Source organism: Xanthomonas sp. AM6, assembly GCF_025665335.1.
GTDB lineage: Bacteria > Pseudomonadota > Gammaproteobacteria > Xanthomonadales > Xanthomonadaceae > Xanthomonas_A.
On the sequence record NZ_CP106869.1, the window covers coordinates 1,492,518 to 1,549,811 of the forward strand.

The following is a 57,294-nucleotide window of genomic DNA, read 5'->3' on the forward strand; positions in this document are numbered from 1 at the left end:
TGGAAGACCAGCTTGTCGCCGCTCTGGTAGATCCTGGCGGCATCCCATTGCGCGATGCCGCTGCAGGACACCGACTGCGCCCGTGCCTGCGGCGCGAATCCGATGAGGGCGGAACAGCACAACAGCCACGGTAGAGCGTATTTCACGTTCATGGTGAAACCTCCTGTCCTGTGCGGTGTGGTTACTGCTTCTTCCGGAACAGCCGGACCTTCCCCTGTCGTTGCGTTCCCCTGGTACCTGCGCGTTGCGCTGCGTTGCGTGGCGCGGGTGCAGTGCCGGGAGGGGACGGTTGACCGCTGGTGATAACGTTGTCAATTCCCCGCGACGAGCAATCGGGGTTCCCATCCCATTTATCGGTGACAACGTTGGTTCCGCAGCCCGTGCAGTGCGGCTGCGGGGCGGCCGATGTTGCAGAGCGCAAGCATCACGCGCGCCGGCTCCGGACGCGCGTCGCGCCCGGCGCGCGAGGACTCAGCGCGAAAGCGCTTCCAGCAGCGCGGCGTTGAACCGCTGCGGGTCCTGTACCTGCGGCGAGTGGCCCAGGTCGGCGAATTCGATCAGCCGGGCGCCGGGGATCGCCGCGGCGGCGCGCTTGCCCAGGGCGGGGTAGTCGCCGAGCCGCGCCTTCACCGCGTCGGGCGCCAGCGCCTTGCCGATCGCGGTGGTGTCCTTCTGGCCGATGAACAGCGTGGTGGCGACCTTCAGCTGCGGCAGTTCGTGGACCACCGGCTGGTTGAACACCATGTCGTAGGTCAGCGCCTGGTTCCAGGCCACCGCCTGCTTGCCGGGGCCGGCGTACATGCCGGCCTGCATGCGCGCCCAGCGTTCGAACGCGGGCGTCCACTGGCCCGCGTAGTAGGTGCGCAGCTGATATTGCTTGATGCTGTCGAAGTCGGTCTTCATTTCGCTGCGGTACCACGCATCCACGCTCTGCCAGGGCACGCCGAGCGCCTTCCAGTCCTCCAGCCCGATCGGGTTGACCAGGGCCAGGTGTTCGGTGGCCTGCGGATACATCAGCGCGTAGCGGACCGCCAGCATGCCGCCCATCGAGTGGCCGACCACCACCGCGCGCGCGATGCCCAGGTGTTCCAGCAGCGCGTGGGTGTTGGCGGCCAACTGCGCGAACGAGAACTGGTAGGCGGCCGGCTTGCTCGACTTGCAGAAGCCGATCTGGTCCGGCGCGATCACGCGGAAGCCGCGTGCGCTCAGCGCGGCGATGGTGTCTTCCCAGGTCGCGGCGCAGAAGTTCTTGCCGTGCAGCAGGACCGCCGTGCGCCCGTTCGGCGCGCCGGTCGGCGCCACGTCCAGGTAGGCCATCTGCAGGGACTGGCGTTGCGAGTCCAAGGCGTAGTGCGCGACCGGGTACGGGTAGTCGAAGCCTTCCAGCTGCGGACCGTAGCGCGGTGCGGGCGTGGCGGCCTGGCATGGCGGCAGCAGCGAGGCGGCGGCGAGCGCGGCGAGGAGCACAATGGGTCGGCGCATGCGACGGGAAGACCTGCGGGGAGACGCCGCGACTCTAGCCCAGGCCCGGCACCTGCGGCGTCAACGCGCTCAGCAGGCGCAGTGCACCAGGCTCAGGCAGGCGTGGTGCTGCATGCGTTCGGCAGGCTCGTGCAACGCCGCCAGCACCTGCTCGGCCTGCGTGCCCAGCACCGGGCGGTACGCGGCCCAGCCGTTGCGGCCCTTGGCCTTGGCCTGGTACAGCGCGCGGTCGGCGAGGATCAGCAGCTGTTCCCAGCCCAGGCGGCCGTCGGGGTCGTGCACGAACGGGAATTCGGCCAGGCCGATCGAGCAGGTGACCTGGGCCTGGCGGCCCTGGTCGAGGGTGAAGCGGTGCGCGGCGATCGCCCGGCACAGGCGCTCGGCGGCCACGGTCAGGTTCTCGCGCGGCGCCGAGCGCAGCACCAGCAGGAATTCCTCGCCGCCCCAGCGCGCCACGTAGTCGCTTTCGCGGGTCAGCTTGACCAGCAGTTGCGCCATCTGCTGCAGCACCGCATCGCCGGTGTGGTGGCCGCCGCTGTCGTTGATCGCCTTGAAATGGTCGATGTCGATCAGCGCGAACAGCATGCCCGAGGACAGCATGTCCTGGTCGTTGGCGGCCATGCGCCGGTACAGCGCGATGTCGCTGGGAATGTGCAGCGACAGGTAGCGGCGGTTGCGCAACTGGGTCAGGTCGTCGGTGAAGCTGGCCTCCTGCAGGCGCTGGTTGGCGGCCTGCAGCGCCTCGGTGCGCTTGCGTACCTCGCGCTCCAGCCGCTGGCGCTGGCGCTGGTTGACCATGCGCGCCATGCGGACGCCGAGCAGCAGCAGCGCCAGCACGCCCAGCCCCAGCAGCAGCTTGTAGTACAGCGTCTCCTGGAAGCGCAGTCGGATCCGCAGCGGCAGCCGCGCCGGCGCCGGCGCCCAGACGCCGGCGTTGTTGCTGCCGGTGACCTCGAACACGTAGTCGCCGCCGGGCAGGTTGGTGTAGGTCGCCACGCGCTGGCGGATGTCGTCGAGGGTGCGCCACTGGGTGTCGTAGCCGAGCAGGCGGTAGCGCAGTTCCACGTTCTCCGGGGCCTGGAACGAGGCGGCGGTGAACTCGAAATCCAGGTCGCGCGCCTGTGCCGGCAGCGGCGCGTCGCGCAGCGCCTGCGGCGCCATCCAGCGGCCTTGCGCGCGGATCCGCTCCACCACCGGCAGCGGCGCCACCGGGTTCTTGACGATGCCGGCGGTGTCCATGCTCACCACGCCGTCGCGGCTGGGCAGCCACAGCGTGCCGTTGTCGATGAAGCCCTTGCCGTTGCCGGCGCCGTTGCAGCACAGGCCCTGCACGCCGCCATGGCGCTGGCCGCGCTCGTTGAGCAGCAGTTCGGCCTGCAGCGGCGTGGCCGGCACCTCGATGCGCTTGAGCAGGCTGGCCAGCGGCATCCGGTACACGCCGCGCAGGCCGGCCACCCACAGGCTGCCGTGGCCGTCGTCGGCGATGAAGAACGCGGCGTTGGCCGGCAGCCCGTCGTGTGCGCCGAACGCGGTCCAGCGCTTGCCGTCGAACACCCACAGCTGTTCGGACAGGGTGCCGACCACCCATTGCCCGCCGGGCAATTCGTGCACGGCGGTGACGTCGGCGTCGGCCAGCGCCGAGCCGGCGTCGGCGAGCGGCACCAGGCGCTCGTCGCGCAGTTCGTACAGGCCGGCCTGGGTGCCGACCAGCAGGCGGCCGTCGCCGGTCTCGTGGATCAGGCGGATGCGCGGATCGCGCAGGCCGTCGCTGGTGCCGTAGCGGTGCAGGCGGACGCCGTCGCTGCGGAACAGGCCGTCGCTGCTGGCGAACCACAGGCGCTGCGCGCGGTCGCGGACGATGCCGCTGACCTGCAACTCGCGCAGCGGCGCCAGCAGCGGCGGCGAGGTGGCGCGCCCGTCGCGGTACAGCGCCGCGCCGCGGCGGCTGCCGATCCACAGCTGGCCGGGCTCGGCCAGCAAGGTGTAGGGCGTGTCGGTGGGCAGCTGGTCGCGGCCCAGCACCTGCTGGTAGCGGCCATCGCGCAGCCGCGCCAGGCCGCTGTCGGTGCCGACCCACACCGATCCGTCGGGATCGCGCGCCAGCGTCCACACCAGCGCGTTGCCGAGGCCTTCGTCGCGGCTGTAGCGGCGGGTCCATCCGTTCCACAGCCGGGTCGCGCCCTTCCAGCGGCTGCCCAGCCACAGGTTGCGTTCGCGATCCTCGTAGATCGCGCTGGCGCCGGCGTCCTGGTCGCTTTCGGCGTACTGCTCGACGATGCCGCCGTCGCGCATGCGCAGCAGGTAGCCGGGCAGGCCCACCCACAGGTTGCCGTCGCTGTCCTGGTACAGCGCTTCCACCGAGCGCCGCGCCAGCGCCGGGTCGCCGGACAGGCGCTGCCAGCGGCCGTCGCGGCGGAACAGCAGGCCGTCGCGGCTGCCGGCCCACAGCCGCCCCTGCGCGTCCAGCAGTTGCCGTACCGGCGCCTCGCGCGCGTCGGCCGGCAGCGGCAGCGGCGCATCGTCGCCGTCGGCGGCGAAGCGCAGCACCGCGCCGCGCGTGCCGACCCACAGTTCGCGGCCGCGCGGCAGCAGGGCGTAGGCGCCGTCGGCGATGCGGTGGCGCAGGCGCAGGCTCTCGCCGACCACGGCGTAGACCCCGTCCTGCGCCGCGACCAGCACCGTGCCCTGCGCGTCGACCGCGATCGCCTCGATGTTCAGCAGCGGCGCCTGCGGATCCTGCGGCAGCAGATTGCTGAAGCGCCCGTCGCGGTAGCGCGCCAAGCCGCGGTAGGTGCCGATCCACAGGTCGCCGCCAGGATCGGCGTGCAGGGCCTTGATCATCGGCCCGGGCAGGTGCGCCGGGGCGCTCTCGCCGAAGGTGGTCATGCGCACGCCGTCGAAGCGCGCCAGCCCGCCCATCGTGCCGATCCACAGGTAGCCCTGCCGGTCCTGGGCGAAGGCCTGCACGCTCAGCTGCGGCAGCCCCTGTTCCAGGCCCCAGCGCTGGCGTTCGTAGTGGTTGAACTGCTTGTCCGGCTGCAGGGCGGCCGCCGTCGGCGCGAGCGGAAGCCATGCTCCAACGAGCATGGCCAGCTTTAGCGCATGGGTGCACCAGGAAGCGGGGTGGGACGGCAAGAGCATTCCAGTGCCGAATCGGCGAGTCGTCACAGTCGCTATCGGCGCTGGCGCACGGATCTTTATCCGCACTGCAGCAAAAGCCCACACCGTGGCGATCGCGACCGCCACGGCGGGGGATCAGCCGTGCAGGCCCGGCGCGCGGCGAGCCAGGGCGCGCGCCGGGGCGCCCTGGGCCGCCGAAAGCTGGCCGCCGCTGGCGCCTGGCCTGCCGCGGGCGCGGCGCGGCCCATCCGGGCCAGCAGGCCGCGGCGCGCGCCGGTTCAGCATTCGATCACGTTCACCGCGAGCCCGCCGCGGCTGGTTTCCTTGTACTTGTCCTGCATGTCGCGGCCGGTGTCGCGCATGGTCTTGATCACCTTGTCCAGCGACACCTTGTGCTTGCCGTCGCCGCGCATGGCCATGCGGCTGGCGTTGATCGCCTTCACCGCGCCCATCGCGTTGCGTTCGATGCATGGGATCTGCACCAGCCCGCCGATCGGGTCGCAGGTCAGGCCGAGGTTGTGTTCCATGCCGATCTCGGCGGCGTTCTCGATCTGCCCCGGCCTGCCGCCGAGCGCGGCGACCAGGCCGCCGGCGGCCATCGAGCAGGCCACCCCGACCTCGCCCTGGCAGCCGACCTCGGCGCCGGAGATGGAGGCGTTCTCCTTGTACAGGATGCCGATCGCCGCGGCGGTCAGCAGGAAGTCGAAGATGCGTTGCTCGTCGCTGCCCGGGCAGAAGCGGTCGAAGTAGTGCAGCACCGCCGGGATGATCCCGGCCGCGCCGTTGGTCGGCGCGGTGACCACGCGCCCGCCGGCGGCGTTCTCTTCGTTGACCGCCAGCGCGTACAGGTTGACCCAGTCCAGCGTGGTCAGCGGGTCGCGCATCGCCGCCTCCGGCTTGGACGACAGTTCGCGGTACAGCGCCGGCGCGCGGCGCGAGACGTGCAGGCCGCCGGGCAGGGTGCCTTCCTCGCGGATGCCGCGCGCCACGCAGGCCTGCATCGCGTCCCAGATCTCGCGCAGGCCGGCGCGGATCTCGTCCTCGCTGCGCCAGCACTTCTCGTTCTCGAACATCAGCGCGGCGATGCTCAGGCCGCTGCGCTGCGCCTGCGCCAGCAGTTCGTCGCCGCTCCTGAACGGGTAGGGCAGCGGGGTCTCGTCGGCGACGATGCGGTCGTCGGCGGCATCGTCCTGGTTGACCACGAAGCCGCCGCCGACCGAGTAATAGTCGCGCGTGGCGATCACCGCCTCGTCGGCGGCGTAGGCGGTGAAGCGCATGCCGTTGGTGTGGTACGGCAGTTTCTGCCGCTTGTTCATCGCCAGGTCGCGCTTCTCGTCGAAGGCGATGGCGTGCTGGCCCATCAGGTTGATGCGCTTGCTGCTGCGGATGCGCTCCAGCGTGCCGGGAATGATGTCCGGGTCGATCAGGTTCGGGCGCTGGCCCTCCAGGCCCAGCAGCACCGCCTTGTCGGTGCCGTGGCCGCGCCCGGTCAGCGCCAGCGAGCCGAACACCTCGGCGCGGATCCGCACCACGTCGCCGAGCCGGCCCGGATCCAGCAGCCAGCGGTGCACGAAGCGCTCGGCCGCACGCATCGGCCCCACGGTGTGCGAGGAACTCGGCCCGATGCCGATCTTGAACAGGTCGAACGTGCTGACAGCCATGCGTGCCGGAGAGGTGGAAGGCCAAAGACCGTCTATTCTATGCCCCTGGCCCCGCGTGGGCGCCCGCAGCGCAGCATCGGAGCCGCCGCGATGTCCCTGACCCTGTACCAGCGCGACGATTGCCACCTGTGCGACCAGGCGCTGGCGGTGCTGGCGCAGGCGCGCGTGGGCGAGCTCGACAGCGTGTTCATCGACGGCGCCGCGGACCTGGAAGCGCGCTACGGCGAGCGCGTGCCGGTGCTGCGCGATGCGGCCGGGCGCGAACTGCAGTGGCCGTTCGATCCGCCGCGGGTACGCGCCTGGCTGGCGGCCGGGCGGCAATAGCGGGCTGGCGCGGGCGCAGCGCAGGTCATCCCGATCATGGCGACAACCCCCGAGGTGGCGAGATGAGGCTTTCCTACCGTGCCGGTATGGCGGCGCTGGCGTTGCTGTGGGGCGTCGCCGCAGCGCGCGACCAGGCGCACGACCGCGCGCATGGCCGGTTCGATCTGCAGACTGCGGACATCGCCCAGATCAACCGCGCGATCGACAGCGGCGCCCTGAGTTCGGAGCGGCTGGTGGCCCTGTCGCTGGCGCGGATCGCCGCCTACGACCCGCAGCTGCACGCGATCATCAGCCTCAATCCGCACGCGCTGGAGCAGGCCCGCGCGCTGGACGCCGAGCGCCGCGCCAGCGGGCGCCGCTCGCCGCTGCACGGCATCCCGGTGCTGCTGAAGGACAACATCAACACCGGCGACCTTCCCACCACGCTCGGCTTCTACGGCCTGCGCGACGCGGTGCCGTACGCGGACGCGGCGGTGGTCGCGCGGCTGCGTGCGGCGGGCGCCATCATCCTGGCCAAGGTCAACCTGAGCGAGTTGGCGTCGGGGCCGCCGATGAGCTCGCTGGGCGGGCAGACGCGCAATCCGCACAATCTCGCCTACAGCCCGGCCGGCTCGTCCAGCGGCACCGCCGTCGGCGTCGCGGCCGGCTACGCGCCGGTGGGGATCGCGACCGACACCACCGGCTCGGCGCGCTGGCCTGCGGCGACCAACGGCGTGGTCGGCCTGCGCCCGACCACCGGCGCGATCAGTTATGCGGGCATCCAGCCGAATGCGCCCACGCTCGATGCGGTCGGTCCCATCGCGCGCTCCGTCGCCGATGCCGCGCTGGTCCTGAGCGTGCTGGAAGACGCGGAGCGGCGGCCGGCGGCGGCGCGCGACGCGGACGGCCGCTCCCCCGCCGATGCCAGGTTCGGCCTGCGCGCCGATGCGCTGCGCGGGGCGCGCATCGGCTTTGCGCGGCGCGACTTTTCCGGGGACGATCCGCAGGTGGACGCGGCGATGGAGGCCGCGCTCGACGCGCTGCGCGCGAGCGGCGCGTCGGTGGTGGAGATCGAACTGCCGCCGTGGTTGCTGCGCCTGAGCGGCGAGCTGCAGGCCATCATCGTGCGCACCGAATCGGCGCCCAGCCTCGATGCGTACCTGCCGGCGTCGTTCCCGCCGCGCTATCCCAGGCGCCATGCCGACATCCTGGCGCTGAGCGAGGCGCTCAACGCGTCGACGCCGGCCGGCGCCTTCGCCAATCCGGGGCGGCGCGACGGCTACCGCGAGGAAGCCGCGGCGTTGCCGCCGACCGATGCGACCTATCTCGCCGCGCGCGAGCAGGCTGCCAGTTCTTCAAGGCGTCGATGCAGGCGATCGTGGCCCGGTACCGCCTCGACGCGATCGTCTATCCGACCCAGACCATGCGCATCAACCGGATCGGAGAACCCGCGCAACGCAACGCGCGCGGCCTGTTCGGCAACTTCGGCCCAGGCCTGGCGAGCGTGGCCGGCTGGCCCGAGCTGACGGTGCCGGCGGGGGTCACCGCCGACGGCCTGCCGGTCGGGGTGTCGTTCATGGGCCCGGAATCCAGCGAGCAGCGGCTGCTGGGTTACGGCTTCGCCTTCGAGCAGCGCACGCACGCGTTGCGCCAGCCGGCGGCGACGCCGCCGCTGGCGGGCGAGCGCTTCGCCTACTGAGCGCCGCGCGGCAAGCGGCGATCGCGCCGGTCCGGCGGGGCCGGCTGCTGTCGCCGCAGCAAGCGCCGCGCGTCTATTCCGCTGCCGGGTCGGCCGGGAACGTGGCGCCGTGCGATTCCCCGCTTGCCGGCGGCGCGGCCGCATGCCAGACGAAACAGCAGATGCGCGTGCCGTCCGCGTCCGTGCGGGTCGGCGCCGGCTGCATGCCGGCCTTGCGCAGCACGCGCAGCGAGGCCAGGTTTTGCGGATACGCGGTCGCGATCGCCTGGCGCAGGCCCAGCCCCTCGCGCGCATAGGCCAGCATCGCCCGCGCCGCTTCGGTCGCCAGTCCGCGTCCCCAGTGGTCGCGCCTGAACGCGTACTTCAGTTCGGCCTCGGCCTGGCCGGCCGGATGCACCAGCCCGCAAAAGCCGACGGTCGCGCCGCTGGCGCGCTCCACCAGCGCAGACATGCCGTAGCCGCGCGTGCGGTAGTTGCGCTCGGACACGGCCACCCATTCTGCGCACTGCGCGCGGCTCAGCGGCTCGCCGTCGCCGACCCAGCGCATGGCCTCGGCATCGCCGTAGACCGCGACCAAGGCATCGACGTCGGACGGGCGCAGGTGGCGGCCGAGCAGGCGCGCGGTCTCGAAGAGGTGCTGTTGCATGCGGCAAGTGTGGCATGCGCGGCAGCGCGCGACGTCGGCCGGCCCCTGGCCTGCGAGCGGCACGCGCCGGCCTGCGATCGCGCTCCGCGCCGCCGGCACGATGGCCGGCCGCGGCGCGCCTGCCCGGGCACAAAAAAAGCGGCGGACCCGACGAGGGAATCCGCCGCCCAGTGGCCGCGCGTGCGCGACGGCCTGTGGCGAATCACTTCGCCTTGAACACGACCTTGGTGCTGATCGCGGTTTCGTTGGGGATGGTCTTGGTGTCGGCCCAGTCGCCGCCGCCGACGCCGAAATCCAGGCGCTTGACGGTGGCCTTGCCGGCCAGCACCGGCTGCGCGCCCGGGGTCCAGGTGAAGGTCAGGGTCACCGGCTTGGTCACGCCGCGCAGTTCCAGGGTGCCGTCGGCGGCGTACTGGTTGTTGCCCAGCGCGCGGAACTTGTCGGCGCGGTAGTGGGCGGTGGCGAACTTGGCGACGTTGAAGAAGTCGGCGCCCTGCAGGGTGGAGTCGCGGTCGGCGTTGCCGCTCTTGGCGCCGGCCAGCGGGATCGCCACCTCGAGCTTGCTGGCGGCCAGGTTGGCCGGGTCGAAGCTGAGCTTGGTGTCGAAGCCGGGGAACTGGCCGGTGAACACTTCGCCGTCGTACTTGCTGGCGAACACCAGGCTCGAGCCGGGCGCCTGCACGTAGTCGGCGGCGAACGCGGGGGCGGCGGCGAGCATCGCCACCAGGCTGGCGGCGACGGCGGCGGGGGAGGCGAAACGGGACGACATGCGGGAACTCCTCAGGACTTGGGGCTCAGCCAACCGCGCGGCAACATCCGCGCCAGGGTGGCGTCGCGTTGGAACAGGTGGTGGTAGAAGGCGGCGCCGGCATGCGCCAGCACCACCGCGATCAGGATCCAGAAGCCCCATTCGTGGATGGCGTGCGACAGGTCGCGCAGCTGCGGATCGGGGGCGCTGAGCTTGGGCACGGCGACCAGGCCGAACCAGCGGAACGGGCGCAGGCCGCTGGTCGAGTCGTACAGCCAGCCGGACAGCGGCATGGCGAAGATCAGCAGGTACAGTAGCGCGTGGGTGGCGCCGGCGATGCGTTCCTGCCAGCCCGGCGTCCCCGGCACCGGCTTGGGCGCGCCGGCGTACAGGCGCCAGCCCAGCCGCGCGATCACCAGCGCCAGCACGGTCAGCCCGAGCGACTTGTGCGCGGTGTAGACCCAGAAGTACTTGGGCGTCTTCGGCAACTCGCCCATGGTCAGGCCGACCACGCCGAGCAGCAGGATCAGCGCGGCGATCAGCCAATGCAGGGTCTGGCTGACGCCGCCCCAGCGTTCGGTGTTCCTGGCGGTCATGGCGTGGGTTCCTGGCTGGGGCTGGGCGAGGGGAGGTCGGTTGAAGGAGCGGCGGGGTCGGCCGGCGCGGCGTCGGCGCCGCTGCTGCGGGTGGCTTCGGCCTCGATGCGCAGTTCGACCGCGCCGCCGATCACCGACGGCCAGGCATCGATGCCGAAGTCGGCGCGCTGCAGCGTCGTCGTGGCGGAAAAGCCGACGGTACGGCGGAACGGCGGCAGCGGATGCCGCTTCAGCGCGTTGAGGGTCACCTCCAGCGCGATCTCGCGGCTGACCCCGTGCAGGGTCAGCGTGCCGAACACCTTGGCGTGGGTGGCGTCGATCGGCTCGATCCGGGTGGAAACGAAATGCGCCTCGGGATGGCGCTCGCCGTCGAGCAGGTTGCGCGCCAGCGCCGCGCGGTTCCATTTTTCGTCGCCCAGGTCGAGCCGCTGCAGCGGCACCCGCGCGTCCAGCCGCGCGCTGCGCCAGTCGTCCGGGTCGAACAGCAGGCTGCCGGTGCTGCCGGACACGGTGCCCAGCGCCTTGGAGAAGCCGGCGTGCTCGATCGCGAACAGCACGCGGGTGTGCACCGGGTCCAGCGCGTACTGCGCCGGCGCCGCCAGCGCGGCGGTCGGGCAGATCAGCAGCAGGGCGGTGAGGCAGCGCTGGAGCATGGGCGGGCCAGGCGAGGGAATAGGCCGGATTCTAGGCGCAGTCCGCGCCGGCTGCGCCTGCGCCGCGCGCAATGGTTCGTTGCATGGCATGGCCGGGTGTGATTTTTCGGGTGCCGCGGGGTATAAGAACGCTGCCGCGCAAGGGCGGCACGGAGCGGGCGCGCGGTGCGCGCCCGGCCCCGGCGGTGCGCCGGTGTTCATCCGCCGCCGATCGTTCACTGCCGCTGGAGCCGATGTCGATGCAAATCCCCCGTCCTCGACGCCTGCGGCGCGCCTGGACGCTCGCCTGCCTGCTGCTGGTGCTCGCCGGCTGCGGCGCCAGCGCCCTGGCCGCGGTGCCGGCGCTGCCGCGGTTCCGCGTGCTCGGCGCCGAGCAGGGATTGCCGTCCAGCGAGATCTCGCGGCTGGGTCTGGATCGCGATGGCTACCTGTGGATCGCCAGCGGCGACGGCCTGGCCCGCTACGACGGCCGCGAGTTCCGCGTCTGGCGCCACGATCCGGCCGACCCGCAGTCGCTGCGCTGCAACTACGTGCAGGAACTGCACGTCGATGCGCGCAACCGGGTCTGGGTCGCCTGCGAAGGCGGCGGCCTGAGCATGCTCGATGGCGCACGCCGCGGCTTCCGCCATTTCAACACGGCCACGCAACCGGCGATGCGCAGCGACGACGTGTTCGCGATCGCCAGCCGCGGCGACACGGTGATGTTCGGCACCTATGCCGGCGGCCTGTACCGGCTGGCCGCGGACGGGCGCGTGCAGCGCATCCAGGCCGGCGACAGCGAGGTCGACGCGATGCTCGACAGCGCGGTGGTGGGCCTGGCGTTCGATGCCTCCGGGGTGCTGTGGGTCGGCACCATCAGGGGCCTGGTGCGCTACGACGGCAGCCGCGCCAGCGCCTACAGGCTGCCCGACGCCACCGACGCGCGGCAGAAGGTGGCCGCGGTGATCGCGCTGTCCGACGGCCTGTGGGTCAGCGCCAACGGCAACCTGTACCGGCTCGGCGCCGACGAGCGCTGGCAGCGGGCCGACTGGACCGGCGCGCTGCAGCGCGGGGTGCTGTCCATGGCCGAGGACGGCAGCGGCGGCTACTGGATCGGCAACGGCCAGGGGCTGTGGCACAAGCCGGCCGACGGCGCGTTGCGCCACGTCGGCACGGGCGAAGCGGCGGTGTCCGGCAGCAACGTGGTGGTGGGCATGCTGCGCGACAAGGAAGGCGGGCTGTGGGTGTCGTTGCCGACCCGCGGCCTGGGCTACCTGCGCCCGGACTGGCGGCGGCTGGCGGTGCTGGGGCCGGCGCAAGGCCTGGCGCCGGATCTGTATGCCGGCCTGGCGCCGGCCCGCGACGGCGGCGTGTGGCTGGCCGGGAACGGCGGCCACGTCTACAAGCTGCAGCCGTCCAGCGGCACGCTCAGCGCGCCGGCGTGGACGCCCGACCTGCCCAGCCTGCGCCTGCTGTCGGTGCTGGAGGACGGCAGCGGCACGCTGTGGCTGGGCAGCAGTGGCATGCTGCTGCGCGGTCCGGCCGGCGGCGGCGCGCTGCACGGCTGGAGTCGCAGTTCGGCGGCCGATGCCACGCCTGAGATCGGCATCAACACCTGGCTGCGCCAGCGCGCCGACGGCAGCCTGTGGGTGGCCGCGCCCGGTTTCGGCGTGCAGGTGCGCGCGCTGTCCGACGGCCGCGTGCTGGACGACATCGCCGGCCCGCAGCGCGGCCTGGCCGCGGCCGCCGATATCGCCGCGTTCGACCTGGCGCCGGACGGCACGCCGTGGCTGGCGGCCGAGCGCCTACACTACTGGGACGCCGCCGCCGGGCAGTTCCGCGCGGCGCCGGAGTTCGCCGGCGAACGGGTGCAGGCGTTCGCCTTCGCCGATGCGCGGACCTTGTGGGTGCACCGGCTGTCCGGGCTCGAGCTGTGGCGGCGCGAGGGCGGGCACTGGCGGCAGGTGCATCGCTACGCGGCGGCCGAGGGCGTGCCGGCGACCGAGTCGCAGGGCCTGGTCGTCGACCGGCAGGGCCGCGCCTGGCTGGGCATGCGCCGCGGCCTGTTCCGGATCGATCCGCGGCACACGCCGGCGGTGCGTGCATTCGGCGCGCGCGACGGCTTGAGCAGTCAGGAAGTGGTCGCGCGCGGGCTGTCGATGGCCGCCGACGGCGTGCTGGTGGCCGCCACCGCCGACGGCAGCGTGGCCTTGCTGGACACGCGGCTGCCGGATCCGCCGTCGGTGCCGCTGGCGCTGAGCATGGAGAGCGTGCAGGTGCGCCGCGGCGAGCGGCTGCTGGCGCTGCCGGTGGCCGGCGGCTTCGCCCTGCAGCCGGACGACCGCGACCTGCGCGTGGTGGCGCGGCTGCTGTCGTTCGTCGATCCGGAGGGGATCGGCTACCGCTTCCGCCTGCCCGGCTACGACCGCACCTGGGTCGCGGTCGGCGCCAGCGGCGAGCGCACGCTGCCGCAGCTGCCGGCCGGCGAGCACGTGCTGGAGGTGCAGGCGCGCACCCGCAACGGCGCCTGGTCGCCGACGCTGCGGCTGCCGTTCCGGGTCTATCCGCCGTGGTGGCGCAGCGTCTGGGGCATCGCCGGGCTGCTCGCCGCCGGCGCGCTGCTGCTGCTGGTCTCGCTGCGCGCCTATCGCCGCCGCCTGCGCCGCCAGCACGCCTGGCAACTGGCGCTGCACAAACAGGAAGTGGCCGAGCAGGCCTCGCTGGCCAAGACCCGTTTCCTGGCCACGCTCGGCCACGAGGTGCGCACGCCGATGACCGGCGTGCTGGGCATGAGCGAACTGCTGCTGGCCACGCCGCTGGATCCGAAACAGCGCGGCTACACCGAATCGATCCGCCGCGCCGGCACGCACCTGCTGCACCTGGTCAACGACGCGCTGGACCTGGCGCGGATCGAGGCCGGGCATCTGCAGTTGGAACTGCAGCCGTTCGCGCTGCAGGCGCTGATCGCCGAGGTGGTGAACCTGATGGCGCCGCTGGCGCAGGCGCGCGGTCTGCGCTTCGAACACCACGACGCGCTGCCCGGTGCGGTGATCGTCAACGGCGACGCGGTGCGGGTGCGGCAGATCCTGCTCAACCTGGTCGGCAATGCGATCAAGTTCACCGCCAGCGGCTCGGTGACGCTGCGTGTGTCGCCGCTGCAGCCCGGCCACGGGCTGTGCGTAGAAGTGGCCGACACCGGCCCGGGCATCAGCGCCGAGCAGCAGGCGCGGCTGTTCCGGCGCTTCGAGCAGGGCGACGGCCCGCGTACCGCCGCGCGCTACGGCGGCAGCGGGCTGGGCCTGGCGATCAGCCAGGAACTGGCGGTGGCGATGGGCGGGCGCATCCAGGTCGACAGCCGGCTCGGGCATGGCGCGCGCTTCCGGGTGACGCTGCCGCTGCGCTGGCGGCCGCAGGCCGCCGAGACCGCGACGCCGCTGCCGCCGTCGGCGGGGCCGCAGGCGCAGGCGCCGCTGCGGCTGCTGCTGGTCGAGGACGAACCCACCGTGGCGCAGGTGATGGCCGAACTGCTGCGCAGCCGCGGCCACCACGTGGTCTGCGCCGCGCACGGCCTGGAGGCGCTGACCGAGGCGACCCAGGCCAGCTTCGATCTGGCCCTGCTGGACCTGGACCTGCCGGCGCTCGACGGCCTGGCGCTGGCGCGGCAACTGCGCGCGCTCGGCTACGACTTCCCGCTGATCGCGGTCACCGCGCGTTCCGACGGCGAGGCCGAGGCCGCGGCCAAGGCGGCCGGGTTCGCCTGCTTCGTACGTAAACCGGTCACCGGCGACATGCTGGCCGAGGCGATCAGGGCAGCGATGGAGGCGCAGGCCGGGACCCGGGACGCGGGACACGGGATTCGGAACGCGTAGGGTCTCGCCGGACGGCGCAGCCGAGCAGCACACCGGCATGCGGCGCTTTTCGAATCCCGAATCCCGAATCCCGGCATCTGTTGCCAGCGGCGACGCTTATCGCCGACGATGGCGAAGGGCATCGGGGACAGCGCAGCCCGCGCACAGGGAGACGACGATGCGGTCGAGAAGGATCTTGGGATGGCTGCTGTTGCTGTGGTCGGCCGCCGCCGTCGCGGCAGTGCCGCCGACGCCGCAGCCGCGCCAGCTGACCGTGGCCGACGGCCTGCCGTCCAACAGTATCAACGGCTTCGCCGAAGACCGGCTCGGCTACCTGTGGCTGGCCAGCAGCGACGGCCTGGCGCGGTTCGACGGCCGCGGCTACCGCATCTGGCGGATCGAGGACGGGCTGCGCGACAACAAGATCTGGACCGTGCACGTGGACACGCAGAACCGGGTCTGGTTCGGCACCCAGAACGCCGGCATGGGCATGCTCTCGGCGGACCGGCGCACGTTCCGCTACTACGACCGCAGCAACTACCCGCAGATCGGCGGCGCCACGGTCTGGGCGATCGCGTCCACGCCCGACGGCAGCATCTGGTTCGGCACCGCCAACGGCGGCCTGGACCGGCTGCAGGCGGACGGCACGCTGAGCCGCTACATGCCGATGCCGGGCGATGAGCGCAGCCTGCCGTCGCCCGCGGTGACCTTTCTGACCACCACGCCCGACGGCACCCTGTGGGTGGGCACGCGCGGCGGCCTGGCGCGCTGGACCGGCCACGACTTCGAGCGGCTGCCGGCCTCGGCGCTGCCGCGGCCGGAGGTGCAGGGGCTGACCCCCGAGCGCGACGGCACGCTGTGGGTGGCCAACGCCGGCGGTGCGCGCCTGCTGCGCGCCGACGGCAGCGTGGTGGCGCCGTACTGGCGCAACATGCCCAGCGAGAGCGTGCTGGGGATGCTGGTCCACGACCGCCATGGCAACCGCTGGTTCGATACGCTGGACGGCCTGGGCCGCGAGAGCGAGGCCGGGCTGATCCACAACGTGCCGCTGTACAGCAACTCCGCGCACGGGCTGGTCAAGCCGAACTGGTCGCTGGCGTTCGAGGACCGCGAGGGCGACCTGTGGTTCGCCAGCTTCAACGCCGGCCTGTGGTACCTGCCGGCCAACTGGCGGCAGTTCTCGGTGCTGTCGTACCGGGTCGACGATCCCGGCTCGATGGGCAATCCCTACGTGATCGCGACCGCGCCCTCGCGCGACGGCGGCGTGTGGCTGGCGGGGACGCGCGGGGTGCTGGACAAGCTGGATCCGGCCACCGGTGCGGTACGCCACCACATCATGGCGCTGTTCGGGCGCGACTGGGCGCGCGCGATCGTCGAGGACGGCCAGGGCCGGGTGTGGGCGGCGGCGCCGGGGGCGGTGCTGCGCTACGACCCGGTCAGCGGCGAGGTGCGGCGCTGGGGCCGGCAGGACGGCGCCGATGCGCCGATGCCCGGCGAGGTCGACCGGATGATGGTCGCCGGCGACGGGCGCCTGTGGCTGTTCGGCGAGATCGGCGGCGCGCAGCTGCGCGACCTGGACGGGCATGTGCTGCGCAATATCGCTCCGGGCGCCGACGGGCTGCCGTCGGAGCTGACCGTGGACGACGCCCGGCCCGGCCCGCTGGGCCAGCCCTGGGTGCTCGGCCAGCATGGCGCGCTGGCCTGGGATGCGACCAGCGAGCGCTTCGCGCCGGTGCCGGGTGCGCCGGCGCGGGCGCTGAGCGCCTTCACCCTCACCGACGGCAACGTGGTCTGGCTGGCCAGCGTCGGCCGCCTGGAGCGCTACCTGTGGGACGGCGCGCGCCTGAGCCTGCTCGACCGCATCGACGGCGAGCAGGAGTTCCCGGCGCTGGCGCCGAACGGGCTGGTGGTCGACGCCAGCGGCGTGGCCTGGCTGAGCAGCGTGCGCGGGCTGATCCGGGTCGACCCGGCGAGCAAGGCGATCCGCTCCTACAGCGTGCACGACGGCCTGCCCAACCAGGAATTCCGCGCGCAGACCCTGACCCAGGCGCGCAGCGGGCAGATCCTCGGCGGCACGCCCGACGGCGTGGTGCTGTTCGAGCCGGGCCAGGTGGTGCCGTCGCGGCGGCAGCCGCCGCTGGTCATCGAGCGCATCGGCGTGCGCCGCGGCGAGCGCGCGCTGGACCTGCTGCACGCCGGCAGCATCGCCCTGCAGGAAGGCGACCGCGACCTGCACGTCGTCGCCCGCCTGCTGTCGTTCTCCGACACCGACGCCAATACCTACCGGTTCCGGCTCAGCGGCTACGACCCGGACTGGGTCGACGTCGGCGCCAGCGGCGAACGCCTGTTCTCGCGCCTGCCGTCCGGCCACTACACCCTGGAGATGCAGGCGCGCACCGCCGACAAGGTGTGGTCGAAGGTCGCCACGTTGCGCTTCCGCGTGCTGCCGCCGTGGTGGCGCAGCCCCTGGGGCATCGCCGGGCTGGCGGTGCTGGTGCTGCTGGCGCTGTGGCTGCTCTCCCACCAGTACCGGCGCCGCCTGCGCCGGCGCAACGCGTGGCAACTGGCGCTGCACAAGCAGGAGCTGGCCGAACAGGCGTCGCTGGCCAAGACCCGCTTCCTGGCCACGCTCGGCCACGAGGTGCGCACGCCGATGACCGGGGTGCTGGGCATGAGCGAACTGCTGCTGGCCACGCCGCTGGATCCGAAGCAGCGCGGCTACACCGAATCGATCCGCGGCGCCGGCGCGCACCTGCTGCGCCTGGTCAACGACGCGCTGGACCTGGCGCGGATCGAGGCCGGGCGCCTGGAACTGGACCAGCAACCGTTCGACCTGGGCCAGCTGATCGCCGAACTGGAGGCGATGATGGCGCCGATGGCGCACAGCCGCGGCCTGGCGTTCGAAATGGACAATGCGATGCCGGCCGAGGTCACCGCCAGCGGCGACGCGACCCGGGTGCGGCAGATCCTGCTGAACCTGCTCAACAACGCGATCAAGTTCACCGACCATGGCGGCGTGACCCTGCGCGTGGCGCCATTGAACGGCGACCAGGGCGTGCGCTTCGAGGTCGCCGACACCGGCCCGGGCATCAACGCCGAGCAGCAGGCGCGGCTGTTCCAGCGCTTCGAGCAGGCCGACGGCCCGCGCACCGCCGCGCGCTATGGCGGCAGCGGGCTGGGCCTGGCGATCTGCCAGGAGCTGGCGGTGGCGATGGGCGGGCGCGTGGAACTGCATAGCAGGCTCGGCGTCGGCACTCGCTTCATCGTCGACCTGCCGCTGCCCTGGGTCCCGGCACCGCTGCGCCCCGGCGTCCGCGGCGAGCGCGAGACGCCGGCCCCGCGCCGGTCGCTGCGCATCCTGCTGGTCGAGGACGACCCCACCGTCGCCGAGGTCGTCAGCGGCCTGCTGAGCGCGCGCGGCCACCACGTCACCCACGCTGCGCACGCATTGGCGGCGCTGACCGACGTGGCCGCCAGCACGTTCGACGTGGCCTTGCTGGACCTGGACCTGCCCGGCCTGGACGGCCTGGCGCTGGCGCGGCAACTGCGCGTGTTCGGCTACGAGATGCCGCTGATCGCGGTCACCGCGCGCGCCGACGCCGACGCCGAACCGCAGGCCCGTGCGGCCAGCTTCGACGGTTTCCTGCGCAAGCCGGTGACGGGTGACATGCTGGCCGAGGCGATCGAGGCGGTGCTGGGGGGCCGGGATTCGGGATTGGGGATTGGGGATTCGTAAACGCGGCGCTGCGCGCGTGCCGGCTTTGGCGCGCGATGGCGTGGTCATGGCAGTGGTTCAACTCGGCACAAGGCCTGGTAAGGAGGCAAAACGTCAGACGCAGCGAGCCCGCCTTTGCCGATCCCCAATCCCGACTCCCGAATCCCCGCTACTCGGCCACCTCCTCCACCTGCCTGGGATGCGGCCGCGTATCGGGCAGCTGCCAGAAGATCAGCGTGGAGGTCAGGGTGATCGCGCCGACGCAGACGAAGGTGGCGTGCAGCGCGGCGGTGGCGCCGTGGGTGTCGCCGAGGTGGGTGTTGAAGGCCGCCAGCAGGCTGCCCGCGGCCGCGGCGCCGAAGCCGGTGGCCAGCATCATCACCATCGACAGCAGGCCGTTGCCGGCGCTGGCCTGGTCGCTGTCCAGGTCGCGCAGCGTCACCGTGTTCATGACGGTGAACTGCAGCGAATTGACCGCGCCGAACAGCGCCAGCTGCAGCAGCCGCCAGCCCAGCGCCTGGCCGGCGTCGAACAGCACGAAGCTGGCCATCGCCACGCCGACCAGCACCGTGTTGGTCATCAGCACCCGCCGGTAGCCGTAGCGCTCCACCAGTTTCACCGCCGCGCGCTTGGCGGCCATGCCGGCCAGCGCCACCGGCACCATCATCAGCCCGGCGCGCATCGGGCTCATGCCCAGGCCCACCTGCAGCAGCAACGGGATCAGGAACGGCATGCTGCCGCTGCCCACGCGCGCGAACAGGTTGCCGAGGATGCCGATGCGGAAGCTGACCACCTTGAACAGGTGCAGCGGGAACAGCGGTGCGGTGGCGCTGGCCGCGTGCAGCCAGTAGCCGATCAGCGCGGCCAGGCCGGCGATCGCCAGCAGCATGACGAACGCATGGCGCAGGCCCAGCTCGGAGATCCCGTCCAGCGCCAGCGACAGCGCGACCATGCCGAAGGCCAGCATCGCGTAGCCGATCAGGTCGAAGCAGGTGCGCTGCTCGCCGTGGAAATCGGGCATCACCGTCAGCGCCGCGACGAAGCCGATCGCGCCGATCGGCAGGTTGATCAGGAACACCCAGTGCCACGAGGCCACCTGCACCAGCCAGCCGCCCAGCGTCGGCCCCACCAGCGGCCCGATCAGCGCCGGGATCGCGATGAAGCTCATCGCGCTCAGGAACTGCTCGCGCGACACCGAGCGCATCACCGCCAGGCGCCCGACCGGCAGCAGCATCGCCCCGCCGATGCCCTGCAGCACCCGCGCCGCGACCAGGTAGGGCAGGCGCGGCGCCGCCGCGCACAGCAGCGAACCGAGGGTGAACAGCACGATCGCGGCCAGGAAGGTGCGGCGCGTGCCGTAGCGGTCGGCGATCCAGCCCGAGGCGGGGATGAACATCGCCACCGCCAGCGCATAGCTGAACACCACCGATTGCATCTGCAGCGGGCTTTCGCCCAGGCTGCGCGCCATTGCCGGCAGCGCGGTGTTGACGATGGTCGCGTCGAGCATCTGCATGAAGATGGCCAGCGACACCAGCCACAGCAGCGGGCGGAAACTGCGGTAGTTCGGGACGGAGATCGGATCGGGGGAGGGCGCGGACATCGGCACGCACGGCAACGCGGGGGGCGTACAGGATCGCGCATCCCGCGTCGCGGTGTCGTGCAACGGCGAGCGGTTGTGACGGCTGCCGCGGGTTGCCGCCTCGATGCGATGGCGGATCAAGGCGCATCGCGCGCGTTTTCTGTCGGGGGGACTTCAGTCCCGATGGTGTCCGACGCCTGGAAACGAGCCGTCTTCGTTCGTCGCGACTGAAGTCGCTCCCACAGGGGCTTGCGGCGAGCCGGCTGGGTGCACTGTAGGGGGCTTCAGCCCCGACGGTGTCCGGAGCCTTCGAGCCTGCCGCTTCGTTCGTCGCGACTGAAGTCGCTCCTACAGGGGGCTTGCGGCGCGCCGGCTGGGTGCACTGTAGGAGGGGCTTTAGCCCCGACAGTGTCCGGAGCCTTCCAGCCTGCCGCTTCGCTCGTCGCGACTGAAGTCGCTCCCACAGGGGCTTGCGGCGAGCCGGCTGGGTGCACTGTAGGAGGGGCTTTAGCCCCGACAGTGTCCGGAACCTTCGAGCCTGCCGCTTCGCTCGTCGCGACTGAAGTCGCTCCTACAGGGGCTTGCGGCGAGCCGGCTGGGTGCACTGTAGGAGGGGCTTTAGCCCCGACAGTGTCCGGAGCCTTCGAGCCTGCGGCTTCTTTCGTCGCGACTGAAGTCGCTCCTACAGTGGGCTTGCGGTGGGCCGGCTGGGTGCACTGTCGAAGGGGCTTCAGTCCCGACGGTGTCTGGAGCTGTCGGGTCCACCGCTTCGTTCGTCGCGGCTGAAGCCGCTCCTGCAGGGATGGGCGGCGAGCAGGCCGGTGCATTGTGGGAGGGACTTCAGTCCCGACTGCAAGATGGCGCAAGCGCGCGTTGTGTCGCCCCTGCGTAACCGATGCGCGGGAAGGCGCCCATCGGTTGCGACGGCTTGGTGCGCGCGCTATGCCTGAGCACGCCGGCTGTGCCGTTGCACCGCGGCGACCAGCGCGCCGACGTGCTCGGGTTGCATGTCCGGCGACAGGCCGTGGCCGAGGTTGAACACGTGGCCTTCCGGCGAGCCGTTGCCGTCGGCGTAGCTGTGCAGCACGCGCTGCACTTCGCGCTCGATCGCCGCCGGTGCGCCGTACAGCGTCGCCGGGTCGAGGTTGCCCTGCAGCGCAACGCGGCCGCCGGTGCGGCGTGCGGCCTCGGCCAGGTCGACGGTCCAGTCCACGCCCAGGCCTTCGGCGCCGGAGGCGGCCAGTTCCTCCAGGTACGGCGCGTTGCCCTTGCCGAACAGGATCAGCGGGGTGCGCTGCGCGCCGTCGCCGCGCGGCAGTTCTCGGGCGATGCGTTGCAGGTAGGGCAGGGAGAACTCGCGGTACATCGCCGGGCTCAGCACGCCGCCCCAGGTGTCGAACACCTGCAGCGCCTGCGCGCCGGCCGCGCGCTGCGCCGCCAGGTAGGCGATCACCGCGTCGGTGTTGACCGACAGCAGGCGGTGCAGCGCCGCCGGGTCGTTCAGCGCCATCGCCTTGATCCGCGCGTAGTTGTCGCTGCCGCCGCCTTCGACCATGTAGCAGGCCAGCGTCCACGGGCTGCCGGAGAAGCCGATCAGCGGCACGCGGCCGTCCAGCTCGCGCCGGATCACCCGCACCGCGTCCATCACGTAGCGCAGCTCGGTCTCCATGTCCGGCACGCCGAGCCGGGCGATCGCCGCCGCATCGCGCACGGGATGCTTGAACTTGGGGCCTTCGCCCTCGACGAAATACAGCTCCAGGCCCATCGCGTCGGGGATGGTGAGGATGTCGGAGAACAGGATCGCCGCGTCCAGCGGGAACCGCTCCAGCGGCTGCAGGGTCACCTCGCAGGCCAGTTCCGGGGTCTTGGCCATGGCCAGGAAGCTGCCGGCGCGGGCGCGGGTGGCGCGGTACTCGGGCAGGTAGCGCCCGGCCTGGCGCATCAGCCACACGGGGGTCTGGTCCACGGGCTCGCGGCGCAGCGCGCGCAGCAGGCGGTCGTTCTTGAGCATGGGGTTTCCTTAGCGCGGGGCGTCGGCGCCGCGGGTGAACATGACCTGGAAGCCGCGCTTGAGTTGCGCATCGCGGGCTTTCTCGAAGGCGGCGTGGGCCTCGTCCTGCAGCAGGTACTGCTCGCGCTTGAGCTGCGCGCGGCCGCCGATCTGGCCGCTTTCGCGCAGCAGTTCCCAGCCGCCGAACAGGTCCGGTTGCAGGGTCAGCTGGATGTAGCGCGGCGGCTCGTTGCCGCCGGGGCGTTGCTGTAGGAAGACGCGCATGCCGCCGATTGTACCGGTCGCAGGCCGTGGCGGCGTCGGCACCGGGCGCGCGTTATGGGGCGGGTAGGGAAGCCGGGAGGACGTTTGTGCCGCGGTCGTCGGGCAGGCGCGGCGGCAGGCGGCTGGCGCGACGCGTGCATTTGCCGGCGCGCTGAACCCTGGACGACGCGCGAAGTCCCGGGGCGGGCGCGTCCTGGCGCAGGCCTGCGCCCCGGGCGTCGTGCAGGCACGCGGGCATGCTGGCTGAGTGCACTGTGGGATGGACGTCAGTCCCGACGCTGTCCGACGTCGTGAGGCCCACCACCTCGCTCGTCGCGACTGATGGCCCGAGGCCACCCGGACTCGCTCCCACAGGGACTTGCGGCGAGCCGGCCACCGAGGGCAGATGGATGCCTCGGCGCGGCGGGCTGCGCTACGCCGCCTGCACCGCGGCCTCCAGCACCGCCAGCACCGCCGCCTCGTCCACGTCCGGCACCACTTCGGCCTGGCCGATGCCGCGCCACAGCACCAGCCGCAGGCGCCCGGCGAGGTTCTTCTTGTCCAGCCGCATCCGCGCCAGCAGCGCCTGCGGCGCGAGGCCGGCCGGCAGCGCGGTGGGCAGGCCGAAGTCGGCCAGCAGCGCGCGCAGCCGTTCGCCGTCCTGCGCGCCGGCCATGCCCAGCTGCGCCGACAGGTCGGCCGCCAGCACCATGCCCACCGCCACCGCTTCGCCGTGGTTGAGGTTGTCGTTGCCCGGCGCGCCGTAACCCTGTTCGGTCTCGATCGCGTGGCCGAAGGTGTGGCCGAGGTTGAGCAGGGCGCGTTCGCCCTTCTCCAGCGGGTCGCGGGCCACGATCTCGGCCTTGTGCTCGCAGCTGCGCGCGATCGCCTGCGCCAGCGCGGCCGGCTCGGCGGCCAGCAGCGCGTGGCGTTCGGCGTGCAGCCATTCGAAGAACAGCGGGTCGCGGATCGCGCCGTACTTGATCACCTCGGCCAGGCCGGCGCGCAGTTCGCGCGGCGGCAGGCTGCGCAGCGTGGCGGTGTCGGCCAGCACCGCGCGCGGCGGGTGGAACGCGCCGACCAGGTTCTTGCCCTGGGCGATGTCCACCGCGGTCTTGCCGCCGACCGAGGAATCGACCATCGCCAGCAGCGTGGTCGGCAGTTGCACGCAGTCCACCCCGCGCATCCAGCAGGCGGCGGCGAAGCCGGCCAGGTCGCCGACCACGCCGCCGCCAAGCGCCAGCACGCAGGCGTCGCGGGTGGCGCCGAGCTCGGCCAGCGCGGTGATCGCCGCGCCGAAGCTGTCCAGGGTCTTGGACGCCTCGCCGGCCGGGATCACCAGCGCGCCGATCGTCAGCTCCGGGCGCGCGGCCAGCAGCGCGCCGCGCAGTTGCGCGGCGTACCGCGGGGCGACGTTGCTGTCGCTGAGCAGCAGCACGTGGCGGCCGCGCACGTGCTCGGCCAGGCGCACGCCGTCGTCGAGCAGGCCCGGGCCGATGTGGATGGAGTAGGCCGGGTCGCCATCGACCTGGACGGTACGCAGGGAAACAGTCATGCAGTGGGTTCCGGAAGCTTCCACGACGCGGCCAGGCGCACGACCAGCTGCGCGGTGGCCTCGGCGGGATTGAGGTGGTCGGTGTCCAGGATCAGGTCGGCGACCTCGCGGTACAGCGGCTCGCGCACCGCGTGCAGCGCGTGCAGCACCTGTTCGCGGTCGCCGCGCTGCAGCAGCGGGCGGCTGCGGTCGCGCTGCAGGCGCTGCAGCTGCGAGGCCACGCTGACCCGCAGGTACACCACGAAGCCGTGCTCGCGCATCTCGCGGCGGCTGTCGGCGTCGAGCACCGCGCCGCCGCCGGTGGAGATGAGGTGGCCGGGCGTGCTCAGCACGCTTGCCAGCACCGCGCGTTCGTGTTCGCGGAAGCCGGCTTCGCCGGCGTGCTCGAACAGCGAGGCGATGCTCGCGCCGGTGCGCTCGACGATGGCCTGGTCGCTATCGACGAAGGCGAGGCTGAAGCGCTCGGCCAGGCGCCGGCCGATGACGCTCTTGCCGGCTCCCATCGGGCCGACCAGCACGAGATTGGGGGCGGGATTCATCCGTCGATGCTAGCAGACGCGCCCGCGGCGCAGGCCGGCCGCGGCGGCGCGTGCGTCGCGCCGCGCATGGCGCGACAATGGCGGCATCGTCCGCCGAGTGCCTTGCGCCATGCCCGATCTCTACGCCGAAGCCCTGTCCACGTTCGCCGAGCTGTTCGCCGAGGCGCGCGACAGCGACGAGGCCGAATACAACGCGATGGTCGTCGCCTCGGCGACGCTGGAGGCGCGGCCGTCCTCGCGGGTGGTGCTGCTGAAGGCCTACGACGCGCGTGGCTTCGTGTTCTACACCCACCTGGACAGCCAGAAGGGCCGCGAACTGCAGGCCAACCCGCAGGCCTCGCTGCTGTTCCTGTGGCGGCGCATGCGCGAGGACGGCGTGCAGGTGCGCATCGACGGCGAGGTGCAGCTGGTGGCCGCGGCCGAGGCCGATGCGTACTTCGCCTCGCGCCCGCGCATGAGCCAGATCGGCGCGTGGGCCTCGGCGCAGTCGCGCACCCTGCAGTCGCGCGAGGAGTTCGAGGAGCGCGTGGCCAAGGCCGAGGCCAGCTTCGAGGGCCGCGAGGTGCCGCGCCCGGAGGGCTGGAGCGGCTTCCGCGTGGTGCCGCGCAGCTTCGAGTTCTGGTACGGCGGCAAGTTCCGCCTGCACGAGCGCTGGCGCTACGACGCCGACCCCGCCGGCCATTGGTCCAAGCGGATGCTGTTCCCGTGAGCGAGGCCTTCTCGGTCCGCCCCGCCGGTGCCGCCGACCTGCGCGCCTGGGCGGCGCTGCGCGAGGCCTTGTGGCCGGACGAGAGCGACGCGTTCGGCGGCGTGGCCGAAGCGCTGCAGCGCGAGGACGGGGCCAACTTCCTGGCCTTCGCCGCCGACGGCCAGGCGATCGGCTTCGCCGACGCCACCTTGCGCCAGGACTACGTCAACGGCACCGACAGTTCGCCGGTGGGCTTCCTGGAAGGCTGGTACGTGGTGCCGGCGTGGCGCGGCCGCGGGGTCGGCCGCGCGTTGTTGCGCCACGTGCTGGAGTGGACCCGCGCGCAGGGCTGCACCGAACTGGCCTCCGATGCGTTGATCGACGACGCCGCGGCGCAGGCCGCGCACCGCGCCTGCGGCTTCGAGGAAACCGAGCGCGTGGTGTACTTCCGCATGCCGGTGGCGGACTGAGATGGGCCCGCGGCGCATCGTCTGCCTGACCGAGGAACCCACCGAGACGCTGTACGCGCTCGGCGAGCAGGACCGCATCGTCGGCATCAGCGGCTTCACCGTGCGCCCGCCGCAGGCGCGCCGCGACAAGCCCAAGGTCAGCGCCTTCACCAGCGCCAAGATCGGCGAGATCCTGAAGCTGCAGCCGGACCTGGCGATCGGCTTTTCCGACATCCAGGCCGAGATCGCCGCCGAGCTGGTGCGCAACGGCGTGGAGGTGTGGATCGCCAACCACCGCAGCGTCGACGGCATTCTCGACTACGTGCGCCGGCTCGGCGCGCTGGTCGGCGCCGGCGCGCGCGCCGCGGCCTATGCGGACGAGCTCGAACGGGGGCTGGCCGCCGTCGCCGCGCAGGCCGGGACGCTGCCGCGGCGGCCGAAGGTGTATTTCGAGGAATGGGACGAGCCGATCATCACCGGCATCCGCTGGGTCGCCGAACTGGTGCGCATCGCCGGCGGCGACGACGTGTTTCCGGAGCTGTCGGCCGAGCCGCTGGCCAAGGCGCGGATCCTGGCCAACGGCGACGAAGTGGTGCGGCGCGCGCCGGACATCATCCTCGGCTCGTGGTGCGGCAAGCGCTTCCGCCCCGAGCGCGTGGCCGCGCGGCCGGGCTGGGCGGCGATCCCGGCGGTGCGCGACGGCCAGCTGTTCGAGATCAAGTCGCCGTTGATCCTGCAGCCGGGCCCGGCCGCCCTGACCGACGGTGTGCGCGCCATCGCCGCCATCGTGCAGGCCTGGGCGCAGCGGCAGTAGCCGCCGGCGCTAGCGCGGCGCCGGCGGCTGGGTGCGGCCGGCGATGCCGAAGCCCAGCAGCGCCAGCAGTGCGGCCACGGCGAAGGTGGACAGGTACGCCGCGAGCACCGACTGCGCCAGCAGCGCCGCGAACAGCGAGCCGCCGACCGCCAGCGTGGTCGCCACCGCGAGCGCCTCGCTCAACTGCAGCGCCGAGCTGTTCGCGCCCTGCTGCGCCGGCGGCGACAGGGTCAGGGTCAGCACCGACAGGGTCGGGTAGATCAGGCCCATGCCCAGGCCGGTGGCGGTCCAGCCGCCGATCGCCACCGCGGCGGGGACCGCCGGCAGCAACGCCAGCGCGGTGGCCGCGATGCCCAGCGTCATCAGCGCGCCGCCCACGCGCAAGCGGCGCACGCGCGTGCCGTCGCGGCCGTAGTGGCCCTGGTACCAGGAGCCGGCGAACCAGCCCAGCGCGCCGGCGCTCAGCGCCACGCCGGCCCAGGTCGGCGACAGGCCGCGCTCGCGCGACAGCAGCAGCGGCAGGAACGCCTCGCAGCCGAAGAACGCCGAGCCGGCGATGCCGCGCAGCGCGATCACGCTGGGCAGCCCGCGCGCGGCGCGCAGGCTGCCGCGCGGCAGCAACCGCCACGCGCAGGCCAGCAGCAGCGCCAGCGCCGGCAGCACCGTGGCCGCCGCCGCGGCGCCGCGTTGCTGGCCGCCCAGATACAGCAGGCAGACCCCGGCCGCCGCGCCGACCGACCACAGCAGCGGCGCGGAACTCGAGCGCGCCGGCGCGGCGGCCTGCGGCAGGCGCCGCAGCGACGGCAGCAACAGCGCCGCCGACGGCAGCGCCAGCAGCGGGACCGCCAGGAACACCCAGCGCCAGCCGACGTGCTCGACGATCAGGCCGCTGACGCTCGGCCCGATCAGCGACGGCACCACCCAGCCGGCCGAGAACGCGGCGAAGATGCGCGGCCGCAGCGCCTGCGGATACAGGCGCGCGACCAGCACGTACAGCGCCACCGAGATCGCGCCGGCGCCCAGGCCCTGCACCAGCCGTCCGGCCAGCAGCATCGGCATCGACGCCGCCAGCCCGGCCAGCAGCAGGCCAAGCACGAAGCACGCCAGGCCCGCCCACAGCGGCGCCGCCGGGCCGCGCAGGTCGCTCCAGCGCCCGGCCACGGTCATGCCGATCACGCTGGTGGCCAGGGTGCCGCCGAACGCCAGCGCGTACAGCCGCAGCCCGTCCAGTTCGCGCGCCACGGTCGGCATCGCGGTGGCCACCGCCAGCGCCTCGAAGGCGACCAGCGACACCAGCGCGACCATGCCCAGCGTGGTGGCGCGGTAGCGCGGGGCCAGCACCGAATCGGCAACGGATGCGGCCGGCGGCGTCTGCACGGCGGTGTCGCGGTGCTGGCGGAGGGGTGGCGCGGCGTCGGTCATTTCAGGGCCTTGTGCGAAGGAGGCAAGCATCCGGCGGCTGCTTGCGTGGCAGGGAGCGGGCGCGCAGCATGCAACCTCAACCGGACTCGAGGTCAAGCGATGCACGAGGAACTGAGCGTGGGGCAGGTCGCCCAACGCAGCGGGGTAGCGGTCTCCGCGCTGCACTTCTACGAGAAGAAGGGCCTGATCCGCAGCCTGCGCACTGCCGGCAACCAGCGCCGCTATGCGCGCGACGTGCTGCGCCGGCTGGCGGTGATCCGCGTCGCGCAGCGCGTCGGCATGCCGCTGGAGAGCATCAAGGCCGCGTTCGCGCAGCTGCCCGATGCGCGCACGCCCACGCGTGCGGAGTGGGCGCGGATGTCGGCGGCCTGGCGCCAGGAACTGGACGCGCGCATCCTGCAGCTGACCCAGTTGCGCCACCAGCTCACCGACTGCATCGGCTGCGGCTGCCTGTCGCTGCGCCGCTGCCGGCTGAGCAATCCCGCCGATGCGCTGGGCGCGCAAGGCAACGGGCCGCAACACTGGTCGCCACGCTGAGGATGGGCCGCGGCCAGCACAGCCGAAGCCGCTGCAATGGATGCTTGGTCGTGCGGCCGCTGCAGTCGGCGCGATGCCGGTGTGGGAGCGACCTCAGTCGCGACGGGTGTCGCCGATCGTCCCGCGTCGCGACTGAAGCCGCTCCCACACGTGCGGATGGGCAACCGGAGAGCGCTAGAAGGTCCGGCTGAAGCGCACCGCGCCCGCGCCGTCGGCGCTGCGCACGTCCACCGTGAAATTCAGCTGGTCGTGCGCGCTGACGCGGACGGTGCCGACGTAGTCGGTATAGGCGTCGGTCACCGCGTCGCGGAAGGCGATGTCCTGGCGGCGGCCGCTGAGGTCGCTGGCGCTGCCGGCCACGCGGCCGCTGGCCGGCAGTTCCTCGCCGCCCTGCACGCGGCGCAGCGCGACCATCACCAGCGCGGTGTCGGCGGAGCGTTCGATGCCGTAGCGTCGCGCCACCTGCTCGCTCATCGCCAGCGTCGGCAGCGCGTTGTAGTGCACGCGCAGCGCGCCGAAATCGGCCTGTGCCGGCGCGGGCGCCAGCACGGCGGCCGGGCGTGGGGTTTCCTGCGCCGAGCAGGCGGCCAGGGCGAGGCAGAGCAGCATGGCGACAGGCAGGCGGCGCATCGGTGGCTCCCGGGGTCAGTCGTTGGCGGCGGACAGCGCGCGGCCGCGCGCGGCGGCGGCGGCGATGGCGGCGCCGGTCAGCGTTTCGAAGCCGCCGGCCTGGAAGGTCTCGATCGCGGCCTGGGTGGTGCCGTTGGGCGAGGTCACGCGTCGCCGCAGTTCGCTCGGCGCCTCGCCCGATTCGGTGAGCATGCGCGCCGCGCCGAGCACGGTCTGCAGCACCAGCGTGCGCGCCGCCGCGGCCGGCAGGCCTTGGGCGATGCCGGCCGCTTCCATCGCCTCGGCGAGCAGGAACACGTAGGCCGGGCCGCTGCCGGAGACCGCGGTGACCGCGTCGATCAGCGCCTCGTCCTCGACCCAGACGGTGACCCCCGCGGCGGCCAGCAGCTGCTCGGCCTGGCGCCGCTGCGCGGCGCTGGCCTGCGCGTTGGCGAACAGGCCGGTGACGCCGGCGCCGAGCAGCGCCGGCGTGTTCGGCATCGCCCGCACCAGCGCATGGCCACCGCCCAGCCAGCGGTCGAGCTGGCCGGCGCTGATGCCGGCGGCGATGGACAGCAGCAGCGGCCGCTGCGCCTGGGCCAGCGCGGCCAGGCCGTCGCACACGCTGCGCAGCACCTGCGGCTTGACCGCGAACAGCCACAGCGCCGCGCCGTCGGCCGCGTCCGCCGCGTCGGCGACGGCGCGCACGCCGTAGTCCGCGACCAGCGCCTCGCGCAGCGCCTGCACCGGCTCGGCCACGCGGATCGTGTCCGGCGCAACGCCCTGGCGGACCAGTCCGGCGATCAGGCTGCGCGCCATGTTGCCGCCGCCGATGAAGGCGATGGTGTGGCCGGGACTCGGGACGGGGGACTCGGGGCTCGGTGAGGTCATGGCGGCCGGCGGCTACGGGGAATGGGAAACGCACGATAGCAACTGCGCGAGCGATGGAGGCCCCGCCGCCCGCCCTTACCGGGTTCCGGGTCTCGGGTCGCGCGCCCCGAACAGTGCCGTCCCCACCCGCACCATCGTCGCGCCCTCGGCGATGGCCAGCGCGAAGTCGCCGCTCATGCCCATCGACAAGGTGTCGGCGCCCGGATGACGCGCATTCAGGCCGTCGAGCAGGGCGCGCATGCGCCGGAACGCGGTGCGCCGCAGCGCGTCTTCGGGAAACGGCGCCGGGATCGCCATCAGCCCGCGCAGGCGCAGCGTCGGCTGCGCGGCGATGGCCGCGGCCAGCGCGTCCACGTCGCCGGGCGCGCAGCCGTGCTTGCTGGTCTCGTCGTCGATGTTGACCTGGATCAACACGTTCAGCGGCGGCCGCTGCGCCGGGCGGTGCCTGGCCAGCGCGTCGACCAGCTTGGGCCGGTCCACCGTCTGCACCCAGTCGAACAGTACCGCGGCCTGTTCGGCCTTGTTCGACTGCAGGTGGCCGATCAGATGCCATTCCAGCGCCAGCGCCTGCAGTTCGGCGATCTTGCTCGCCGCTTCCTGCACGTAGTTCTCGCCGAAGGCGCGCTGTCCCTGCGCGGCCAGGGCCGCGATCGCCGCGGCCGGCTGGGTCTTGGACACGGCCAGCAGGCGGGCGTCGGGCCGCTGCGCGGACGCCGCGGCGCGGGCCATGTCCAGCTGGATCTGCTGCAGGGGAGAGGGGGGCACGGGCGGCGCTTCTGGCAACGGGGAAGGGCGCTATACTGCCGTCCGGGGAATCATCCTTCCAGTCGCAGCCCAAGGGGAAAAGCAGCGTATGGATATCGCTGAACTATTGGCGTTCTCGGTCAAGAACAAGGCGTCCGACCTGCACCTGTCCGCCGGCCTGCCGCCGATGATCCGGGTCGATGGCGACGTGCGCCGCATCAACATCCCGGCGCTGGACCACAAGCAGGTGCACGCGCTGGTGTACGACATCATGTCGGACAAGCAGCGCCGCGACTACGAAGAGTTCCTGGAAGTGGACTTCTCGTTCGAGATTCCCAGCCTGGCGCGCTTTCGCGTCAACGCGTTCAACCAGAACCGCGGCGCCGGCGCGGTGTTCCGCACGATTCCCTCGGAAGTGCTGACCCTGGAAGACCTGGGCTGCCCGCCGATCTTCCGCCAGCTGATCGACCAGCCGCAGGGCCTGATCCTGGTCACCGGGCCGACCGGCTCGGGCAAGTCGACCACGCTGGCCGGCATGATCGACTACATCAACAAGAACGAATACGGCCACATCCTCACCGTCGAGGATCCGATCGAATTCGTGCACACCTCGCAGAAGTGCCTGATCAACCAGCGCGAGGTGCACCGCGACACGCACGGCTTCAACGAGGCGCTGCGCTCGGCGCTGCGCGAGGACCCGGACATCATCCTGGTCGGCGAGTTGCGCGACCTGGAAACCATCCGCCTGGCGCTGACCGCCGCGGAAACCGGCCACCTGGTGTTCGGCACCCTGCACACCAGCTCGGCGGCCAAGACCATCGACCGCATCATCGACGTGTTCCCGGCCGGCGAGAAGCCGATGGTGCGCTCGATGCTGTCCGAATCGCTGCGCGCGGTGATCTCGCAGGCGCTGCTGAAGAAGGTCGGCGGCGGCCGCACCGCGGCATGGGAGATCATGGTCGGCACCCCGGCGATCCGCAACCTGATCCGCGAGGACAAGGTGGCGCAGATGTACTCGGCGATCCAGACCGGCCAGCAGACCGGCATGCAGACCCTGGACCAGCACCTGCAGGACCTGGTCAAGCGCAGCCTGATCACCCGCAATCAGGCGCGCGAGTACGCCAAGGACAAGCGCGTGTTCGAGTAGCCGGGATTGGGGATTCGGGATTGGGGATTCGCGACGGCGGGTTTCCGGTCCGGACCCCGCTCTAGCGAATCCCGAATCTCCATCCCGAATCCCTGCTCCGAAGGAGCCCGCCATGAGCACCATCGACTTCACCTCGTTCCTGAAACTGATGGCGCACCAGAAGGCGTCGGACCTGTTCATCACCTCGGGGATGCCGCCGGCGATCAAGGTGCACGGCAAGATCACCCCGATCACGCAGACGCCGCTGACCTCGCAGCAGAGCCGCGACCTGGTGCTGAACGTGATGACCCCGGCGCAGCGCGAGGAGTTCGAGAAGACCCACGAGTGCAACTTCGCCATCGGCGTGGCCGGGGTGGGGCGCTTCCGCGTCAGCTGCTTCTACCAGCGCAACCAGGTCGGCATGGTGCTGCGCCGGATCGAGACGCGCATCCCCACCGTCGACGAACTGAACCTGCCGCCGGTGATCAAGACCCTGGCGATGACCAAGCGCGGCATCATCATCTTCGTCGGCGCCACCGGCACCGGCAAGTCGACCTCGCTGGCGGCGATGATCGGCTACCGCAACCAGAATTCCACCGGCCACATCATCACCATCGAGGACCCGATCGAATTCGTGCACAAGCACGAGGGCTGCATCATCACCCAGCGCGAGGTCGGCATCGATACCGACAGCTGGGAGAACGCGCTGAAGAACACCCTGCGCCAGGCGCCGGACGTGATCATGATCGGCGAGGTGCGCACCCGCGAGGGCATGGACCACGCGATCTCCTTCGCCGAGACCGGCCACCTGGTGCTGTGCACGCTGCACGCCAACAACGCCAACCAGGCGATGGACCGCATCATCAACTTCTTCCCCGAGGACCGCCGCGGCCAGCTGCTGATGGACCTGTCGCTGAACCTGCGCGGCGTGGTCGCGCAGCAGCTGATCCCCACGCCCGACGGCAAGGGCCGCCGCGTGGCGATGGAGATCATGCTCGGCACGCCGCTGGTGCAGGACTACATCCGCGAGGGCGAGATCCACAAGCTCAAGGACGTGATGAAGGAATCCACCAACCTGGGCATGAAGACCTTCGACCAGAGCCTGTTCGAGCTGTACCAGGCCGGCGAGATCAGCTACGAGGACGCGCTGCGCCACGCCGACTCGCAGAACGAGGTGCGCCTGCGCATCAAGCTGGCCCAGGGCGGCGACGCCAAGACCCTGGCCCAGGGCATGGACGGGGTGGAGATCGCGGAGGTGCGCTGAGCCGGCCCGGGCAGCGATCGCAGGGCGCAGGGCAAGATGAGGGGAATCAACGCGGCACCGGTTGTCTCCCGTCCGTCCACCGGTGCCGTGTTTCCAGGCAAACGCTCGCCGGAGTCCGTCGAGGACTCTTCAACCGAAGAGGGAAGTCCGCGTGAACGACGTGCCTGAGGTGCTCTGGTCGACGCAGCCGCATGCCGGCTATTACATCAATTCGGTGGCGGTGTCCGGCGATGGCGACGTCGTCGCCGCCGGCACCTTCTTCCACGACTACGGCGGCGCGTCGCAGATCGCCGGGCTGGACGCCGTACCCGTCGAACAGCGCAAGATCTTCGAACGCGTGGCGCCTGCCGCCACGCGCAGCGACGTGCGCGGCAACCAGGACGGGCGCTTCGGCACCTACGTCTGGGATCGCGCCGGCAAGCCGCTGCTGGCGGAGGAATTCGACGGTTGGCAGGGCGTGTACTGGGTCGATGTCGCGGCGGACGGCGGCACCGTGGCGAGCTGCGGCTGGAAGAGCCAGGATCCGTATGCGGGCTTCATCGGTGCCTGGGCGATCCCGGGCGGCGAGGCGCTGCTGTCGTTCGCGCTTCCCGGCCGCGGCAACATGGTCGCGCTGGATGGCCGCGGGCTGACCCTGCTGGCCGGTGCCGAGCAAGGCTATCTGTTCTGCCGCGACGGCGGCGCGGCCTTCGCCGCGCCTGTGTGCATCGCGCTGAGCGCCGCGGGCGACACCGTCGTCGCCACGGCCATCGCCGCCGACGGCGCCACCGGGCTGATGGCCAGCTATCACGGCGAGATCATCCTGTTCTCGATCGCGTCCGGACAACCGGCGGCCCTGGCGCGCTGGCAGCTGCCCAATGGCGCCTACACCCATGCCGCGGCGCTGTCCGGCGATGGGCGCAGGGCCTATGCCGGCGCCAGCGACGGCACGCTGTACGCCTTCGACGTGGCCGCGTTCCAGGGCACGCCCGCGCCGGCCTGGAGCGCGGCGGTCCCCGGTGGCGCGCAGACCATCTACGGGCTGGCCTGCGATGGCGCCGGAGACAAGGTCGCCATCGCCGGCAACCTCGCGCAGGGCGGCATCGTCGCCGTGTTCGCCGATGCCGGGAGCCAGGCGCAGCTGCAGTGGACGTCGCCCAGCCAGCACTCGCCCAACTGCCTGGCGTTCGACCCCGGCGGGCGCTGGTTGGGGCTGGCCGACGGCCACCCCGACGGCACGCCTGGCGGGTTCACCCTGTGGGATGCGCGCGACGGCACCGAGCAATGGAACTGGGCCGCGGGCAACATGAGCTGGCCGATCCGCCTGTGCGGCGACGCGTCGGTGGTGGTGGGCGGCAGCGACGACAGCACGGTCACCGCGTTCGTCGGCCCCGGTGCCGCTCGCGTCCGCGACCGGCAGGAGGCGGATGGATGACAGGCTGGGACGCCGAGGCGCCGTTCCGCACGCCCGCTGCGGCGCCGCGCCGTCCCGGCGCGTTGCTGGTGCTGTCGGCGGTGCTGGTGGCGGCGTGGCTGGCGGGCTTCGAGTTGGCGCGGGTCCTGGGATATCAGGCGCATGCGAGCCTGTGGTTCCCGCCGGTGGCGGTGACGCTGGCCGCCTTCATGGTGCTGGGCTGGCGCGCCGCACCGGCGATCGCCATCGCCTGCGTGCTGGCCACGCTGCTCAGCTTCTATCGCACGGGCGACCACACGGCCGTCCCCGATCGGGCGGTCCTGGGCTACGCGCTGCTGTTCACCGCGCAACAGTTCTGCATCTGGGGCGGCCTGGCCTGGCTGCTGCGCCGGGTCGGCCGGGGCATGTCCTCGACCAGCCTGCCGCGCGCGGTCACCTACTTCATCCTGGGCGGCGGCGTGGCGTCGCTGCTGTCCGCCTGCCTGGGCGGCGCGGGGCTGGTGGTCACCGGCGCCATCGACCTGCCGACCATGTTCGCCCAGTCGATCCCATGGGCGATCGGCGACTACGCCGGTCTGCTGGCGCTCGGGCCGTTGGCGATCCTCGCGGTGCTGCGTCTGGCCGAGTCCCTGCGGATCGCGCCGCGGCCCGGCATCCCGCGCTTGTCGGGGATGATCGCGCCGAGCGGAAGCACCTCGGGCTATCTGGTCAAGCTCGCGCTGCTGCTCGGCGTCACCCTGGTGGTGCTGTGGCTCGCGGCCGCGTTGCCGCGGCAGCCGGCGGTGGTCTTCGCGTTGTTCGTGGTGGTGGTGATCCAGTTGTGGATCGTGCATACCCACGGGATGCTGCAGGCGCTGGCGGCGATCGCCGCCTTCAGCCTGCTGATCGCCCTGGCCACGCCGCTGCTGCGGCTCCAGGCGCAGGCGCTGGCGCTGCAGTTCGCCATGATCAGCCTGGCGGCGAACAGCTACTTCGGCCTGGCCGTCCCCGGGCTCTACGCCGACAACACGCGGCTGCGCCGCGCGCTGGTGCGCGATCCCGTGACCGGGGCGCTGTCGCGGACCGGCTTCCTGGAGCAGGTCCTCAACGATCTGCAACTGGCCGCGCACGGCCCCCGTCCGTTGGCGGTGATCGTCGCCGACATGGACAACCTCAAGGCGATCAACGACCAGTTCGGACACGCCGCCGGCGATGCCGCCCTGCGCGCCTTCGTCAGGCGCTGCCGGAGCTGCCTGCGGCCGGGCCAGTTGCTGGGGCGCCGGGGAGGCGACGAGTTCGCGCTGTACCTGCCGCTGACCACGCCGGAGCGCGCGCGCGGGCTGATCGATGCGCTGCGCGCGACGCTTGCCAAGCCCGGCGAGGACGACGGGTTCGCGACCGCGCTGTCGGCCAGTTTCGGCCTGGCCCTGTGCAACCGGCGGGATCTGGACGCGGAGGCGCTGGAGGAGCTGCTCGAACGCGCCGACGCGGCGATGTACGCGGACAAGCGGCAGCACCGCGCCGTGGCCGTTCGCTGATCGAGGTCGACACGCCGCGCCCGGCCCGGCTCAAGCAGGCGCGCAGCCCGCCGCGCACCGCGGCGGAGCGGTTCAGCGCCTGGACCTGGGGGGGCTGGAGGTCGCCGGGCCGGTGGCGCTGCCGGGGCTGATCGCGATGGCGAGGGCGGTCACCGTCGCACTTCCCATCGAGGTCGACCTGCCGAACTGATCGGCCGGCGCTGCGCGGCTGGGTTCCGGGGCGGTGGTCTGCGCCGTTGCGGGGCGCGGGCACGGGATCGAGAGAAAACATCGAAGTTTCATATGCAACTCCCCCGAGGCTGGTGTCTAATACCGCCCCCCACGCCGTGTCCTTCCCGTGAGCCTCCCCGATTCCGATCTGCGTCCGGACCTGGACCCGTTGCCCGACGACGGCACCGTCGTCACCGCCGGGCCGCTGACGCCGCCGGCGGATTCGGCCGGCACCGCGCAGGACGCGCAGGCGCTGCGCCACAGTGTGGCCGAGGACGTGCAGGGCATGCTGCTGGCGACGCTGGTGGCTTCGCTGGGCCTGGCGGTGTTCGCCAAGGGCGGGCTGATGATCGGCGGCATGGCCGGGGTGGCGTTCCTGCTGCACTACGCGTTGGACTGGAATTTCGGGCTGATGTTCGTGCTGGTGAACCTGCCGTTCTACTGGTTGTCGGTGCGGCGCATGGGCTGGGAATTCACCCTGAAGACCTTCGTCGCGGTCGCCGCCTGCGGCGTGCTGACCGACCTGCTGCCGCGCTGGGCGCAGTACTCGGCGATGACGCCGCTGTATTCGGCGCTGGTTGGCGGCGCGCTGGTCGGGCTGGCGATCCTGTTCTTCATCCGCCACCGCGCCAGCCTCGGCGGGGTCGGCATCCTGGCGGTCTACCTGCAGCGCAGCCGCGGCTGGAGCGCGGGCAAGGTGCAGATGGGTTTCGACGGGGCGCTGATGCTGATCGCGTTCTTCGTGCTGGCGCCGCAGCAGGTGCTGTATTCGGCGATCGGCGCGGTGGTGCTGAGCCTGGTGCTGATGTTCAACCACCGCTCCGGGCGCTACATGGGCGTGTGAGCCATGGGCCGACGCGCCTGCGGCGCGTGCGGCGATGCGGATCGGCCCGGGTCGCGCGACGCGGGCCGATGCCGCGGTGCGACGTGGCGCGTAGCGCGCCGATCCTCCGCGCGTCTGGACGGGTGCGCGATCGGCCTCGTTTCATGATGCGCATCCACGCGTGGCGGCCGCGCGACGCCGCGGCGCGCGGCGTCCCATGCGCAGGCATCGGCGCGGGTGGCAACTGTCTACGGGATCTCCCGCGTGTCTACGAAATGGCCTTGTCGGCACGATCGCCGGCGGCGCATGCTGGCTGCGCAGGCGAAGCAAAAACGCGCGATGACGTGACGCGATCCACGGGAGTCATCGTGCCTGCGATGGGGGAACCACTCTAGATTTCCAGCGCTTGCCGTTCCGGTACGCGGCGCTGCCGCGCGGCTGCGCGAGGCGACGGAGCGTGGCGTTTTCAGCTGTCTTTCGAGCACCGAGGGAGAATGCGATGAAGCGTGCGATAGGGTTCGCGGCGGTTGCCTGCATCCTGGTCATGGCGTGTTCGGCCGTGAACCGTTCTCCCCCGGGTCCCGGGCACGGATCTGCGTCTGTGGTGCACCCGCCGACGGCGGCGGGTGCGGGTGCGACCGCGACCGCGACCGTGCCGAGCGCCTGCCTGCCGCCGACGAATCCGGGCTGGTTCCCGCATGCGCAGACGCCGCCGCCGCATTCGGCGGGCGGGCAGTTCAGCAGCAACTGCGACTTCCACATCTGGTCGTGGAACGCGTTTCTGTGGCTGACCCAGGACGTGGGCGGGCAGCCGCGCTTCCTGGCCATGCCCACCGACGGCATCGGCGCTGTCGCCGACGGCGTGCTGGACCCGTTGATCGGCCGCTCGCCGCAGGCGCGCACCGTGGAGCTGATCGATCAGGCAGGGCCGGACGGCGTGCTGGTGGATCGCAATGGACGCGCGGTCTACTACTCGATCCACTCCAACGACGTCTTCGGCCAGTTCATCGCCGGCAACGGCCTGCAGGACCCCAAGACGCTGCGCGCATTCAATCCCGACACGCCCTTTCCCGTGGGCAGCATGACCCTGAAGGCGGCGTGGAAGGTGGTGCAGCCGGGCGAGGACGTCTCGACGTTCTACACCCGCCAGGCGCAGATCGCGAAGCTGGGCACGCGCAAGGGCAAGATCGTCGCCACAGCCGACACCGAAACCCAGACCGTGGCGCTGGTCGGCTTCCATATCGGCGGCACGGTCGACGGCCATCCGGAAATGATCTGGGCGACCTTCGAACACCAGAGCAATGCGCCGGACCTGCCGCAGCCGATGGAGAAGATGCAGCCGAACGACGTCGTCTCCAGCAGGGACTGGACGTTCTATCAGGCCGGCACGCCGCTGAAGCAGTGCAACCTCAACGCGGCCGGTTCCGGTGCGTTGACCTTGAATGTACAGGCGCAGACGCTGAGCCCGGCCACCCAGGTGTGCCGCATGGTGCCCTACGGCGGAGAAAAGCCGTGCCCGAGCGGGCAGGACTGCAACATCGACAACATCAAGTCGATGAACGCGTCGGTGCAGAGCCAGTTGAACGATGTCTGGAAGAACTACTTCGAGGTCGGCGCGATCTGGTTCAACCAGCCGGACGCACTGCAGCCCAACTGCACCTTCCAGCCCGGCTCGTCGCTGGAGTGCGTGCCGCCGGACAAATCGCCGCTGCTCACCGGCTCGATGCGGCTGTCCAATTCCACCATCGAGACCTTCACCCAGGTGCAGAGCGCGCAGGACAACTGCTTCGCCTGCCACAACACCACCCAGGTGATTTCGCCCGATCCGCGCGCGCAGTCGTTGCCGGGGCTGAACGTCAATCTCAGCCATGTGGTGATCAACGACTACTTCCAGGCGCAGCTGCCGCAGAAGGCGGCGCCGGCGCCGCGGCCGGCCTCGCAGCGCTGATGCGCGCCACTCATCCGGATCAGGAGCAGATCACCATGTCCAGCAACGTGTTTCGAGTGCATCCGGCGATCGGCATCGGCCGCGTCGGCGATAGCCAGGCGTTCTACCTGGCGCCGGTGACCGCGGCCGGCACGCGCGGCGCCGACGGCCTGATGGGCGGGTTGCCGGTACAGCCCGGTACCGAGTCCACGCCGATCACCGCCGACCAGTTCCGCGATGCCGACGGCAACGTCAAGCGCCAGGCCGCGCGTTTCCACATCTATGCCTATCCCAGCGGCAGTTCCGGCACGTATCCCAACGGCGGCGGCACGCGCGTGGACGTGGGCAGCACGGTCGACGGCAAGACGGTCAAGGACATCGTCTGGACCGTGCACGTGGCCAACAAGAAGCTCAACAACTATTCGACGGTGAGCCAGGGCGGGCAGTTTCGCGGCATCGCGGCGTATGAGTCGCCGGGCCTGTTGCAACTGCGCAATGCGGACTACACCGGCTCGGGCGACCCCAACGACCCGGTCCGCCTGCAGCAGTTGGTCATCGACCCCGGTCCGCGCGCGATCAGCGTCGCCGCCGGCAGTGCGGCGCCGGTCGGTTTCGATATGCAAACCACCGCCAGCTATGCCGATGCCGCCGGCACGATCCAGCAGGCGCCGGACTATCCGGTCAGCTTCCCGTCCATGTTCCACTCGCTGCACGAGCCGCTGGGCGCGCTCGACTCGCTGGGCGACATGCGCGTGGAAGCCAACGGCGCGTTGATCGTGGCCGGCGGTTTTGCGCGGACCTCGGCGGTCGTGCAGGCCGACGGGAGCTATCCGCCGCTGACGGACGCGACCGAGAACGGCCTGTGGTACGACGATGCCGCCGACGGTCCGGTCAACGCGGTGCTGATCTTCAGCGACGGCTCCAGCGCCAGCGTGCAGGGCGCTTGGTACGTCACCGGCGATCCGGGCTATGCACCGCAGACCCGCAACGTGATCTCCACCTGGGACGACGTCTACGACGTGTGGGTGCGCGAACTGGGGCTGGTGCCGTCGCTGTACGCCAGCGGCGCCTTCGTCGGCACCTACCAGCCGTCCTTCAGCGACGACATCCAGCCGATCTTCCACGCGGCCATGCTGCAGCGCTGGAACACCAACCTGCCGTCGGGCGCGATCAGGGGCCACGACATGATCGGGCAGATCCAGCCGACCGACGACCCGAGCGCCAAGATCCCCAACCTGAAGACCTTGATCCGCGATCCGGCGTCCGCGGCCGACACCCAGACCGGCTCGCCGATGATGCCGCTCTCGCTGGGCGATGCGCAGAAGAGCTTCCTCAGCGTCAGCGCGACCCAGTACTTCCTGCTGAACCAGTGGCACGGGAAGAACTACGTGCAAGGCGGCGCACCGACGCTGGGGCCCGGCGAGCTGCTGGACCGGGTCACGCTGCAGAACTGCCTGGGCGGCCGCTACAGCCCGGGCATCGAGGTGTCGTTCCCGATCCGCGACGCCAACCTCTACGTGGCGCAATGGCAGCAACAGGAGTGCGGGCCGTTCCGCATCAACCAGGCGCCGCTGGACTACGGCACCGCGCAGAAGGGCAAGCCGTTCCTGAGTTTCGGCTACGTGCCGCTGCAGTCGCACCCGGTGGAGCCGGGCGACCTGTCCAAGTTCATGTCGGTGCCCTGGCATACCGACTACAACTCCTGCGCCACCCATCTGCCCGATCCCAACCCGGGCGCCGGCAGCACCAATCCGAACATCACCGCCAACAACACCCTGTTCTGGTCGTGGCCGGCGGAGCGGCCATTCGCGGTCTATCCGGTGGCGTTGTGCCAGGTCGATCCGGAAGACGGGACATGGTATCCGGGCCCGCAGGTGTACTCCGTGCGCGGCACCGGCACCGACAGCGACTATCCGGCGCAGGTCGGGCGCTTCCAGGACTACGCGGATTTCGTCGCCAACTGGGCCAAGGTGGGCTTCGTCGTCAGCGGTGCGCAGATCGCGCCGCCGGCGGGACAGCCGCCGTATCCGCCGGACATGTTCCTGGAAGTCGCGAGCCGATTCGACGTGGGCCAGGAGTTCGTCGCGCCCTGGCCGATGGCCAACATTCCGGCCTATCCGCCGCCGTCGGCAGCGGCGCGCTCCGACGCCGATGGGCTGGGCTGAGCCCATCGGCGCGATGGCCGCGAACGAGCGCCACGCCGTGGCGATCGTCGGCGGCGGCGCGGCCGGATGCGCCACCGCGCTGGCGCTGGCCGCGCGCGGCGTCGAGGATGTCGTCGTGGTCGACAGGGGCCGCGCCGCGGGCTGGCGGCTGGGCGAGGCGCTGGCGCCGACGGCCAGCGCGGCGCTGCAGCGCCTGGGCGTGTGGGACGCGTTCCTGGCGCAGCGGCCGCTGGCGTCGGCCGGCAGTTGCGCCAGTTGGGGCACGCCGGAACTGGGCTACAACGACTTCATCGTCGCCGGCCAGGGCAAGGGCTGGCACGTGGATCGCGCCGCCTTCGACGCGATGCTGGCGGCGGCGGTGGCGGCGCAGGGCGGCACGCTGCTGCGCGGACTGCGCCTGGGGACGATCGGCCGCGACACGGACGCCGGCCATGTGCTGGAACTGCAGGGCGAGGATGGCGGCGTGCGGCGCCTGCGCGCCGGCTTCCTGGTCGATGCCAGCGGCATCGCCGCCGCGGCGGTCCGGCGGCTGGGGGTCGCGCGCAACGAAGTGGATTGCCTGGCGTTCGTCGCCGGCGCCTTCGCGCTGGAGCGCGCGGACGCGATTCCATCGCAGGCCTTGCTGGAGGCCTGCCGCGAGGGCTGGTGGTACGCGGCGAAGCTGCCGAATGGACGCATGATGCTGGCCCTGGCGCTGGAGCCGCGGCGGCAGCGTCATTTTCTGGACGCGGCCGCGTGGCTGGCGGCGGCGCGGCAGACGCGGCACGTCGCGCGCTGGCTGGCGCAGGGCGGCGCGATCTTGCCCGATGCCGGCGGCCTGATCGCGGCACTGGGGCCGTCGGCGATCCTCAGCCGCGTGGCCGGAGAGGATTGGCTGGCGGTGGGCGACGCGGCCAGCGCCTACGATCCGCTGACCGCCCACGGCATCGTCAAGGCCCTGCAGGATGGCGAGGCGGCGGCGCATGCCCTGGCGGCGCACTTACGGGGCGACGGTCCCGCGCCGCTGGCGGCTTACCAGGATGGGGTATTCGCGCGTTTCCGCGCGTATCTGCGCGAGCGCGGGGCGTTGTACGCACGCGAACGGCGCTGGGCGCACGCGCCGTTCTGGCAGGCGCGGCTGGCGGCGTGATCCGGCCGCAACGCGGCGCCGGCCATGCGCTGCAGCGCGAGGAGCGCGGTGTGCGCGGCCAGGGACGGGCCGTGGCGCGCCCGTGCCGGCCTCAGTCGTCGCCGTCCTCGCGCGCCGGGCATGGCGTCGCGATGCCGAGGCGCTGCGCCAGGCGCCGCGCGTCGAACGGCGCGTGCACCTTCATGTCGTTGTCGAAATAGCAGTACACGTCGCGGCGCGCGCGACGCGCGGCCGCCGGGCCGGCGCGTTGCGCGTCGGCCGGCTCGCCGCCGCGGTGCCAGGCGTCGATGCGCGCGGCCCAGGTATCCAACGCCTGGTCGCTGTAGCCGCTGGCGTACAGCTGCGCGTCGCCGTGCAGGCGCAGGTACAGGAAATCGGCGGTCACGTCCTCCAGGTACGGCCATTTGCCGGCGGTGTCGGCCTGCACCACGGCCACGCGGTGCTTGCGCAGCAACGCCATCGCCTCGGGCGTGGCGAAGCTGGGATGGCGCACTTCCAGCGCATGGCGCAGGCGCCGGTTGCGGTCGATGCTCAGCAGGCTGCGCGTGCGCATGCGCGCGGCGTCGCGCTTTTCGGCCAGCGCCAGCGCGGCCTCGCTGGTGCGCGGCAGCAACGACAGGAACTCGTCCAGCAGCGCATGGTCGAAGGCCAGCGACGGCGGCAGCTGCCACAGCAGCGGCCCCAGCTTCGGTCCCAGGCCGAGCAGGCCGGAGGCGAAGAAGTTGGCTAGCGGCTGCTCGCAGTCGCGCAGCCGTTTGAGGTGGGTGACGAAGCGCGGCCCCTTGACCGCGAACACGAAGTCGCGCGGCGTGGCGTCGTGCCAGGCGGTGTAGCTCTTCGGCGTCTGCAGCGAGTAGAACGAGCCGTTGAGCTCGACTGAGCGGAAGCAGCGCGCGGCGTACTCGAGCTCGCGGCGCTGCACCAGGTCGGACGGGTAGAACACGCCGCGCCAACGTGGATAGCGCCATCCGGAAATGCCGATACGCAGGGCCATGCGCCGACCATGCCGGCCGCGGCGTTCAAGCGCCGTGCATGCCGTGGCAAGGCGGCGTCGAACCGCGCGCGCCTGGGCTGCCGAATGCGCCTACGGGCGGCGTGCGCCTGCGCGATGCGCCGCGCGTTCGCTCACGCGCCGCGCATCCATGCCGGATCGAGCCGGGCGATGCGCGCGAACGCGGGGCAGTCCTCGCGGTGCGCGCCGCGCAGGTAGCCCAGGCTCATCAGGAATTCGCCGGTGATCTCGCCGCCGGTGAAACGGAAGGTGCGCTTGAACAGCTTGATCCAGTCGGCCTTGTCGCGCGGATGGTGCGCGTCCAGCCACGCGGCGAAGCCGCCATGCGATGCGCGCAGGCCCTGGATCACCTGGGCATTGTGGATCGCGGCCTGCACCTTGAGCCGGTTGCGGACGATGCCCGGATCGGCGAGCAGGCGCAGCACGTCGGCCTCGCCGAACGCGGCGACGGTGTCCACGTCGAACCCGGCGTAGGCGGCGCGGAAGCCGGCGCGCTTCTTCAGCATCAGCTCCCAGCTCAGCCCGGCCTGGTTGATCTCCAGCACCAGGCGCTCGAACAGATCGGCTTCGGCGCGCTGCGGCACGCCGTATTCGTCGTCGTGGTAGGGGCCGTGCAAGGGGTGGCCGGGGGCGATGTCGCAATACGTGGTCATGGCGTGCCGGCTCCGTCAGTCGTCCTGGTCTTTGTGTTCGGGGGAAATCTCGGCGCGCTGCGCCTCCGGCAGTTTCAGGTCCGGCCAGCGCCGCGGCGCCAATTCCAGCTTGCCGGCCTGCAACGCGTCCAGCAGCGCATCCTGGCGCTTCGCGTCGCGCGCGAAGAAATGCACGCGCGCCGCATCCTGCCAGCGGTCCTGGCTGCGCGCGTGGATGCGGCACTCCATGCCGTAGGTCTCGTTCTCGTTGCACAGCAGCGTGTCCTCGCTGCCGTCGCCGTCCAGGTCGCGCAGCAGCAGCGCGCAGCGGCTGTCGCGCTGCCGGCAGTCGCCATCGTGCAACTGCCCGGCGAGCAGCGCCTGCCACCAGTCGCTGCCGGGATCGGCGCTGCCGGCCGCCAGCGGGATGTGCTGGCGCAGCTGTACCGGGTCGGCGATGCGCTCGCGCGCTTCGCCGCGCTCGTCGCCCCAGCGTTGCGTGCGTTGCAGGATGCGCTGCAGGCGGTCGCCTTGCGCCGGATCGTCGGCGAAGGCCGGCGCCTCGCGCAGCGACTGCACCGCCCGGTAGCCGCGGCGGCCGCTGTCGAAGCGCAGGTAGTACAGGTCCAGCGCCGCGGCGCTGCTGCGGCCGTCGGCCAGGCGCTGCAACTGGTTGCCGACCACGATGCGGTGCGGGTCCAGCAGCGGCGAGGCGGTGGCCAGCGCCAGCGCGATCACCGCCCACGACATGACCCGGTTGACCGGCGCCAACGGCCGCAGCCAATGCCCGCCCGGGCGCAGCACCGCCCACGCATAGCCGAACGCGTAGCCGCAGGCGACGATCGCCACCAGCGTGCCGTTGAAGCGGTCCGCGCTCCAGCCGTACTGGTCGATGCGCAGCCACAGCGCGTACAGCGCCAGCAGCGCGTACAGCGGCAGGCTCAGCAGGCCGGCGTCGATCAGGCGCTGCAGCCAGTGCGGATACGGCGGCGTGGCCGCGCCGTCCTGGTACACGGCATTGACGAACAGCACCAGCGCCGCCACCAGCGCGATCAGGATCTTGGCCGCGGCGCGGGTCTCCCACAGCGGCTGCAACCCGGTGAACGGCAGGCTCAGCGCGAACAGCACCGCCACGAACGCCAGCAGCGGCAGCAGCCCGGTGCAGATCGCGAACAGGATCTGCCGCATCACCTGCACCGCGCGCTGCTGGGTGCGGCCGATCAGCAGGCCCAGGCCGAACATGATGCCGGTGGCGAGGTAGATGAAGGCGGTCTCGTGGAACAGCTCGCGGAAGAAGGTCAGCTTCACCAGCGCGAACAACGCGCCCCACAGGCTCAGCACCAGCCAGCAGATGCCGACGAACAGCCCGGCCAGGGCCAGGGTCAGCGCGTTCTGCCAGGCATGCTCGAACAGGTCGCGGTACGGCACCCGCCAGCTGCCGTGCTGCAGCCGGCCCTGCAGCCACGGCAGCAGCACGAACATGCCCAGCGCGATCGCCACCCCGAACGGGGCCAGCACTTCCGAACTGCGCAGCCCCGGCGCGCCGGTGGCGCTCCACGCCGCCCAGGCCGACAGCCCCGTCACCAGCAGCGCCAGCGCGATCACGTGCTGCCACAGGCGCAGATCGTTCAGGTGCCGCACCGACAGCAGGGTCAGGGTCGGCACGGTCAGCACCAGGGTGTACCAGCACACCCGCCCGCCCAGTGCCGCGAACGGCCACAGCCCGGTCTCGGCGCCGCGCTGGGCCAGGTACATCAGTGCGCCCTGCAGCAGGGCCACCAGGACGATGAAGGCGCGGGTCCGGCGCGGCAGGTCGGGGACGGTTTCCATGCGGGACGGCTTCCTTGGCGGCGCGGCGGCGCGCGATCGCGGCGATTATGGCAGCCCATTCCGGCCCGGCGCAGCGCCGGCGCGGGAGGGGCGATAGAATGGGGCCATGTCCGCTTTGCCTACCCCCCTGGCCAACCAACTGCTGATCGCGCTGCCGGCGCTGTCCGATCCCAACTTCGCGCGCGGCGTGGCCCTGATCTGCCAGCACGACGAGAACGGCGCGATGGGCGTGCTGGTCAACCGCGCCTCCGAGTACACGCTGGGCGAGGTGCTGGCGCAGATGGGCATCGACACCATCGACGAGAGCCTGCGCGAGCAGGTGGTGCTCAGCGGCGGCCCGGTGCATCCGGAGCGCGGCTTCGTGATCCACGACGGCGAGCGCGCCTGGGATTCCAGCCTGGCCTTCGGCGATGGCCTGTTCCTGACCACCTCGCGCGACGTGCTCGAGGCGATGGCCCGCGGCGACGGTCCGCGCAACGCGGTGGTCGCGCTGGGCTGCGCCGGCTGGGGTGCCGGCCAGCTCGAGTACGAGCTGGGCGAGAACAGCTGGCTGACCGCGCCGGCCGATGCCGAACTGCTGTTCGAATTGCCGTTGGAGCGGCGCTGGCAGACCGCCGCCGGCCGCATCGGCGTGGACCTGTTCCGCCTCACCGACTACAGCGGGCATGCCTGAGCCCGGCGCGCCCGCCGCGGACGGCGCCGCCGCCGGCAGCATCCGCCGCGACGGCACCGTGCTCGGCTTCGACGTCGGCAACCGCCGCATCGGCGTGGCCGTCGGCAGCAGCTTCGGCAGCGGCGCGCGCGCCCTGGCCGTGGTCGACGTGCACGCGCACGGCCCGGACTGGCCGGCGCTGGACCGCCTGCATGCCGAGTGGCGCCCGCACGGCCTGGTGGTCGGCGATCCGCTGACCCTCGACGGCGCCGACCAACCCAACCGCAAGCGCGCACACGCCTTCGCCCGCGAACTCGGCGCGCGCTACAAGTTGCCGGTGGTGCTGGTCGACGAGCGCTCCAGTTCGGTGGAGGCCGCCAAGCGCTTCGCCGTGGACCGCGCCGAAGGCCGCAAGCGCCGCCGCGACGCCGCCGCGCTGGACGCGGTCGCCGCCGCGGTGATCATCGAGCGCTGGCTGGCCGCGCCCGACGACGCCACGCCCATTTCCTGATTCCCTGCCTCGGACCCGCCATGACTGACCCGCAACTCGATTCGAACGGGCGCCTGCGCCACCTGCTGACCCTGGAAGGCCTGCCGCGCGCGACCCTGCTGCAACTGCTGGACCGCGCCGGGCAGATCCGCGACGCGGCGGTGGGCCGGGTCGGCAAGCGCAATGTGCTGGCCGGCACCGCGGTGTGCACGCTGTTCTTCGAGCCGTCCACGCGCACCCGCAGCTCGTTCCAGCTGGCCGCGCAGCGGCTCGGCGCGGACGTGCTGAACTTCGACGCCTCGACCTCGTCCACGCGCAAGGGCGAGACCGCGCGCGACACGCTGAAGAACCTGGAGGCGATGGGCGTGCGCGGCTTCGTCGTGCGCCATCCCGAGGACGGCGCGGTCGAGCGCCTGGCCGAGGCGGCGGGCGAGGGCACCGCGCTGATCAACGCCGGCGACGGCCGCAGCGCGCATCCGACCCAGGGCCTGCTCGACATGCTGACCCTGCGCCATGCCAAGGGCGGCGATTTCTCCAAGCTCAAGCTGGTCATCGTCGGCGACGTCAAGCATTCGCGCGTGGCGCGCTCGGACCTGCACGCGCTGCGCACGCTCGGCGCCGGCGAGGTGCGCGTGTGCGGCCCGCGGGCGCTGCTGCCCGACGACGGCACCCTGGACGGCTGCGTGGTCGGCGACGACTTCGACGCCATGCTCGAGGGCGTGGACGCGGTGATGATGCTGCGCCTGCAGCGCGAGCGCATGGAGGAAGGCCTGGTTTCCTCGCTGGAGGGCTACCACGCGCAGTACGGTCTCACCGCCGAACGCCTGCGCCGCGCCGCGCCCGGCGCGGTGGTGCTGCATCCGGGCCCGATCAACCGCGGCGTGGAGATCACCGACGAGGTCGCCGACGGCGCACAGTCGTGCATCCTGCGCCAGGTCGCCAACGGCGTGGCGGTGCGCATGGCGGTGCTGGAGACGTTGCTCGGCTGAGTGCCGCCGGCGCGCAGCGAAGGGCGTGCCGGCATCCTCGCTGTCCGCAAATGGGGCGGCTGGACTGGCTGTTGCCGGCAGCCGTTCGCCGCACGTGGTCGCGCGGCTGCGCGCGATAGGCCCATCCATGGCGAAGGTGCACGCGGTGTTCGCTGCGACCGGCAAGCGGCCCCGTTCGCGCGCGTGACGGTTTCCGCGCGCGGCGTCGGTGGCAGCGCGCTGCCCGCCGCAGGCCGCGGGGCGGAGCGTCGCTGCGCGGCACCGCCGGCATGCGGCGCAACGCGTGCCGGCAGCGCGGTACGCCATCGCTCTTGCCGGGCAGTCGCCCGGCCTGCCTTACCAGGTCGCGCTCAAACCCAGCGCCAGCGCGTTGTCGTGCAGTCCGCTGGCGTGCAGCGCGCGATAATCCAGGGACGCCTCCCATGCATCGCCGACCTGCGCGGCCAGGCGCAGGCTGCCGGTCGCCTGGTTGCGGCCGGTGTCGGCGCCGCCGAGCGCGAACCGGGTGCCGTCCTGGGACGTGGCCAGCACCTCGGGCGACGGATCGCGCATGTCGTGGCGATAGTCCAGGTCCAGCGAGGCGACGTAGCGTACGCGACCGCTTCCGAAAGCGCGGTCGGCGGACACGCCGAGATACGGTTGCAGCGCCACATGGCTGTCGCGTGCGACGCGCAGGGCGAACGCCGGCGCGAGCGGATCGGCACTGGCCACGGTCTCGTCGAACGCGTCCAGGCGCTGGTGCTGGTAGAACACGCCGATGCGCGGGCTGAACGCGCCGCGCTCGGTCGGCAACGGCCAGCGCAGTTGCACTGCCGCCGACAGGGTGCGCCCATCCGGACGCGCCACCGCCTCGCCCAGCCCGGTCGCACGGCGCAGCCGGTAGCGGTCCTGCGCCGCGTCGGCGGAAGCTGAGAGCATCAGCGCGCCCAGCGGCGCGGCGGCGTAGAGGCCCGCGTGCGCGCGGTGCGTGCGGCCATGGCCATGGCTCGGATCGTCGCTGTCGAGCCGCTCGCTGCCGGCGGCGATGCCGATGCGCACCGTGTCCCACGTGCGGCCGGCGCCGGCCTGCACGCTGCGGCTGTCCGAATGCAGGCCATCGCCGCCGTCCAGCGCCAGCGCCGCGCCGCCGATCCGCACCCAGGCATCGCCCCGGCAGGCCAGTTCGCGCGGCCGGGCCGCGGCGGCGACGTCGCAGCCATCGCCGGCGGCGTCGAGCATGGTCCCCAGCGCGCGCCGCGAGGCGATGCCGCCGGCGCGCATCACGTTCGCGAACAGGCTGCCGTCCAGCGGCGCCACCCTGGTCGGTCCCGTGGGCGGAGAGGTCGGCGGCACGGTGGGAGGAACGGTGGGTGGGACCGTCGGCGGCGAGGTGGCCGCCGCCAGGACCAGGCCGACGCCGTCGGCGGCGTATTCCACGCGCGAGGTGAGGGTGCCGGGCAGGTTGCCGTTGCTCTCGACCCGGTCGAAGCTGCCGCTGACGCTGCCGGCCTGCAGCAGGCTGAAACGGCTGCTGGCATAGGTGCCCGGCGCGTACAGCACGCTGAGCGTGCCGGCCAGGTTGGCCTGCCCGAGTACCACCAGTTGCGAGGCGGCCGTCGGGGTCACGTCGATGCGCAGCACGCCGTCGGCCTGCTGCGTGTAGTCGCCTTCGATCGTCAGCACGCCGATCGACGCGCCCGGCCACACCAGGCCGCGGCTGACGACGCTGCCGCCGATCGTGCCGTGGCCGCGCAGCGCGCCGGCGCCGGCGATGGCGACGTCGCCGGCCAGGCGCGCGCTGGCGTGCAGCGCGTCGCCGATCTCCAGCATGCCTTGCTGCACCTGGGTGGGACCGCCGAAGGTGTTCGCGCCGTTGAGGATCAGGGTGCCGTCGCCGGTCTTGGCGAAGCCGCCCGTGCCCGAGAGCGTGCCGTCCAGCGTCACCGCATTGCCGTTGGTGTCGAGGCTGCCGCCGCCGCTGCCGAGCACGATCGCGCGCGCCGCGTCGAAGGCCGCGATCGCGCGCAGCGTGCCGCCGTCCAGGGTCAGCACGCCGCTGCCGTCGCCCAGGCTGGCATCGCTGGCGATCGACAGCGTGCCCTGGCGCACGGTCCATGCCGTCAGCGCCTGGGTGGTGCCGGTCAGGGTCCAGTCGCTGGCGCCGGTCTTGTCGAACCCGGCGAAGCCCTGGAACTGTGCCGTGCCGCCGGCCGCGCCGATCTGGCCGACGTCGAAGCGGTTGCCGCCGCTGGCGCTGGCATCGCCGCCCAGGGAAAGCGTATCCCCGTTCTGGCTGCCGCTGCGGCTGACCACCAGGCCGTCGAACGTGGCGCCGGCTTCCACGCGCACGGTGTTGCCGCCGCCGTCGAGGTCGAGCGCATGGCCCTGGGTGCCGTTGCCGTCGATGCCGCTGCCGCCGGCGCCGCCGGCGATGCGTCCGGCGTTGACGATGAGGCTGTTGCCGGTCGCGACCACGCCATGGCCGCCGCTGCCACCGCTGCCATCGAGCGTCGCGGCGCCGCCGCTGCCGCCGACGATGGCGCCGGTGTTGCGCAGCGTCGCCTGGACCAGGGTCGCGCCGGCGCCGCCGCGGCCGCCCGCGCCGCCGGCCACGGCATTGGCGGCGCCGCCGTCGCCACCGATCAGCTCGCCGCTGTTGGCCAGATCGCCGCCGCCCAGCAGCGCGGCATCGCCGCCGGCCGCACCGGCCGCCGCGCTCGCGCCGCCGTCGCTTCCGCCGGCGCCGCCGAGGATGCGCCCGGCATTGGCGGTAGACGATTGCGTCAGCTGCAACGCGACGCCACCGGCCGCGGCGCCGCCGGTGCCGTTGCCGCCCACGATCAGGCCGCCGAGCGCGTTGTGCACGCTGATCGCAGTGCCGGCGAGCGCGCGGCCGACGTTGGAAGCGCCGCTGGCGGCGATGGTGCCCGCATTCTCGATGGTCACGCCGTTGACGGCATGGATCGCGTCGCGGCTCAGGAAAGCCAGGTTGGCGCTGCCGCCGTCGTCGCCGCGGATGACGGCACCGGCGCGGTTGTCGATCAGTACGTTGCCGCTGGCCTGCACGCCGATGCCGCCGATGTCGCCGCTGCCCGGCGCGCCGCCGTAGCCGCCTTCGATCAGGCCGCCGCCGAGGTTGGTCAACACCGAGCGGGTGCTGCCGCTGTTGCCAATGTCCACGCCGGTGCCGCCTTGGCCGCCGCCGCCGTTGATGCCGCCGCGCCCGCCGCGGATGGTGCCGCTGTTGCTGATGACGGCCGCCGTGCCTGCCTGCAGGCCGATGCCGCCGATCCCGTAGTTCTGCACGCCGCTGGCGTAGCCGCCATGCCCGCCGACGATGCTGCCGGCGTTGTCGATCGTGGCCACGCCGCTGCCGTTGGTCACGCGCACCGCTGTGCCGCCGACGCCGGTCGTGCCCAGCGTGCTGTAGCCGCCGGTGAGCGTTCCCTGCGCGGTCACCTGCAGGGCGCCGGCGCCTTGCACGCTCGCCGCGGTACCGCCGAGGGCGCCGTTGGTGTCCAGGCCGGCGATGGCGCCGTCGACGGTGAACGCGCCCGCACCGGTCTGCCAGTTCACTCCGGTCGAGGTGCCGGTGTAGCGGAGCGCACCGCTTCCGTCCAGCGCGAGCGTGCTGCCGTTGCCGCTCACGGCGCTGCCGACGACGGCAGCGAATGCGCCGTTGCGGAGCATCGCTGTCCCCTGCACCGACAGGCCGTGCTCCAGGTTCACGTCGGCCGCCGCGAACGCCAGTGCGGCGCCGTTCTGCAGCGTGACGGTGGACGCCGCGGCGCCCAGGTTGGCGTCGGCGGCGATCGCGAGCGTGCCCTGTTCGACCGTCCACGGCGTGGTGGCCGCGGTGGTGCCGGACAGGGTCCACATGCCGCTGCCGGACTTGGCGAATTGCTGGAACGCCACGTAGCGCACGGCGCCGTCGTAGCTGCCGGCCGCGGCCACGATGCGCGAGACGTCGAACGTGCCGTCGTCGGCGCCGCCCAGCGCCAGCGTCGCGCCGGTGCCGGCGTTCACCACGTTGCCGACGAAGCTGTAGCCCGCTTGCAGGGTCACCCGGTTGTTGCTGCCATACAGTTCCACCGCATTGGCCTGCGCGCCGGATCCGCCGTTGGCCCGGCCGCCGGCGATGCTGCCGGCATTGACCAGCGTGGCGGCGCCGTCGCTGCGCACCCCGACCCCGCCGGCCCCGCCGGCGCCGGCACTGCCCGGAGTGAAACCCGGGGAATCGGTCGTGCCGCCGTTGCCGCCGATGCCGCCATTGCCGCCGACGATGCTGCCCGTGTTCACCAGCGACGCTGCGGTGCTGCTGTTGCCGAACAGGCGCGCGCCCGCGCCGCCGATGCCACCCGTACCGCCGGTGCCGCCGTTGCCGTAATAGCCCTGGACGCCGGTGCCGCCGTAGCCGCCGCGTCCGCCACGCAACGTGCCTGCATTGCTCAATTGGCTCTGGCTGACCAAGGCCCCAGTGCCGCCGTAGCCGCCGGTGCCGCCGCCGTCGATGGGCGGCTGCATGTATCCCATCCTCCCGCCGTCGCCGCCCGTGCCGCCTCGGCCGCCGCTGATGGTGCCGACGTTGCTCGCCGTGGCCCGCAGCATGTTCATCCCCGACCCGCCGCTGCCGCCGATGCCGCCGGCGCCGGCGATGGCGTAGCCGCCGGAATTGGCGGTGTAGCTGCCGCCAACGCCACCATTGCCGCCGTTGCCGCCAGCGATGCTGCCGAGGTTGCCCAGGTCGCCGTCCTGGAGCAGCAGCCCGCCGCCGCCGCTGGCGCCGGCGCCGCCGCCGGTGGCGTAATGACCAGGGCCGCCGTCACCACCGGCGCCGCCAGCGCCGCCGAACCCACCGCGCAACGACGTACCGGCGCCCACGCTCAAGGACGTGTTGGTGGACCCGAACACTGCGTAGCTGCCGCCACTGGCGTTGCCGCCGGTCTGGCCCGGCGCCGTTGCATCGGCGCCACCTGCGCCGTCGATGCCAAACAAGGCCATCGCCCCGCTGCCGTTGCCCAGCGCGAGCGTGCCGGCCGTCGCCACGATGCTTTGCGTGAACTGGCTGCCGTTGCCGCTGAAGGTGACCGTATGGGCGCTGGACCCGACGACGCGCAACTGCTGGGTCGCACTGACGATGCCCAGGATCACCAGGTCGTTGCTGGTGCGCAGTTCGATCCCCTGGTGCACCGGCAGGAGGGCGCCCGCGGCGATTTCGGTGACGCCCGGATCGACGATGATTCTGGGCGAGCTGTTGTCCTGATTGGCCTGCTGCAAGGCGTCGTACAGGCTGCCCGGTCCGCTGGCGTTGCCGTTGGTCACGGTATAGGTCGCCGCGTCCGCGTTCGGGCAGGCCAGGGCGGCCAGGCACAGCGGCGGCAGGCACAAGGCGCGCAGGATGCCGCGGCTCAAGGGCGCGTGCCGAAGCGCGCGTGCGGCGCGCGACGCGCCCGCGGCCTGCGGCGCGGCAACCAGTTCCGAAGCGACCTGGTACGCACACAGCGCCCGGTTCCATACCAAGCGATAGATACGGTTCACGTGTTCCCTCTCCCCGATGGTGCCATCCGACTCCCCAGCCGGTATGGGCGCTGCGCGCGCGGTGCATGCCGGACGGCCGACCACTGCGCGGATCATAAATAGCGCCGGGCGCGTGCGCCAGTGCATGGGCGCGCCGCGGCAAGCGCGGAAGCGCACGCGGGTCATGCAGCGGCGGGGCGCTTGAAGACGTACCCTTGCGCTGCCGACAATCGCTGTCCGGCCGCTGCCTGCCGGCACGCCACCGCCTCCGGGTTCCAGGATTCGCCGATGCCACGCTTCCATTTCATTTCCGGATTGCCGCGCGCAGGTTCCACCCTGCTGTCGGCCCTGTTGCGGCAGAACCCGCGTTTCCAGGCTGGCATGTCCAGCCCGCTGGCCGGGATGTTCGGCGCGCTGCTGGCGGAGATGAGCGAACGCAACGAGTTCTCGGTGTTCATCGACGACCCGGCGCGGCAGCGCGTGTTGCGCGGCCTGTTCGACAGCTTCTATGCCGAACGGCCCGCCGAGGTGGTGTTCGACAGCAACCGCACCTGGTGCGCACGGATGCCGGCACTGCGCGCGCTGTTCCCGGACAGCCGGGTGATCGCCTGCGTGCGCGAGCTGCCGTGGATCATCGACAGCATCGAGTGCCTGGTGCGGCGCAACGCCTTCAGCCCGTCGTCGATCTTCCAGTACGCGCCGGGCGGCACCGTCTACACCCGCGCCAACGGCCTGGCCGCCAGCGACGGCATGGTCGGCTATGCCTACGACGCGCTCAAGGAAGCGTTCTATGGCGAGGACGCCGCGCGCCTGCTGCTGGTGCGCTACGAATCGCTGAGCGCCGACCCGGAACGCACGCTTGCGGCGATCTACGATTTCCTCGGCGAGCCTGCTTACCGCCACGACTTCGCGCGCGTCGAATACGACGCGCGCGAGTTCGATCGCCGCGCGGGCACGCCGGGCCTGCACGACGTGCGCGCCAGGGTCGAACCGGTCGCACGCGCCACCATCCTGCCGCCGGACCTGTTCGCGCGCTTCGAGCACGATGCCTTCTGGAATCGCCCGGAACTGAACCGGCACGGGGTGCGCGTGGTGTGATCGGCGCCGAGGCGACGCGCGCGGCGGTGGCCTTCGCGCAGGTGCGACCGGCGCCGCGCGAGGGTGCCTGCCGGCACATCCGCATCGCCACGATTCGGCCTACCATCGGCGGCGATCCCCCCACGGACGCCTCCATGATTCCTGTCCTGCGCCGCGCCGGTTTCGCCGCGGCTTGCGCTTCGCTCCTCGTCCTCGCCCAGGCCCGCGCCGCCGCGCCGGCCACCGCCGCGCCGGCCACCGCCGCGCCGGCCACCGCCGCGCCCGCCGCCGCCAGCGGCTACGACCCGCTGGCCCTGTTCGCCCCGCTGCAACTGCCGCAGCCGGCCACCGCCTATCGCAGCGGCGGCGGCGTGCCCGGGCCGCTGTACTGGCAGAACCGCGCCGACTACGACCTGCACGCCACGATCGATCCGGCCACGCGCACGCTCGGCGGCCAGGAAACCATCACCTACAGCAACCGCAGCCCGGACACGCTGGACGTGCTGTGGCTGCAGCTGGACCAGAACATCTACCGCGCCGACGCGCGCGCCCGCAGCATGCGTGCCGGGCAGCCGGATCGCCCGTCGCCGGCCACCGACGGCTACCGCATCGCCAAGGTGGACGTGGAGCAGGACGGCAAGCGCATGCCGGCCACGTTCCTGGTCGACGACACGCGCATGCGCGTGGACCTGCCGCAGCCGCTGGCCGGCGGCGGCAAGACGCTGAAGCTGCACATCGACTACGCCTACACGGTGCCCGGCACCTGGGGCGGACGCACCGCGATCACCGCGACCGGCGACGGCGACATCTACGAGATCGCGCAGTGGTATCCGCGCATGGCGGTGTACGACGACCAGCGCGGCTGGGACACGCAGCCCTACCTGGGCGCGGAGTTCTATCTGGAATACGGCGATTTCGATTATGCGGTGACGGTGCCGTGGAACTACCTGGTCGCCGGTTCCGGCGAACTGGCGAATCCGGCGCAGGTGCTGACCGCCACGCAGCGCCAGCGCCTGGCCCAGGCCGCGGCCAGCGACCGCACCGTGGCGATCCGCAGCGCCGCCGAGATCGGCGATGCGGCCAGCCGGCCGACCGCCAGCGGCACCCAGACCTGGCGCTTCCACATGGCGCACACCCGCGACGTGGCCTTCGCCGCCTCGCCGGCGTTCGTCTGGGACGCCGCGCGGATCAACCTGCCGGAAGGCCGGCATGCGCTGGCGATGTCGGTGTATCCGCGCGAAGGCGTCGGCGCCGACAAGTGGGACCGCTCCACCGAGTTCGTCAAGGCGGCGATCGAGCACTTCTCGCAGTGGTACCCGTACCCGTGGCCGGTGGCGGTGAACCTCGGCGGCCACGGCGCCGGCATGGAATATCCGGGCATCGTGTTCGACGACATGCGCGATGGCGGCAAGGACCTGTTCTGGATCACCGCGCACGAACTGGGCCACGGCTGGTTCCCGATGATCGTCGGCTCCAACGAGCGCCGCGACGCGTTCATGGACGAAGGCTTCAACACCTTCATCGACGTCTACGCCTCCGACGCGATCAACCACGGCGAGTTCGCGCCCAAGCGCGACAGCGAGTACGCGCCCAAGGGCGGCAATCCGGTCGACGAGATCCTGCCGCTGCTGGCCGACGCACGGGCGCCGACCCTGCTCGACCGCGCCGACGCCACCAGCGAGACCTACCGGCACCCGCTGACCTACTTCAAGGGCGCGCTGGGCCTGGTGCTGCTGCGCGAACAGATCCTCGGCCCGGCGCGCTTCGACCCCGCGTTCCGCAAGTACATCGCCACCTGGGCGTACAAGCATCCGACGCCGTCGGATTTCTTCCGGTTGATGGAGAGCGAGTCCGGCGAGGACCTGGCGTGGTGGTGGCGCGGCTGGTACCTCAACAACTGGCAACTGGACATGGGCGTGCGCGCGGCCCGCTATGTCGCGCACGACCCGGCCAAGGGCCTGCTGGTGACCTTGCAGAGCAGGCAGAAACTGGTGATGCCGGCGACGCTGCGTGTCGATTTCGCCGACGGCAGCCACCTCGACCAGCGCGTGCCGGTGGAAACCTGGCTGCAGCAGACCCAGCCGCAGATCCGCGTGCCGAGCACGCAGAAGGTGCTGCACGTGACCCTGGACCCCGAGCACACACTGCCCGACGCCGATCGTCGCGACAACCGGATCGATGCGGTGAGCTGAGCCGCGCGGATCGTCGGCGCCTGGCGGCTGCGCGCCGCTTGCGCCGTGCCGCTGGCACGGCGATCGTGCCGCGCCGCACGCGCCCGTGCACCTACAAGCAGGGAGAAGGATCTTGCCAGCCAGTGTCGGTATCGCCGCCGCGGCCGCTGCATCCGGCGTGGCCGCGCTGCCACGCGTACGCGCGGCGCGATGGCGCGCGCGCGCCTGGCGCATCGCCGTGGCGCTGTGCCTGCTGACGGCCGCACCGCTCGCCAGCGCCTGGCATCCGCAGTACCCGCCCTGGGCCGGCACGCCGCCGAGCGCGGCATGCAAGGTCCAGGCGCTGGCGCCGGCCGATGGCGGCGAGATGCGCTGGGACGGGCTCTCGACCTACCGCCATGCGGGCATCCGCCTGCAGCTCGATTTCACCGAGATGCCGATGCTGCAGCTGTTCGATGCGCACGATCGCGCCCTGGTCGCGCCGGTCGCCTTGCGCGGCGCGCAGATGGGGTTCCATGGCGTGGAAACGGCGGATCTCAACCACGACCGACGGCCGGATTTCGTCGTCACCCTCGGCAGCGGCGGGGTCGGCCTGGCCGGCGGCAACGCCTGGCGCCGGGTGATGCTGTCCGACGGCAATGGCTATCGGTCGATCGACGTGGAGACCCACGAACCCAGCGCCGACGATTACCGGGCGTTGCCGCACCGCACCGGCTGCGGACTGCTGCAGCTGGTGCCGGTCTGGGCCGGAGCGTCGTCGACGCGCGACCGCAAACCGCACCTGTTCTGGGTCTATCGCCTGCTGCGTTTCGACCACGGGCGCGCCGCGTACGCCGATGCAGCCCTGCCCGGATTGCCCA

The 57,294-nt window shown here is 72.1% G+C and carries 42 protein-coding genes and 2 pseudogenes (2 of these 44 running past the window's edge); 23 read left to right on the top strand and 21 right to left on the bottom strand.

Annotation, left to right across the window (positions count from 1 at the left end):
- The 4 genes and pseudogenes from OCJ37_RS06120 to OCJ37_RS06135 all read right to left on the bottom strand — a co-directional run.
- A pseudogene (locus OCJ37_RS06120) lies at positions 1 to 152 on the bottom strand (Ig-like domain-containing protein); its annotated part reaches 259 nt to the left of the window's first position; the annotation flags it as partial.
- A gap of 319 nt (positions 153 to 471) precedes the next feature.
- Complete coding sequence (locus tag OCJ37_RS06125) at positions 472 to 1,482, bottom strand: alpha/beta fold hydrolase (protein WP_263112789.1); 1,011 nt, start codon at positions 1,480 to 1,482, stop codon at positions 472 to 474.
- 69 nt (positions 1,483 to 1,551) lie between these two features.
- Positions 1,552 to 4,569: a ligand-binding sensor domain-containing protein gene (locus OCJ37_RS06130; protein ID WP_263112790.1), complete on the bottom strand. Its 3,018-nt coding sequence runs from the start codon at positions 4,567 to 4,569 to the stop codon at positions 1,552 to 1,554.
- A 311-nt stretch (positions 4,570 to 4,880) separates the two neighbouring features.
- Positions 4,881 to 6,263 carry an L-serine ammonia-lyase gene (locus OCJ37_RS06135; RefSeq protein ID WP_263112791.1) on the bottom strand — a complete coding sequence of 461 codons (1,383 nt, stop codon included), beginning with the start codon at positions 6,261 to 6,263 and terminating at the stop codon, positions 4,881 to 4,883.
- Positions 6,264 to 6,353: 90 nt separating this feature from the next.
- On the opposite strand from OCJ37_RS06135, the gene OCJ37_RS06140 reads away from it, so the two are divergent.
- The 3 genes and pseudogenes from OCJ37_RS06140 (at position 6,354) to OCJ37_RS06150 (ending at position 8,265) form a co-directional block, all read left to right on the top strand.
- Positions 6,354 to 6,587, top strand: a complete 234-nt coding sequence (locus OCJ37_RS06140; RefSeq protein ID WP_263112792.1) for a glutaredoxin family protein — start codon at positions 6,354 to 6,356, stop codon at positions 6,585 to 6,587.
- A gap of 86 nt (positions 6,588 to 6,673) precedes the next feature.
- Positions 6,674 to 7,639: pseudogene (locus OCJ37_RS06145) on the top strand (amidase family protein); the annotation flags it as partial.
- A gap of 293 nt (positions 7,640 to 7,932) precedes the next feature.
- Complete coding sequence (locus tag OCJ37_RS06150) at positions 7,933 to 8,265, top strand: amidase family protein (protein WP_263112793.1); 333 nt, start codon at positions 7,933 to 7,935, stop codon at positions 8,263 to 8,265.
- 73 nt (positions 8,266 to 8,338) lie between these two features.
- Here OCJ37_RS06150 and OCJ37_RS06155 read toward each other — a convergent pair whose 3' ends face one another.
- From OCJ37_RS06155 to OCJ37_RS06170, 4 genes are all read right to left on the bottom strand, one after another.
- Positions 8,339 to 8,911 (bottom strand): GNAT family N-acetyltransferase, encoded by a 573-nt coding sequence (locus tag OCJ37_RS06155; protein WP_263112794.1) that lies wholly within the window; start codon positions 8,909 to 8,911, stop codon positions 8,339 to 8,341.
- A gap of 202 nt (positions 8,912 to 9,113) precedes the next feature.
- Positions 9,114 to 9,680, bottom strand: coding sequence for a YceI family protein (locus tag OCJ37_RS06160; RefSeq protein WP_263112795.1), 567 nt, complete (start codon positions 9,678 to 9,680; stop codon positions 9,114 to 9,116).
- A gap of 11 nt (positions 9,681 to 9,691) precedes the next feature.
- Positions 9,692 to 10,255, bottom strand: a complete 564-nt coding sequence (locus OCJ37_RS06165; RefSeq protein ID WP_263112796.1) for a cytochrome b — start codon at positions 10,253 to 10,255, stop codon at positions 9,692 to 9,694.
- The gene (locus OCJ37_RS06170) at positions 10,252 to 10,908 is read right to left on the bottom strand and encodes a YceI family protein (protein WP_263112797.1); all 657 of its coding nucleotides are present in this window, start codon (positions 10,906 to 10,908) and stop codon (positions 10,252 to 10,254) included. Before OCJ37_RS06170 ends, OCJ37_RS06165 begins: the two co-directional genes overlap by 4 nt.
- Positions 10,909 to 11,147: 239 nt before the next feature.
- Between OCJ37_RS06170 and OCJ37_RS06175 the strand changes: the two genes are divergently transcribed.
- Positions 11,148 to 14,756, top strand: a complete 3,609-nt coding sequence (locus tag OCJ37_RS06175; RefSeq protein WP_263112798.1) for a hybrid sensor histidine kinase/response regulator — start codon at positions 11,148 to 11,150, stop codon at positions 14,754 to 14,756.
- 175 nt (positions 14,757 to 14,931) lie between these two features.
- Positions 14,932 to 18,471, top strand: a complete 3,540-nt coding sequence (locus OCJ37_RS06180) for a hybrid sensor histidine kinase/response regulator (protein WP_263112799.1) — start codon at positions 14,932 to 14,934, stop codon at positions 18,469 to 18,471.
- Between the two features lie 148 nt (positions 18,472 to 18,619).
- Here the strand turns inward: OCJ37_RS06180 and mdtD are convergent, their stop codons facing one another.
- The 5 genes from mdtD to OCJ37_RS06205 form a co-directional block, all read right to left on the bottom strand.
- Positions 18,620 to 20,050: a multidrug transporter subunit MdtD gene (mdtD, locus tag OCJ37_RS06185; RefSeq protein ID WP_263112800.1), complete on the bottom strand. Its 1,431-nt coding sequence runs from the start codon at positions 20,048 to 20,050 to the stop codon at positions 18,620 to 18,622.
- Positions 20,051 to 20,969: 919 nt separating this feature from the next.
- Positions 20,970 to 22,040, bottom strand: coding sequence for a uroporphyrinogen decarboxylase (hemE, locus tag OCJ37_RS06190; protein WP_263112801.1), 1,071 nt, complete (start codon positions 22,038 to 22,040; stop codon positions 20,970 to 20,972).
- A gap of 9 nt (positions 22,041 to 22,049) precedes the next feature.
- Positions 22,050 to 22,304, bottom strand: coding sequence for a WGR domain-containing protein (locus tag OCJ37_RS06195; RefSeq protein WP_263112802.1), 255 nt, complete (start codon positions 22,302 to 22,304; stop codon positions 22,050 to 22,052).
- 412 nt (positions 22,305 to 22,716) lie between these two features.
- A complete protein-coding gene (gene aroB / locus OCJ37_RS06200) occupies positions 22,717 to 23,838 on the bottom strand; it encodes a 3-dehydroquinate synthase (RefSeq protein ID WP_263112803.1) in 1,122 nt (373 codons plus the stop codon).
- Entirely contained in the window at positions 23,835 to 24,377 is a 543-nt protein-coding gene (locus OCJ37_RS06205; RefSeq protein WP_263112804.1) for a shikimate kinase, read from the bottom strand. The genes aroB and OCJ37_RS06205 overlap by 4 nt, the downstream gene beginning before the upstream one ends.
- 109 nt (positions 24,378 to 24,486) lie before the next feature.
- On the opposite strand from OCJ37_RS06205, the gene pdxH reads away from it, so the two are divergent.
- Genes pdxH through OCJ37_RS06220 form a run of 3 tightly spaced genes read left to right on the top strand, consistent with a single transcriptional unit; the run spans position 24,487 to position 26,328 of the window.
- Entirely contained in the window at positions 24,487 to 25,086 is a 600-nt protein-coding gene (gene pdxH / locus OCJ37_RS06210; RefSeq protein WP_263112805.1) for a pyridoxamine 5'-phosphate oxidase, read from the top strand.
- A complete protein-coding gene (gene aac(6'), locus OCJ37_RS06215; RefSeq protein WP_263112806.1) occupies positions 25,083 to 25,535 on the top strand; it encodes an aminoglycoside 6'-N-acetyltransferase in 453 nt (150 codons plus the stop codon). Before pdxH ends, aac(6') begins: the two co-directional genes overlap by 4 nt.
- A gap of 1 nt (position 25,536) precedes the next feature.
- A complete protein-coding gene (locus OCJ37_RS06220; RefSeq protein ID WP_263112807.1) occupies positions 25,537 to 26,328 on the top strand; it encodes an ABC transporter substrate-binding protein in 792 nt (263 codons plus the stop codon).
- Between the two features lie 9 nt (positions 26,329 to 26,337).
- Here the strand turns inward: OCJ37_RS06220 and OCJ37_RS06225 are convergent, their stop codons facing one another.
- Positions 26,338 to 27,750 carry an MFS transporter gene (locus OCJ37_RS06225; protein WP_263112808.1) on the bottom strand — a complete coding sequence of 471 codons (1,413 nt, stop codon included), beginning with the start codon at positions 27,748 to 27,750 and terminating at the stop codon, positions 26,338 to 26,340.
- Between the two features lie 99 nt (positions 27,751 to 27,849).
- On the opposite strand from OCJ37_RS06225, the gene soxR reads away from it, so the two are divergent.
- Positions 27,850 to 28,287: a redox-sensitive transcriptional activator SoxR gene (gene soxR / locus OCJ37_RS06230; protein ID WP_263112809.1), complete on the top strand. Its 438-nt coding sequence runs from the start codon at positions 27,850 to 27,852 to the stop codon at positions 28,285 to 28,287.
- Positions 28,288 to 28,461: 174 nt separating this feature from the next.
- On the opposite strand, the gene OCJ37_RS06235 is transcribed toward soxR, so the two are convergent.
- The 3 genes from OCJ37_RS06235 to OCJ37_RS06245 all read right to left on the bottom strand — a co-directional run bounded on the left by OCJ37_RS06235 (position 28,462) and on the right by OCJ37_RS06245 (position 30,552).
- Positions 28,462 to 28,917, bottom strand: coding sequence for a DUF4426 domain-containing protein (locus OCJ37_RS06235; RefSeq protein ID WP_263112810.1), 456 nt, complete (start codon positions 28,915 to 28,917; stop codon positions 28,462 to 28,464).
- Between the two features lie 15 nt (positions 28,918 to 28,932).
- Positions 28,933 to 29,787, bottom strand: a complete 855-nt coding sequence (gene proC / locus OCJ37_RS06240) for a pyrroline-5-carboxylate reductase (RefSeq protein WP_263112811.1) — start codon at positions 29,785 to 29,787, stop codon at positions 28,933 to 28,935.
- Positions 29,788 to 29,862: 75 nt separating this feature from the next.
- Positions 29,863 to 30,552: a YggS family pyridoxal phosphate-dependent enzyme gene (locus OCJ37_RS06245; RefSeq protein ID WP_263112812.1), complete on the bottom strand. Its 690-nt coding sequence runs from the start codon at positions 30,550 to 30,552 to the stop codon at positions 29,863 to 29,865.
- Between the two features lie 88 nt (positions 30,553 to 30,640).
- On the opposite strand from OCJ37_RS06245, the gene OCJ37_RS06250 reads away from it, so the two are divergent.
- The 8 genes from OCJ37_RS06250 (at position 30,641) to OCJ37_RS06285 (ending at position 42,085) form a co-directional block, all read left to right on the top strand.
- Positions 30,641 to 31,678: a type IV pilus twitching motility protein PilT gene (locus OCJ37_RS06250; protein WP_185815705.1), complete on the top strand. Its 1,038-nt coding sequence runs from the start codon at positions 30,641 to 30,643 to the stop codon at positions 31,676 to 31,678.
- Between the two features lie 112 nt (positions 31,679 to 31,790).
- Positions 31,791 to 32,921: a PilT/PilU family type 4a pilus ATPase gene (locus OCJ37_RS06255; RefSeq protein ID WP_263112813.1), complete on the top strand. Its 1,131-nt coding sequence runs from the start codon at positions 31,791 to 31,793 to the stop codon at positions 32,919 to 32,921.
- A 151-nt stretch (positions 32,922 to 33,072) separates the two neighbouring features.
- The gene (locus OCJ37_RS06260; RefSeq protein ID WP_263112814.1) at positions 33,073 to 34,335 is read left to right on the top strand and encodes a WD40 repeat domain-containing protein; all 1,263 of its coding nucleotides are present in this window, start codon (positions 33,073 to 33,075) and stop codon (positions 34,333 to 34,335) included.
- On the top strand, positions 34,332 to 35,831 hold the full coding sequence (locus OCJ37_RS06265; protein ID WP_263112815.1) for a GGDEF domain-containing protein: 1,500 nt from the start codon (positions 34,332 to 34,334) through the stop codon (positions 35,829 to 35,831). Before OCJ37_RS06260 ends, OCJ37_RS06265 begins: the two co-directional genes overlap by 4 nt.
- A 379-nt stretch (positions 35,832 to 36,210) precedes the next feature.
- A complete protein-coding gene (locus tag OCJ37_RS06270) occupies positions 36,211 to 36,885 on the top strand; it encodes a YitT family protein (RefSeq protein ID WP_263113605.1) in 675 nt (224 codons plus the stop codon).
- Between the two features lie 631 nt (positions 36,886 to 37,516).
- Positions 37,517 to 38,812 (top strand): hypothetical protein, encoded by a 1,296-nt coding sequence (locus tag OCJ37_RS06275; protein WP_263112816.1) that lies wholly within the window; start codon positions 37,517 to 37,519, stop codon positions 38,810 to 38,812.
- Between the two features lie 35 nt (positions 38,813 to 38,847).
- The gene (locus OCJ37_RS06280) at positions 38,848 to 40,956 is read left to right on the top strand and encodes a LodA/GoxA family CTQ-dependent oxidase (RefSeq protein ID WP_263112817.1); all 2,109 of its coding nucleotides are present in this window, start codon (positions 38,848 to 38,850) and stop codon (positions 40,954 to 40,956) included.
- Between the two features lie 13 nt (positions 40,957 to 40,969).
- A complete protein-coding gene (locus OCJ37_RS06285; RefSeq protein WP_263112818.1) occupies positions 40,970 to 42,085 on the top strand; it encodes an NAD(P)/FAD-dependent oxidoreductase in 1,116 nt (371 codons plus the stop codon).
- A 91-nt stretch (positions 42,086 to 42,176) separates the two neighbouring features.
- Here OCJ37_RS06285 and OCJ37_RS06290 read toward each other — a convergent pair whose 3' ends face one another.
- The 3 genes from OCJ37_RS06290 to OCJ37_RS06300 all read right to left on the bottom strand — a co-directional run bounded on the left by OCJ37_RS06290 (position 42,177) and on the right by OCJ37_RS06300 (position 45,559).
- Positions 42,177 to 43,079 carry a DUF72 domain-containing protein gene (locus tag OCJ37_RS06290; protein WP_263112819.1) on the bottom strand — a complete coding sequence of 301 codons (903 nt, stop codon included), beginning with the start codon at positions 43,077 to 43,079 and terminating at the stop codon, positions 42,177 to 42,179.
- A gap of 131 nt (positions 43,080 to 43,210) precedes the next feature.
- The gene (locus tag OCJ37_RS06295; RefSeq protein WP_263112820.1) at positions 43,211 to 43,750 is read right to left on the bottom strand and encodes a DNA-3-methyladenine glycosylase I; all 540 of its coding nucleotides are present in this window, start codon (positions 43,748 to 43,750) and stop codon (positions 43,211 to 43,213) included.
- Between the two features lie 15 nt (positions 43,751 to 43,765).
- A complete protein-coding gene (locus OCJ37_RS06300) occupies positions 43,766 to 45,559 on the bottom strand; it encodes a DUF4153 domain-containing protein (RefSeq protein WP_263112821.1) in 1,794 nt (597 codons plus the stop codon).
- A 106-nt stretch (positions 45,560 to 45,665) separates the two neighbouring features.
- On the opposite strand from OCJ37_RS06300, the gene OCJ37_RS06305 reads away from it, so the two are divergent.
- The 3 genes from OCJ37_RS06305 to OCJ37_RS06315 are packed head-to-tail and all read left to right on the top strand — an operon-like array spanning position 45,666 to position 47,690.
- Positions 45,666 to 46,232 carry a YqgE/AlgH family protein gene (locus OCJ37_RS06305; RefSeq protein ID WP_263112822.1) on the top strand — a complete coding sequence of 189 codons (567 nt, stop codon included), beginning with the start codon at positions 45,666 to 45,668 and terminating at the stop codon, positions 46,230 to 46,232.
- Positions 46,225 to 46,722 carry a Holliday junction resolvase RuvX gene (gene ruvX, locus OCJ37_RS06310; RefSeq protein WP_263112823.1) on the top strand — a complete coding sequence of 166 codons (498 nt, stop codon included), beginning with the start codon at positions 46,225 to 46,227 and terminating at the stop codon, positions 46,720 to 46,722. The genes OCJ37_RS06305 and ruvX overlap by 8 nt, the downstream gene beginning before the upstream one ends.
- 20 nt (positions 46,723 to 46,742) lie before the next feature.
- On the top strand, positions 46,743 to 47,690 hold the full coding sequence (locus OCJ37_RS06315) for an aspartate carbamoyltransferase catalytic subunit (protein WP_263112824.1): 948 nt from the start codon (positions 46,743 to 46,745) through the stop codon (positions 47,688 to 47,690).
- Between the two features lie 336 nt (positions 47,691 to 48,026).
- On the opposite strand, the gene OCJ37_RS06320 is transcribed toward OCJ37_RS06315, so the two are convergent.
- Positions 48,027 to 53,333 carry an ESPR-type extended signal peptide-containing protein gene (locus OCJ37_RS06320; RefSeq protein ID WP_263112825.1) on the bottom strand — a complete coding sequence of 1,769 codons (5,307 nt, stop codon included), beginning with the start codon at positions 53,331 to 53,333 and terminating at the stop codon, positions 48,027 to 48,029.
- Between the two features lie 141 nt (positions 53,334 to 53,474).
- On the opposite strand from OCJ37_RS06320, the gene OCJ37_RS06325 reads away from it, so the two are divergent.
- From OCJ37_RS06325 to OCJ37_RS06335, 3 genes are all read left to right on the top strand, one after another.
- Positions 53,475 to 54,284 (top strand): sulfotransferase family protein, encoded by an 810-nt coding sequence (locus OCJ37_RS06325; protein ID WP_263112826.1) that lies wholly within the window; start codon positions 53,475 to 53,477, stop codon positions 54,282 to 54,284.
- A 134-nt stretch (positions 54,285 to 54,418) separates the two neighbouring features.
- A complete protein-coding gene (locus tag OCJ37_RS06330) occupies positions 54,419 to 56,455 on the top strand; it encodes a M1 family metallopeptidase (RefSeq protein ID WP_263112827.1) in 2,037 nt (678 codons plus the stop codon).
- Between the two features lie 112 nt (positions 56,456 to 56,567).
- A protein-coding gene (locus tag OCJ37_RS06335) for a hypothetical protein (protein WP_263112828.1) crosses the window boundary here: on the top strand, positions 56,568 to 57,294 show its 5' portion. 128 nt of this gene lie beyond the right edge of the window; only the first 727 of its 855 coding nucleotides appear in the window; the start codon lies at positions 56,568 to 56,570; the stop codon falls past the right edge of the window.

What these genes read in the sequence shown, in the direction of transcription:
- OCJ37_RS06125 (WP_263112789.1), bottom strand. Translation starts at nt 1,482, where the DNA reads ATGCGCCGACCCATTGTGCTCCTCGCCGCGCTCGCCGCCGCCTCGCTG.
- OCJ37_RS06130 (WP_263112790.1), bottom strand. Translation starts at nt 4,569, where the DNA reads ATGCTCGTTGGAGCATGGCTTCCGCTCGCGCCGACGGCGGCCGCCCTG.
- OCJ37_RS06135 (WP_263112791.1), bottom strand. Translation starts at nt 6,263, where the DNA reads ATGGCTGTCAGCACGTTCGACCTGTTCAAGATCGGCATCGGGCCGAGT.
- OCJ37_RS06140 (WP_263112792.1), top strand. Translation starts at nt 6,354, where the DNA reads ATGTCCCTGACCCTGTACCAGCGCGACGATTGCCACCTGTGCGACCAG.
- OCJ37_RS06150 (WP_263112793.1), top strand. Translation starts at nt 7,933, where the DNA reads ATGCAGGCGATCGTGGCCCGGTACCGCCTCGACGCGATCGTCTATCCG.
- OCJ37_RS06155 (WP_263112794.1), bottom strand. Translation starts at nt 8,911, where the DNA reads ATGCAACAGCACCTCTTCGAGACCGCGCGCCTGCTCGGCCGCCACCTG.
- OCJ37_RS06160 (WP_263112795.1), bottom strand. Translation starts at nt 9,680, where the DNA reads ATGTCGTCCCGTTTCGCCTCCCCCGCCGCCGTCGCCGCCAGCCTGGTG.
- OCJ37_RS06165 (WP_263112796.1), bottom strand. Translation starts at nt 10,255, where the DNA reads ATGACCGCCAGGAACACCGAACGCTGGGGCGGCGTCAGCCAGACCCTG.
- OCJ37_RS06170 (WP_263112797.1), bottom strand. Translation starts at nt 10,908, where the DNA reads ATGCTCCAGCGCTGCCTCACCGCCCTGCTGCTGATCTGCCCGACCGCC.
- OCJ37_RS06175 (WP_263112798.1), top strand. Translation starts at nt 11,148, where the DNA reads ATGCAAATCCCCCGTCCTCGACGCCTGCGGCGCGCCTGGACGCTCGCC.
- mdtD (WP_263112800.1), bottom strand. Translation starts at nt 20,050, where the DNA reads ATGTCCGCGCCCTCCCCCGATCCGATCTCCGTCCCGAACTACCGCAGT.
- hemE (WP_263112801.1), bottom strand. Translation starts at nt 22,040, where the DNA reads ATGCTCAAGAACGACCGCCTGCTGCGCGCGCTGCGCCGCGAGCCCGTG.
- OCJ37_RS06195 (WP_263112802.1), bottom strand. Translation starts at nt 22,304, where the DNA reads ATGCGCGTCTTCCTACAGCAACGCCCCGGCGGCAACGAGCCGCCGCGC.
- aroB (WP_263112803.1), bottom strand. Translation starts at nt 23,838, where the DNA reads ATGACTGTTTCCCTGCGTACCGTCCAGGTCGATGGCGACCCGGCCTAC.
- OCJ37_RS06205 (WP_263112804.1), bottom strand. Translation starts at nt 24,377, where the DNA reads ATGAATCCCGCCCCCAATCTCGTGCTGGTCGGCCCGATGGGAGCCGGC.
- pdxH (WP_263112805.1), top strand. Translation starts at nt 24,487, where the DNA reads ATGCCCGATCTCTACGCCGAAGCCCTGTCCACGTTCGCCGAGCTGTTC.
- OCJ37_RS06220 (WP_263112807.1), top strand. Translation starts at nt 25,537, where the DNA reads ATGGGCCCGCGGCGCATCGTCTGCCTGACCGAGGAACCCACCGAGACG.
- OCJ37_RS06225 (WP_263112808.1), bottom strand. Translation starts at nt 27,750, where the DNA reads ATGACCGACGCCGCGCCACCCCTCCGCCAGCACCGCGACACCGCCGTG.
- soxR (WP_263112809.1), top strand. Translation starts at nt 27,850, where the DNA reads ATGCACGAGGAACTGAGCGTGGGGCAGGTCGCCCAACGCAGCGGGGTA.
- OCJ37_RS06235 (WP_263112810.1), bottom strand. Translation starts at nt 28,917, where the DNA reads ATGCGCCGCCTGCCTGTCGCCATGCTGCTCTGCCTCGCCCTGGCCGCC.
- proC (WP_263112811.1), bottom strand. Translation starts at nt 29,787, where the DNA reads ATGACCTCACCGAGCCCCGAGTCCCCCGTCCCGAGTCCCGGCCACACC.
- OCJ37_RS06250 (WP_185815705.1), top strand. Translation starts at nt 30,641, where the DNA reads ATGGATATCGCTGAACTATTGGCGTTCTCGGTCAAGAACAAGGCGTCC.
- OCJ37_RS06255 (WP_263112813.1), top strand. Translation starts at nt 31,791, where the DNA reads ATGAGCACCATCGACTTCACCTCGTTCCTGAAACTGATGGCGCACCAG.
- OCJ37_RS06265 (WP_263112815.1), top strand. Translation starts at nt 34,332, where the DNA reads ATGACAGGCTGGGACGCCGAGGCGCCGTTCCGCACGCCCGCTGCGGCG.
- OCJ37_RS06280 (WP_263112817.1), top strand. Translation starts at nt 38,848, where the DNA reads ATGTCCAGCAACGTGTTTCGAGTGCATCCGGCGATCGGCATCGGCCGC.
- OCJ37_RS06285 (WP_263112818.1), top strand. Translation starts at nt 40,970, where the DNA reads ATGGCCGCGAACGAGCGCCACGCCGTGGCGATCGTCGGCGGCGGCGCG.
- OCJ37_RS06290 (WP_263112819.1), bottom strand. Translation starts at nt 43,079, where the DNA reads ATGGCCCTGCGTATCGGCATTTCCGGATGGCGCTATCCACGTTGGCGC.
- OCJ37_RS06295 (WP_263112820.1), bottom strand. Translation starts at nt 43,750, where the DNA reads ATGACCACGTATTGCGACATCGCCCCCGGCCACCCCTTGCACGGCCCC.
- OCJ37_RS06300 (WP_263112821.1), bottom strand. Translation starts at nt 45,559, where the DNA reads ATGGAAACCGTCCCCGACCTGCCGCGCCGGACCCGCGCCTTCATCGTC.
- OCJ37_RS06305 (WP_263112822.1), top strand. Translation starts at nt 45,666, where the DNA reads ATGTCCGCTTTGCCTACCCCCCTGGCCAACCAACTGCTGATCGCGCTG.
- ruvX (WP_263112823.1), top strand. Translation starts at nt 46,225, where the DNA reads ATGCCTGAGCCCGGCGCGCCCGCCGCGGACGGCGCCGCCGCCGGCAGC.
- OCJ37_RS06315 (WP_263112824.1), top strand. Translation starts at nt 46,743, where the DNA reads ATGACTGACCCGCAACTCGATTCGAACGGGCGCCTGCGCCACCTGCTG.
- OCJ37_RS06320 (WP_263112825.1), bottom strand. Translation starts at nt 53,333, where the DNA reads ATGCACTGGCGCACGCGCCCGGCGCTATTTATGATCCGCGCAGTGGTC.
- OCJ37_RS06325 (WP_263112826.1), top strand. Translation starts at nt 53,475, where the DNA reads ATGCCACGCTTCCATTTCATTTCCGGATTGCCGCGCGCAGGTTCCACC.
- OCJ37_RS06330 (WP_263112827.1), top strand. Translation starts at nt 54,419, where the DNA reads ATGATTCCTGTCCTGCGCCGCGCCGGTTTCGCCGCGGCTTGCGCTTCG.